The organism is Streptomyces sp. NPDC001843 (assembly GCF_042891955.1).
In the GTDB taxonomy this organism is placed as follows: domain Bacteria; phylum Actinomycetota; class Actinomycetes; order Streptomycetales; family Streptomycetaceae; genus Streptomyces.
In genome coordinates, this window is sequence record NZ_JBIATQ010000025.1 from 1 (window position 1) to 56511 (window position 56511).

The window sequence follows — 56511 nt, forward strand, 5'->3', positions numbered from 1 at the left end:
CGGTAGACCAGCGCGATCCGGGCCGCCTCCAGGGCGGCGTCGAAGCAGTCCGCGGGCGTCCTCGGCGCGACCACCGGGACGGGGGCCTCGCCGTTACGGCCGAACATCGCCTGCAGCAGATCCGCCTGCTCCGTCTTGGTCGGCAACCCCGTCGACGGACCGCCGCGCTGGATGTCCACCACCAGCAACGGCAGCTCCAGCGACACCGCCAGACCGACCGTCTCGCTCTTGAGGGCGATACCGGGACCCGAGGTAGTGGTTACCGCGAGTGAGCCGCCGAAGGCCGCACCGAGTGCCGCGCCGATGCCGGCGATCTCATCCTCCGCCTGGAACGTGCGCACACCGAAGTTCTTGTGCTTGCTGAGTTCGTGAAGGATGTCCGAGGCCGGCGTGATCGGATACGAACCCAGGAACAACGGCAGATCCGCCTGCCGCGACGCCGCCACCAGCCCGTAGGCCAGCGCCAGGTTCCCCGAGATGTTGCGGTAGGTGCCCACCGGGAACGCCTTCGCCGCCGGCGCCACCTCGTAGGAGACCGCGAAATCCTCCGTCGTCTCCCCGAAGTTCCAGCCCGCCCTAAACGCCGCGATGTTCGCCTCGGCGATCTCCGGCTTCCCCGCGAACTTCGACTTCAGGAAGTTTTCCGTACCCTCCGTCGGCCGGTGATACATCCACGACAACAGGCCCAGCGCGAACATGTTCTTGCTGCGCTCGGCCTCCTTACGGGACAGATCGAACTCCTTCAGCGCCTCCACCGTGAGCGTGGTCAGCGGCACCGGATGCAGGCCGTAACCGTCCAGCGAACCGTCCTCCAACGGATCGGACGCATAGCCGACCTTCTGCAAAGCCCGCCTGGTGAACTCGTCCGTATTGACGATGATCTCCGCCCCGCGCGGCAGATCGCCGATGTTGGCCTTCAAGGCGGCCGGGTTCATCGCCACCAGCACGTTCGGCGCGTCCCCGGGGGTGAGGATGTCATGATCGGCGAAATGCAGCTGGAACGACGACACACCCGGCAGAGTCCCGGCAGGAGCACGGATCTCCGCCGGAAAGTTCGGCAACGTCGACAGGTCGTTCCCGAACGACGCCGTCTCCGACGTGAACCGGTCACCCGTGAGCTGCATACCATCACCCGAATCACCCGCGAACCGGATGATCACTCGGTCGAGGCGTCGGACGTCCTTCGCGGGCGACGGCGCGGGCGCTGGCACCCTCTCAGGCGGCGCGGTGGTTTCCACAGACATACGCGTGTCGGCTCCTGTCGGTCCGGGGCGTCTGTACCCGTCCCGAGGCTAACCAGGGCTGTTAGAAGGTCACTAGTGCCGTCGTACGGCTGCGCCTCACTCGGCGATGGCCCGAGTGAGGGAGAGGAAGCGGTCGGTGTGCGGGGCGAGGAGTTCGGCGGTGAGGCAGGTGAACTCGCGGCTGTGCTCCTCGTCGAAGTCGACTGCGGCGGAAGGTGCGGCCAGTTGGGCCTGCCTGTACTGACACGCGCTGCTGGAACGCTCAACTGACCCTGCGAGCAGGGTAATTGCGCCGCGCTCGATGTGCACCGCTGCTTGAATGTGCAGCGTCAGCATGGTCATCGGCCGCCGGGGAGCGAGCACTACGATGCGGAAGTCGTATTACGCAGCGCACGTCTACATGATCGTGGGAGTGGTCTCCGGGCTCTTCTACCGGGAGTTCACCAAGGCCGAGGACTTCACCGGGGACACTCAGCTCTCCCTCATGCACACCCACCTACTGGCGCTGGGCATGCTGGGCTTCCTGATCGTCCTGGCGCTCGACAAACAGTTCCAGTTGTCTGGGACGAAGCTGTTCACCTACTTCTTCTGGTTCTACAACGCGGGCATCGTGGTCACCGTGGCCATGATGGGTGTGCACGGCAGCCTGACCGTGCTCGGCCACGATGTGCCGGAGACCGTGCCGGCGATCGCAGGATGCGGCCACATCCTGCTCACGGTCGGGCTCATCCTGTTGTTCGTGTTGCTCGGCAAGCGCCTGAAGGAGCCAGCCCGGCAGCCGCCGGCCGATGAGCCGGAGCGCGCCAAGACATCTGCCTGAGCCGGCCCTCTTTTCGTCTTCGTCTCCCGGTCAGCATCCAGCACGGCCCCTACGACATCTCGGTCCAGGCCGCTGGGGCAGCAGGGCATCGTCGCCCGCTCCTGGAATCGTCCAGGGTCGCTCCACAGTCCCTTGACCCGGCTTCAGTCGCTTGCTGTCGGCACGGAGGAACAGCCGCAGAAGGGTTGGCGTGCCCGACGGGAGCCTCAGCTACCGAACGGCAGCGACCCTCGGCGGTTCGGTAGCTCTTCGGTCGCTCGATGAAAACCGCAGGTCAACAAGCCTTTCCAGGTACCGTCAGCGACCGAAGCGACTCATGGCCCGGGTATATGAAGACATTCGCGTGTGTGCGCATACGTGTGTGCGCGCGCGTGTGGGCGTTATATATAGACACCTTGAGTCGCTTCAGTCGCTGTTACGTCTATCGCGTGTCTCTGACCTGCAGTTTTGTCCAGCTACTGAAGCAGCGACTGAGAATCCCTCAGTCGCTGTGAGTTCCGGGTCTCGGTCGCTGGCAGAACTCCGGCATGGCGGAACGCGTTCTTTCCACAGGGGCCACCCGTTTCACGGCCGGTTGGCTAGTCTGAGCCTGTCATTGTCAGTTGTTGAGTCGCTTCGGTCGCTGATGGGGGAATGCATGACCGATGAGCTGCGGACTTTGCGCAGCGACTCACGGCGGTCCGATCCCGGGTCGGGCGCTCCGCGCTCAACAGCCATCGCCCGGTGGTGCGCCAGCAGAGGCTGGCCGGTCCACCCGTTGGTGCCGGGCCGCAAGACGCCTGCGGGGAGCTGCGCGGCATGCCGCGAGCCGGGTCACACCCACCTGGGCTGCCCCTGTGTGGCCGTCGGCCGCTGGTGCCACGGGTTCCACGCAGCCACTCTCGACTTCGCCCGCATCGAGCAGTGGTGGGGGCAGAACCCTGGCTTCGGTGTCGGCGTCGCCTGCGGTCCTGCCCGACTCCTGGTCATCGACATCGACGTGCACGGAGGCCAGCTGCCCAGCCGGGACCGGCTGCTGCCGGGCATCGGGATCTCCGACCGGGTGGACATCAGAGGCCTGGCCAACGGGTTCCACACACTTGGAGTGCTGGCCGCCCTGTGCGGCGCTACCAGCCCTGCCGACGACGAGTCGACGCTCCGCGTACGGACGCCATCGGGCGGCCGGCACGTGTGGTACCGGGTGAACGAGGGTCAGCGCTGGCAGTGCTCCAGCGGCTCAGGCAGCGCACGAGCGCTGGCTTGGCAGGTAGACGTCCGCGCGAACGGCGGCTACATCGTCGCACCGGGCACCGTGACCGAGGCCGGTACGTACACTCCCGTCGGTGCCGTCCGTGAGCCTGCACCGCTGCCCGCCTGGCTGGCCCGCGAACTGGAACGCACCGGGCACCTGCCCCCGGCGCATGTTTCGACACCGCGCCCCGTACCCGCACGCGCCCGGCAGGCGGTCCTGGCGGCGGGCGGCGGTCAGGGAGCGGCGGGTCGGGTCCTCATCCCCCTCCTGGCCGAGGTGGCCGCCTGCGCCGCTGTGCCGGAGGGCACGGCGTTCACCGAGAAACTCAACCGCGCCGCCTACACCGCGGGAGGACTGGTCACCGCCGGACATCTGACCCTCGAGGACGCCGAACGGATCCTCAAGGGTGTCGCCGAGCATGCTCGGCCCGGGCAGGAGCGGCGCAGCCGCGCCGTCATCCGCAGCGGGCTGAACGCGGGCAGTATGCGCCCGCTGCCTCTGGAGGGCCGCCGATGATGCCCGACGACAGCGGTGCCCTGTTCGACTTCGACGCCCGGGCGGTCGCCGCGCAGATCCTCGCCCAGGCCGCACAGGTGCCCGCCCAGGGCCACCGTGCCCCTCTCGGGGTGTCCGGTGCCGACGGCGGGGGAGTGGCCACGGTGGAGGGACTGATGCCGGACACCCTGACCGACCGCGGCAACGCCAAACTGTTCGTCAAGCTCTACTCCCGCGACTACCGGCATGTCCCCGGGCTCGGCTGGCACCGCTGGGACAGCACCCGCTGGCAGATCGACGAGGACGACACGGTGCTGTGGGCGGCCGGCGAGATGGCCGAGAGCATCGCCACCACCGATCCGCACGGTGTGCACAGCACGGTCGCGCTGCAGCAGCACCGCCGCCGTGCCCTGAGCACCAGTGGGATGACCGCGATGCTCACCCAGGCCAAGACGGCTCCCGGCATGGTGCTCAACGCGGCCCGTCTGGACGCCGACCCGTACGCACTGTGCACCCCCGCCGGCATCGTCGATCTGCGCACTGGACTGGTCCGTACCCCGAACCCCGACAAGGACTTCCACTCCAGATCGACGAGCGCCGCCCCGCGAAGCATGCCCACCCCGCGCTGGCACCGCTTCCTCACCGACACCTTCGGGGAGGGCCCCGAAGGTGCACAGATGATCGATTTCTTGCATCTGCTGCTGGGCTACTCCATCACCGGTGACGTCGGCGGGCAGGTCATGCCCTTCCTGTTCGGCTCCGGCAAGAACGGCAAGTCGGTGCTACTGGACGTGCTGATGAAGCTACTCGGCGACTACGCCGATGCGGCCCCGCCCGGTTTCCTGATGGCCCGACCCTACGAGGGGCACCCAACCGACCTGGCGGAACTGCACGGCCGACGGGTCATCGTGTGCAGCGAGGTCAAGCCGGGGGATCGGTTCGACGAAGCCCGGGTCAAGCTGCTCACCGGCGGGGACAGGATCAAGGCGCGCCGGATGCGCCAGGACTTCTTCAGCTTCCAGCCCACGCACAAGCTCTGGCTGCTGGGCAACCACCGGCCCGAGGTCGGTACCGGCGGCCTGGCGTTCTGGCGCAGAATGCGGCTGATCCCCTTCGAGCGTGTTGTCCCCGACGACCGCAAGGTCGACAACCTGGCGGACATCCTCGTCACCGAGGAAGGCCCCGGCATCCTCAACTGGCTCATCGGGGGTGCCCGCCGCTATCTGGGTGGTGAGAAGGACCTCACCGGCCCCGAACGCGTCCGTATCGCCACGACCGCGTATGCGGAGACCGAGGACCACATCGGTCGCTTCCTGACCGAGTCGTGCCGTTTGGAGCAGGACCTGAGAGCCGAACAGGCACACCTCTACGCGGCGTACCGCGCGTGGTGCCAGAATGAGGGTGCTCCGCCTGTCTCGTCACGGGCTTTCGCGGCGCGCGTGCGCGAGGCGGTGGGACTGGTATCGCCCAAGGAGATGATCCTGTCCAACCAGCGCAAGTACTACCCGGGCATCGCTCTGGTCGCCGACGGGCAGACAGCATGAGTGCCCTCATAGCAGAGGAAGAGATCGTTCACGAGATCGACTTCGTCTGGCTGGAGGACATTGGCAGGCTCGACTACGTCCGTCAGAGCCTGGACCGGCTGCCGACCCGACGCGGCAAACCGGCCTACCACCGCGACGGTCGTATGGTCGGTTACGCCCTTCTGGGTCCCGGGGCCAAACCGTCCCGCTCTTCGGGCACTTTCCGACGCCGGGTCTTCTGGCTGCTCCCGCATGACCGCGACACCGATCCCGACGGCCTGTACGCCACGGGGGCCCCGGCCGAGGCCGTCGACCCGCGCACGCTCGCGCCCGGCAGCAAGGGGCTCAAGACCGAGCGGTCCGAGGGTGGGCCCCCCTCCTCGGCGGTGCCGCAGTTGCTGCGGTAGGGGAGGACTTCCGGCTGCTGCCAGCGGGCCCGAACAGGGTGCAGCGGAGGCCGGACCAAGCGGAACAACATGTTCAGACGCCGTCTACGAGACGTGCTGCCAGAATGATGAGGCCTGGTCGTTCCGTCTTTCGAGCCCGACCCCGGGCGTGGGTCCGGGACGAGGTCGCCTGTCGACGGCTGCCGAGAGGACGGGGCTCGCCCGGCGGTCTCTGTTTACCGGACAGGGGTGGAACGGACTCCTCGGCAGAGGGTGAACGCGGACGACGTCCTTCCTCTCCTATGGCATGCACGGCGAGGGGGAGGCCTGCGGTATGGACATGGGTGCACGGACGAGCCGGCTGTGGACACCGGCGCCGAGGCGGACGAGGCGGTATGACGAAGCCGCCTGCAGGCTCGGAGGACCGAGCGCCGCAGGCGGCGCGGAACGATGGTGACATCAAACGGGTGTCTGCCGCGGACTGTGCCGTCAGCCGACCGGCCCCGTGATCGTCGAGACGAAGACCGTCTTTCCGTTCTGCTGCCCGGCGACCTGAACCGTCATCATGCCGCTGCCCTCCCGGACGACATCGGTGACATCGATCCAGCAAGGCGAGTCGAGTTCGGCGTAGTTGCAGAACTCGGTGGACGCGCTGGCAGGGGTCAGGCGCTGCGGGGCGACCGCGGCGCAGGCCGCCTGACGGGCTCCTTCCAGCAGCACCATGCCCGGCATGTGGTCGTCGCTGTGGTCGAAGAAGATCGGGTGTTCCAGGTCCGGCGTGAGCATCCACCGGGTGGGATTGCCGGTTGCGGAGAGCACCACGTCGGCCGCGGAGGTGCGGCCCACTGTGTGGGGGACGAGTGGATCGCGTTCCTCACGCAGGTCGAAGACGGGATCCGAGCTGGCTTTCCGGTTCGCTCGCAGCCGTTGGTAAACGGCTGGCGGAGTGGTGGAGAAGGTGCCGGCACCGGACGCCACGAGCTCTCCGTCGCGTCGGATGGCCAGCTCCATGCGCATCGAGCTGGCGATTCCCCGCCGCCAGGTGATCTCCGCACACCGTGCCTCGAGGTCGAAGTCGGTCGGTGCCGAGGCGATGCGCAGTTGCTCCGGGTACGTGGTGTAGCTGAGGTTCCACATCACGAAACGGTGCCCGAGCGGTACGTCGAGTTCCGCGTGGGCAAGGAAGATGCCCGCCTGGCGAAAGGTCTCTGCAACTTGCAGCGGGTCATGGCTGGCTCCGTCGTAGCTACGGAAGAGCGTGTGCGCACGCGGCCACTGCCCGGTGAGCGAGAACCGCTGGTCGTCATGGCTGGTGCATCCGGTCAGGAACACTTCGGCCAGAGACGCCCGGTGGACATACTCCTTCGGAACGGTGGTGGTTAGCCGAGGCAGCGTCGGCAGTGCGAATCGGTGCTGAGCGGTGTGCAGACTCATCGAAGACCCCCCATGCCTTGATGCTCTGTGCGACAACGGCTAATAAGATACGGACCTACCGGTTTTCTTGGCGCGGACGCTAAGTAAAGGATTGGTCAAGCGTGGACCCGGTGAGTGAACGAGAGGTTCCGCTGTGTGTCGTCAACACGCTGATCTTCAGGGGGATTTGGTGAGGGATTGACAAGAAAGGCACCGAAAAGTCCCTGCTGTACTGCTGTCGTGTGATCAACTACGGGTGCTTCAAAAACCCGCAGCGCGGTTTCTTTGACATCGTCATGTGGAGGCGGCAAGTGAGCACATCACCTTTGGTGCTGGATCCCTCAGGCCAGGACCTGTACGAGGAAGCCGCGCGGCTGCGGCAGCTCGGCGCGGTCGTTCCCGTCGTCCTGCCCGGAGGCGTGACTGCCTGGTCCGTCAACCGGCACGACCTGATCAAGCGGGTCCTGACGGACCCGCGGGTGTCCAAGGACGCCTACCGGCACTGGCCCGACTGGATCAACGGCCAGGTGAACGAAACCTGGCCGCTGGCGATGTGGGTGTCGGTCCGCAGCATGCTCACCGCGTACGGGGAGCAGCACACCAGACTGCGCAAACTGATCGCGGGTGCCTTCACCGCTCGGAGGGTGGCCGAGCTGCGGCCGCGGATCACCGAGATCGCCGACGAACTGCTCACCCGGCTGGAAGACGTCCCGGCCGGGCACGTGGTCGACGTACGCAAGGAGTTCGCCTACGAGCTGCCCATCCGCGTGATCTCCGAGCTGCTCGGCCTGGAGGGCCGGGAGAGCCACGACTTCCACCGGGTGGTGAGGGTCCTGTTCACCACCACCACGGACCCGGCCTCGGCGCAGAAGAACCAGGCCGAGCTGTACTCGCTGCTCAGTGCCCTCGTCCGGCGCAAGCGTGCCGAGCCGGCCGTCGACCTCACCAGCGCACTGATCACCATCAGGGACGAGGATGGGGACGGACTGACGGAGAAAGAGCTCGTGGACACCCTCCACCTGATCCTCGGGGCAGGGCACGAGACGACCGTCAACCTCCTCGACCACGCCATCTGCGCCCTGCTCACCCACCCCGGGCAACTGCGTCTGGTCCGTGAAGGCGCCGTCGGCTGGGAGGCCGTGGTGGACGAGACGCTGCGGTGCCAGGCGCCGGTGGCCACCGTCCCGATACGATTCGCCGTGGAGGACATCGATCTCGACGGAACGGTCATCCCCGCCGGCGAGCCCATCGTGCTGTCCCTCGTCGCCGCCGGCCGCGACACCGGCACCCACGGCCCCGACGCGAGCACCTTCGACGCCACACGCCCCACGCGCCGTGACCACCTCGCCTTCGGCCATGGGGTGCACCACTGCCTGGGCCGCCCCCTGGCCATGAGCGAGGCGACGATCGCGCTGGCCGCTCTCTTCGAGCGCTTCCCGCACATGCGGCTGGCCGTGCCGGCCGACGAGCTCATCAGGCTCGAGTCGTTCATCTCCAGCGGACACACACGACTTCCGGTGCTGCTGACGCCCGCGCCCTGACCGCCGCCCGACTTCGCAGTCCTCAGGAGACCTCCATGCCGCACGCACCCCTGCGCACCCTGCGCCTCGCCGCCGTCGACATAGACGGTGTCCTGCTCAACGACACCTTCAGCCCGGTCATCCACCGTCTCGCCGTTCAACAGGGGGTGGAGTACACGCCCGAGCTGGAGCGTGCCGTCTTCTCCCGGCCGCGCCTGGCTGCAGCCCAGGCGTTCGTGCAAGCCACGGGTAGCAGCGTGTCCCCGCAAGACATCATCGACGCCTATTTCGCCGAACGCGACCGGTACCTGCGGACGCATCCGGTGCGCGTGCTCGACGGTGCGCTCGCGCTGTTGCAGCGACTGCGCGCCCTCGGACTGCAGATCGTGTGCTACGGCGGCCTGGACAAGAGTCACTTCGACCGCCACCTGGGCACCTGGGCGTCGTACTTCACCGGCCCTCGTTACATCTGCACCAACGATTTCCGCCCGGGCATTCCGGAGATCACGCGGGACGTCTTCGGACTCCCCTTCGACCAGGTGCTCTTCATCGACGACGTGGCGACCGTCGCCGAGCAGGCGAAGGAACTGGACGTCGCCTTCATCGGCCACCCCGGCTCCTACGCACACGGCTTCCAGAGGGAGCTCATGCAGGCCGTCGGTGTACGGCACCTGGTGGACTCCCTGTCCGCCATCGACGAGGAACTGCTCGCCTGTGTCGACCGCGAGGCAGCCGAGGGCACCAGCTGGCGGCGTGGAAGCGACGGCGACGCTTCGGACACGACCCGGAAGAGCGAGGTGCTGTCGTGACCCAGGTCACCGAGGCCCCGCTTGCCGGGAAGGTCGCGCTCATCACCGGCGCCAGCAGCGGGATCGGAGCGGCGGCGGCACATGTCTTCGCGCGGCAGGGAGCTGTGGTCGTCGTGACGGCGCGCCGGGAGGGCCGGCTGCGCGAGCTCGTTGCGGAACTGCGCGACACCGGCGCGGAGGCCAGCTTCCACGTCGCGGACGTGCGGGACGGCGAGCAGAGCCGGCAGGCGGTGGAGTACGTGGTGCAGCGGTACGGGCGACTGGAACTGGCGTTCAACAACGCCGGCGCCGGGATCGAGAAGGTGCCCATGCACCTCACCGACGACGCGGCCTACGACCACGTCATGGAGACGAACGTGCGGGGCGTGTGGAACTGCCTGCGGCACGAGATCGCCGCGATGTTGCGGACTGGCGGAGGCGCGATCGTCAACACCAGCAGTGTCGGCGGCCTGGTCGCATCCTCCACCGCCGCCCCCTACATCGCTTCCAAGCACGCAGTGATCGGTCTGACCAAGGCGGCGGCGGTGGAGTACGCGCCGCATGGCATACGCGTCAATGCGATAGCCCCGGGCCTGACGCGTTCGGAGATGGTCGAGCAGTGGTTCGCGGTCAACCCGGAAGCGGAGAAGCGGGCCTACGCCTCCGCCCCGCAGGCCCGAGCGGCCGACCCGGAAGAGGTGGCGGAGGCAGCCGCCTGGCTGTGCAGCGACAAGGCGAGCTTCGTCACGGGCGCCACTCTCGCCGTGGACGGAGGCCGGACGGCGTGGTGACGAGCCGTCGGACGCGCCAGGGGAGAAGCATCCGTGCCTTCGAAGCCAGGGTAGGAGGCCCTGGTAACGGGTAAGGTACGTAACGTTCGGTTTTTATTTCTCTTGGTGGAGGTCACTATGGCGCGCCAGGTACGAGCAGTGCGGACCCGTCGTGCTGTTATCGAGGCTGCAGCGTCGGTCTTCGCCGAGCGGGGCTACGCCGCAGCGACCATCGCCGAGATCCTCGAGCGGGCCGAGGTGACCAAGGGAGCGCTGTACTTCCACTTCGATTCCAAGGAAGCGTTGGCCCGGGGGGTGATAGAGGCCCAGATCACCAGCGACTACTGGGTTCCCCGTGAGCTGAAGCTCCAGGAGTGGGTGGACGTCGGCATGACGCTCGCCTACCAGATCCCGAAGGACGTCGTGCTCCTCGCCGGCATCCGTCTGTCGGCGGACCTGCACAGCAGGCTCCTGTTGGGCAGCGCCTGGCCCGCCTGGACGGAACTCTCCACCAGCTATCTCAGCCAGGCCAAGGAACAGGGCGAAGTGCTGCCCCACGTGGTGCCCGCGGAAACCGCGGAGTGTTTCCTCGCGTCCTGGATCGGCACGCAGATGTTCTCCGAGGCGAGCTCGGGCTGGGCCGATCTGAGTGAGCGCGTCTCGGTGCTCTTCAACCACATGCTGCCGGCCATTGCCACGCCCGCGGCGCTGATCAGGCTGGACACGGCGGCCGACCGGGGCGCCCGCGTCATCGCGGAACGGGAGCACCTGAGCTGGCCCGAGCCGGCGCAGGCGGAGTCCTGACCCCCTCGTGCCCGCCACCGCCGTGCCTGCCGTCGGGTCCCCGGGTGAGAGCCTGGGGACCCTTCCGCCGACCGGAAGCGGCCGCTTACAAACGGCACGGATGGTTCGTTCACGGGTGGTCCGGTCCGGTAGCTGTTCGCGCTGTTCCGGGTGGCTCTGGCAGGTCATGACACCCGGAACTGGGCCATCATGCCCATGGCGGAGTGATCGATCAGATGGCAGTGGTAGAGGTAGGTGCCGCGGTAGGTGTCGAACGTCGCCTGCAGCTTCACCGTCTCGCCCGGCATGACCATCACAGTGTCCTTCAGGCCCGACTCGGCGGGGCCCGGCGCCTTCCCGTCGCGCTCCAGGACCCGGAACTGCACCAGGTGGATGTGCAGGTTGTGCGGGACGAACTGGTTCCCGTTGGTCACGGTCCACACTTCACTGGCACCGTAGCGGATGAAGTCGTCCACGCGGTCGGGGTCGTACACCTTGCCGTTCACGAATCCCTTCGGGTCCGGGCCGCCGGACTCGTCCATGCTCAGCACCACCGTCCGCTCGGCCGTGGGCGTCGGCAGTGGCGGCAGGGTGCGCAGCTCGGAGGGAACCTCGCTGCGGTCGGTGGCTGTGCGCACCACGTCGAAGCGCAGCACCTCGCCGAGCTGGTCGGCCGGTCCGCCTTCCAGATTGGTGTTCTGCAGCACCAGCCGAGTGCCCACCGGGTAGCGGGAGAAGTCGATGACCACGTCGGCGCGTTCGCCGGGGGAGAGGGCGACTGCGTCGGTGGCGTAGGGCTTGGGCAGCAGGCCGCCGTCGGAGCCGATCTGCACGATCTCCCCGCCGTCGGCCAGGCGCAGCCGTACGGAGCGCAGGTTGGCGGAGTTCAGTAGGCGCAGCCGGTACTTGCGGGCGGCCACCTCGAAGTAGGGGTAGGCCCGGCCGTTGGCCAGCAGTGTGGTGCGGTTCGGGTGGTCGCCCATCACGTACACCAGCTGGCCGTTCTCGTCGAAGCGGGCGTCACGGATGGCGATCGGGACGTCGTACGCGCCCTTGGGCAGCGGCAGCGCCTGCTCGACGGCGTCGGTGAGCAGGTAGGTGCCGGCCAGGCCGCGGTAGACGTGCTCGGACTCCATGTGGTGCGCATGGTCGTGGAACCACAGCGAGGCGTGCGGCTGCTGGTTCGGGTACGTGTATGTGCGCCGGTCACCCGGCGCGATGGTGAGCATCGGCTTGCCGTCGTCCTGCTCGGGTACCGAGGCGCCATGCAGATGGACCGAGGTGGGCATGTCGAGGGTGTTGTACTGCTCGACGGAGACCGCGCGCCCGGAGCGGGCCTGGATGACGGGGCCGGGAAAGTGGCCTCCGTAGGTCAGGACGTCGGTCTGGATGCCGGGCAGGATCTGTGCGCGGGCCGACTGCATCGTGACGCGGTAGCGGTCGACACCGCCAGCAGTGGAGTACGGCGCGAGCACCCGCGGGATGGACAGGGGGAGACGGTATTTCTCCACCACGGGCGAGGCCGCCGAGGTGAGCTGAGTGCCGAGCGGTTCCTCGCTGCGCAGCAGTGGCGTGAGGGCTGCTCCCGTCAAAGTGGCGGAGCCTGCCGCAGCGAGGCCTGCGGTGAGTACGGAACGTCGAGTGGGCATGGTCCTCCTTGTCGACCGGCCGCGTCAGGGAGGCGGGGCGCGCGGCGATTGCCGACTCCAGCACATGCCCCTCGTGCGGTGCTGGGTGGAGGGGAGAGGTCCGCTGCCGTGACGCGGGCCGACCCGCCTCCTTCCCCGGGCACGACCGTGTCCCTGATGGGTCCGGAGCACCGAATCGCCGGGTCGGAAGGGCCGGTGTCGCGACGGCCGGGCGGATTCCCGGCCCGACCGGATGTGCAGCGGTCGGCCGACGGGTCTCGACCGAGCCGAGAGCGGCCCTTGAGCGGCGTGGCCGACGGTTGCAGAGAGTTTCGACGAAGGGGGAGTCGGCCGATGAGCAGCACGGGTGCCGTACTTCGGGTGGAGCGGGGCCAGGCCACGGACGAGGAACTGGCGGCGGTCACCGTCGTGTTGTATTCGCTGCTGGCCCAAGGCGTGGACGCCGACGCCGAGCAGGCATCCGATGTCCCGCTGTGGCGCCCTGAGCGGGCTGCCGCGGCGTACCGCTCTCCCTACAGCTGGCAGTGAGACCAGGCGTTTGACCTGGCATATCGTGTGCGTGCCACTACAAACCGTCTTAGCGGTTTGTTACCCTGTCGTCGGCCGCACCGCGAGGGAGGGAGTTGTCCAGTGACGGTCATCAATGACATTCCTCGGGTCTCCGCCGAGGCGGCCAACACGCGTGAGCGGGTGGCCGAACTGCAGATGGTCCGGGACGAGGCGGTGGCGGGCCCGAGTGAGAAGGCGACCCAGGCGCAGCACGCGAAGGGCAAGCTGACGGCCCGGGAGCGGATCGAGCTGCTGCTGGACCCGGGGTCCTTCCAGGAGGTCGAGCAGTTGCGCCGGCACCGGGCGAGCGGGTTCGGGCTGGAGGCGAAGAAGCCGTACACGGACGGTGTGATCACCGGCTGGGGCACGGTCGAGGGGCGGACCGTGTTCGTGTACGCCCACGACTTCCGGATCTTCGGTGGTGCGCTGGGTGAGGCCCACGCGACGAAGATCCACAAGATCATGGACATGGCCATCGCGGCCGGGGCGCCGCTGGTGTCGCTCAACGACGGTGCCGGTGCCCGTATCCAGGAGGGCGTCTCGGCGCTGGCCGGGTACGGCGGGATCTTCCAGCGCAACACCAAGGCCTCCGGGGTCATCCCGCAGATCTCCGTGATGCTCGGCCCGTGCGCCGGCGGTGCGGCCTACAGCCCGGCGCTGACGGACTTCGTGTTCATGGTCCGGGACACCTCGCAGATGTTCATCACCGGCCCGGACGTCGTCAAGGCCGTCACGGGCGAGGAGATCACCCAGAACGGGCTCGGCGGCGCGGACGTGCACGCCGAGACCTCCGGCGTGTGCCACTTCGCCTACGACGACGAGGAGACCTGCATCGCCGAGGTGCGCTACCTGCTGTCGATGCTTCCGCAGAACAACCGCGAGTATCCGCCCTGCGTGCCGTGCACCGACCCGCAGACCCGGCGGTCGGAGGTGCTGCTGGACCTCGTCCCGGCGGACGGCAACCGGCCGTACGACATGGTCAAGGTCATCGAGGAGATCGTCGACGACGGCGAGTACCTCGAGGTCCACGAGCGCTGGGCCCGCAACATCATCTGCGCGCTGGCCCGGCTCAACGGCCAGGTGGTCGGCATCATCGCCAACCAGCCGCAGGTCCTCGCGGGCGTCCTGGACATCGAGGCCAGCGAAAAGGCTGCGCGCTTCGTCCAGATGTGTGACGCCTTCAACATCCCGATCGTGACCTTGCTGGACGTTCCCGGGTTCTTGCCCGGCGTGGACCAGGAGCACGGCGGCATCATCCGGCACGGCGCGAAGCTGCTGTACGCCTACTGCAACGCGACCGTGCCGAGGATCTCCCTGATCCTGCGCAAGGCGTACGGAGGTGCGTACATCGTCATGGACAGCCAGTCCATCGGCGCCGACCTCACCTATGCCTGGCCGACGAACGAGATCGCCGTGATGGGCGCCGAAGGTGCCGCGAACGTCATCTTCCGCCGGCAGATCGCCGAGTCCGACGACCCCGAGGCCATGCGTGAGCGCATGGTCAAGGAGTACAAGGCCGAGCTGATGCACCCGTACTACGCGGCCGAACGCGGCCTGGTCGACGACGTCATCGACCCCGCCGACACCCGCGAGGTGCTCATCCGTTCGCTGACGATGCTCCGCACCAAGCACGCCGACGTGCCTTCGCGTAAGCACGGCAATCCACCCCAATAACGGAGCAGTTGATGGTCAAGCAGGAGCGTGCGCTGCGCACGCGAGAAGCACTGATCCGGGCGGCGGCCGAGGCCTTCGACCAGGAGGGCTTTCCGGTCGCGTCCCTCACCAAGATCAGTTCGCGCGCCGGGGTGAGCAGCGGGGCACTGCATTTCCACTTCGCCAACAAGGGCGCCCTGGCGGACGCGGTGGAAGAGGCGGCGGCCGCGGTCCTGCAGACCATCACTTACGAGCCCGTCCGCTCCGGGGCGAGTCATCTGCAGCACCTCATCGACGTCACGCACTGGCTGGCACAGGCGCTGCGCGACGACGTGGTGCTGCGCGCGGGGTTCGCGCTGAGCGGTGAGGCCACCCGCGAGCCTCACACCAACCTGCGCGAGTACTGGCGGAACTGGGTCGAGGAGCACGTGCGCAGGAGCCGGACGCGCGGCGAGTTGTGCGAGGGTGCGGCGCCGGGGCGGGTCAGCTCCGCCGTGGTGGCGGCGACCGTGGGGTTCGAGGTGCTCGGTTCCCGGGACGCGGCGTGGCTGTCCGCAGACACGATCACCGAGTTCTGGCGGCTGTTGCTGCCTTCCGTCGCTGCCCAGGCCGTCTTCGCCGAGCTGACCACCGGAGAGCCCCGGCGCAGCGGTTTTTGACGAACCGTTTGGGCCGCTACCGCACCCCCGCCCTGAAGGAGCCGTCTTCGGGTCGGGGGCAAGGCGTGTTTCCGGCCGGATCGGTGCCCTACGGCCCTTGGCGCTCTTGTTTCGGTGTTCTGAGCCGTGCAGAACCGGAGCCTTGGCATCAACCTGCGGTTTCCCTGCCTGGATCAGCTGGATGGCGGACAGCGTTCGACATCTCGGATGGCCAAATATCGTCGCTCAAGCCGGATTCTGGCTGTGCCATATTGACAAACCGACTGTGCTGTTTTTTTATCGATGGGTCCAGTGACAAAGCAGAGCACCGGACCCCGGCGGCGAAGCGTGTAGGCCGAGCACCGGTCTCCAGCGTGAACACATGGGGGAGAAAGTGGACATCGAAGTGCTCGGTGCGCTGTCAGTGCGCGAGAACGGAGTGTCGGTCGTGCCGACGGCTCCCAAGCCAAGGCAGGTCCTGGCCCTGCTCGCCCTGCACGCCGACCAGGTGGTCCCCGTGGCCGCCCTGGTCGAGGAACTGTGGGGGGCCAAGCCACCGCGCAGCGCGCGCACCACCCTGCAGACCTATGTTCTGCAACTGCGGGAACTGATCGCGGAGGCGCTAGCGCACCGCGAGGATGAACGGTGCACCCCCAAGGACATCCTCGCCACCGTCCCCGGCGGCTACCGCCTGGAGACCCGAGCCGGAACCGTCGACTACCGGGAGTTCGAGCGCCGCGCGGGCGCCGGCTACCGGGCCATGGACGCCGAGGACTACACCGGCGCCGCCCGGCGCCTGGCCGATGCGCTCTCCCTGTGGAGCGGACCCGCGCTCACCGACATACAGGTCGGCAGCCTGATCGACATGGAGGCCAAGCGGCTGGAGGAGACCCGGCTGTGCGCGCTCGACCAGCGCATAGAGGCCGATCTGCGGCTGGGCCGCCACCGTGAGCTGCTGCCGGAGCTGACGGTGCTGGTCAACCAGTACCGGATGCACGAGAGCCTGCACGGGCAGTTCATGCTCGCCCTGCACCGCTCGGGCCGCCGCGGTGAGGCTCTCGACGTCTACCAGCGGCTGCGCTCCACGCTCGTGTCGGAGCTGGGCCTGGAACCGTCCGTCGCTTTGAGCCGGCTCCAGCGGTCGATACTCATGGCCCGCCCCGACGCCCCAGCGGCAACGGCCCCGAACGGCAACGGACGCCGCCCCGACGCCCCAGCGGCAACGGCCCCGAACGGCAAGGGCCGCCGCCCCGTCGCCCGGACGAGCTGACCGCCGGGCGCCCGGCCCGGCACCCGGGCGGCCCCGGCAGCCGGGCGGCCAGGTGCACCGGTGGAGCCCACCCGCGGGCGCCGTGTCACGGTACGGGCGGTGCCGTACCGCGTAGGACCGCCGCCGAGTTGAAACCGCCCCGGCCGCGGGCGAGCACCAGCGCGGTGCGCAGCCGGGGTAGCGTGCGGGGCCGTCCGACGACCAGGTCCACGGCGCAGTCGTCCGCGACCCGCACGGTGCCCGTGGTCGGCGGCACCACCCCGTGCCGAAGGGCCAGCAGAGCGGCTGCCAGGTCCAGCGACGCACCTCCCGCCCCCAGTCGGCCGGTCATCGACTTCGGCGCCGTCACGGGAACTCCGAATGGCCCGAACAGGGCGCACAGCGCCGCGCTCTCCTCCCGGTCCGCCGCCCGTTCTCCCGCCGCATCCGCGAAGACCACGTCGACGTCACCCGGGGCCATCCCCGCATCCGCCAGAGCCAGTTCGCAGGCCTCGCGCAGACGCGGCCGGTCCGGACCGTCGAAGGTGGCCGCACAGCCGACAACGAATCCGTAGCCGACCGCACCACGCCGGGCGGCCGCCGCGGCGTCCTCCACGACCAGCAACGCGCCCCCCTCGCCCACGACATGGCCGTCGGCGGAGGCGTCGAACGGCCGGAAGGCACAGGCCGGATCAGCAGTCCGGCTCAGCCGTCCGTCCGCGAGGTGCGCGGCCCAGCCCCAAGGGCACAGCGTGGAGTCGACCCCGCCGGTGACCATCAGGCTCGCGCCGTCCCGGACCCGCCGCCGGGCGCGGGAGAGGGCGTCGATGCCACCCGCCTGCTCACTGATGATCGTGGAGCCCGCTCCGCGCAGCCGGTGCCGGATCGAGATCTGCGCGGGGCTCGCCGCGTGGAACCAGGCGGCGGACTGGTACACGCTGACGTACCGCGCACCCTTGCACCACAGCGCGGCCAGCCCCCGCTGGCCGAACTCAGCCCCGCCCGCCGAACTCGCGGTGATCACACCGGCGCCGTACTCCGGCAGAGCGCCCACGTCCACGGCCGCGTCCGCCAAGGCCTCTTCAGCGACCATGAGCGCGATACGCGTCACCCGGTCGGTCTCCGGCATCAGCCTGCTCGGGATGTGCTGCTCGTCGATGAAGTCGGGCAGCTCGCCCGCGATCCGCACCGGGTAGTTCGAGGCGTCGAAACGGGTGAGGGGACCGATGCCACTGCGTCCCCGCAGCACCGCTTCCCACCAGTCCCGTACACCCAGACCGTTCGGCGCGGCCACACCGATGCCGGTGACCAGAGCCTGACGGCGCCCCGCCCCGTCCCGGACGCCGTCCGTAGCGGACGCCGTCGCCCCTGTCCCTGCCGCGCGGGCCGTCATGCCGCCACCCGCAGGCGGGGCCGGGTGAGCACCGCGGCACTGTGGAAGCCGCCGAATCCGCTGGCGACGCTCAGCACCGTGCTGGTGCGCTGCTCCCGGGCGAACAACGGCGTGTAGTCCAGGTCGCAGGTCGGATCCGGCTCGTGCAGATTGGCGGTCGGCGGCACCGTGTCGTGCTGGACGGCCAGCGCACTGGCCACGACGTCGAGGGCGCCGGCCGCGCCCAAGGCGTGCCCGATCATCGATTTGATGGAGCTGACCGGGATCCGGCGGGCGTGATCGCCCAGGCTCGCCTTGAAGGCGTGCGTCTCGTGCCGGTCGTTGAGCTTGGTGCCTGCGCCGTGTGCGTTGATGTAGTCGACGTCGACCGGATTCAGCCGGGCCTGGTTCAGCGCCGCCCGGATGGTGGCGGCCATCTCCGCTCCGCCCGGGCGCAGCCCCGTCATGTGGTGCGCGCTGCTGAAGGCCGCGAAGCCGGACAACTCGGCGTAGACGTGCGCGCCCCGGCGGCGCGCGTGTTCCAGTTCCTCCAGGACCACCACGGCCGCGCCCTCGCCGAGGACGAAGCCGTCACGGGTGCGGTCGTAGGGCCTGCTGGCCGTTTCCGGCTCGTCGTTGCGTGAACTGGTGATCCGCATGCGGTCGAAGCACGCCATGGAGATCGGCGAGATCGGAGCCTCCGCACCGCCGGCGATGACCACGTCGGCACTACCGTCACGGACCAGGTCCATGCCGTGCCCGATCGCGTCCAGGCCCGAGGTGCAGCCGCTGGAGACCAGACCCACCGGTCCCTGCGCGCCGCAGTCGCGCGCCACCTCGGCCGCCAGGGAACTGGGCACGAAGTAGTCGTAGAGGTAGTCGGCGGCCTGCGTGTAGTTCACGTCCCAGGCCGTGCCGCAGTCGCTGAGCAGGGCGTACTGAGTGGCCAGGCCCGTGGTGCAGCCGATGGCACTGCCCATGCTCACCCCGATGCGCAAGGGGTCGCCCGCGTCGTCCAGCCCGCTGTCGGCGACCGCCTCACGCGCGCTGACCAACGCGAACTGTGTGACGCGGTCCAGGCGTTCGGTGTCGGACAGGGAGAACCCGTACGCCTGCGCCTGGAAGTCGACCTCGGCGGCGACGCGCGAGCGGTGCGGGAGGGCGTCGAAGAGGGTGATGCCGCGGGTGGCGGTGCTGCCGGAGGTCAGCAGCGACCAGAACGGGCCCGTGCCCACGGCCCCGGGTGCGACAACCCCCAACCCGGTGATCACGACGCGATTCATCGGGCTCCTCCCGGCGCCCCCGCGGCCACCACCCGGTCCCGGCACGCCCGCCCGACCAGCCGCGGCAGTTCCACGGAGCCCGCGAAGAAGTGGTCCCCCGCGACGGTGTGCCGGACGATCGGCCCGCTGGCCCACTGCTGCCAGTTGCCCAGTGAGTCGGGCGCCGCCAACGGGTCGTCGGTGCCCCCGAAGACGAGTACCGGGCACCGGACGGGGCCGCCGGTGACGGGGTCCAGCGCGGCCTCGCGCAGGGACCGGGCCAGCCGCAGGTCGTCGCGGAGCACGGGCAGCACGGTGCGGCGCCACAGCCCGCCCGGGGATGCGGCAGTGCCCTGCGGCAGCGACCCAAGGTCCCCCAGCAGTGGCAGCAGTTGCTCGTCGGGCAGGTCGGCGGCGCTCACCAAGGCGGTCGCGGTGTGCGGCGGCAGACAGGCGCCCACCGCGAGGAACAGCGGCGGTGGCACGCCGGCGTCGTCGAGCGCCCGTGTGAGCGTGTATGCCACGAGGGCGCCCAGACTGTGCCCGTACAGCGCGTACGGACCCTCCTCGGCGGCCTTGAGCAGCGTCGGCAGCAGGTCGGCCAGCAGACCGGCCCGGTCGGTCACCCGGGGTTCGCGCCGGCGGCTGTCCCGTCCCGGAAGCGGCAGAGCGACCACGTCGACCACCGGGCCGACCGCCGCGGGCCAGTTGCGATAACTCGTCACGCCCGCCCCCGCGTGGGCGAGACAGTGCAGCCTGACCCGTTGTCCGCCGGTCTCCTCGGCCTCCGTCCGCGAAGCCATCAGTCGCCCTCCTCCTGAACCTCGTCGAGCCCAGTCCTCCCGCCGGGCCGCCGGCACGATCGCCGCACCCGGATCAACCGAGCTTCGCAACCACGGCTTGGGCGGCGCTCGACTCCGTGCCGCTACGGGGGGCGGCCACTATGCGGCGTACAGGTCGAACGTCGACGTCCGCCGCGGTCCGGCGATGATGTCCAGGCGCGGGTCGACGGCGAGCATCGCCTGGTGCATCCGCTGCAGCTGCGGCGATGGCTCCACTCCCAGCTCGTCGATCAGCCGCTGCCGCAGCCGGCGGTAGACGTCGAGCGCGGCGGCCTGCCGGCCCGAGCGGTACAGCGCCACCATCGCCTGCGAGTGCAGGCCCTCATGCTGGGGGTGGCGGGCGATCAGATCGGTCAGCTCGGCGATCAGCTCGACGTGCCGGCCCAGCCGCAGATCGGCGTCGATACGGCGTTCCTGGGCGACCAGGCGGCTCTGCTCCAGCCGCATCACCTCGATCTCCAGGACCGGACCGACCCGGACGTCGACCAGCGCCGGCCCCTCCCACAGGTCGAGCGCCTCGCGCAGCAAGGAGGACGCCCGGGCGTCGTCGCCGTCCTCGAAGGCCTGTCGGCCCTCGGTGACCAGACGCTCGTACCGGTAGGCGTCGACCGCCTCCGAGGGGATCTGCAACAGGTAGCCGCCGTAGCGGGTGGCGAGCACGTCCTTGGCCGAGTCCGGCACGTCCGGTCCCATGGCGGTGCCCAGCCTGCGGCGCAGCTGGAGGATGTACGTCTGGAGCGTGGTCAGCGAACTCTGCGGCAGTTCGGTGCCCCAGATCTCCTCCATGATGGTCGGCACCGGCACGACCCGGCCGGGGTAGAGGGCGAGGAGCGCCAGGACCTGGCGGGGCTTCCCCGCGGTCGGCACGATCGATATTCCGTTGACTTCGGCGTTCAACGCACCCAGGACTTTTATGTTCATGATTCCCTCCGTGCCGTTACGGCGGCCGTCGGATCAGAGCGTTGATCGAGCCTCAAAATACTGTCTCCTCTCGCTTTCCTGTGTAATTAATGCTGGCGAACCGCGAGGAGGGTCATATTTTTTGCAGAGTGGCACACCAGGGATATTCGAGTCGGCCTCTAGTTGGATTCGTGGCCGAGCTGCAGACGCTGCTGTTACTTTTTCGGCCATGGAGACAGAACCGGTGCGTCCGGTCCCCGCGCCCGGCGTGGACCCGCTCATCCAGGGGTTGCTGTGCCGTCTGGCCGGGGTGGGCGGGGGCGACTTCCTGCCGGATGTGCCCGACGCGGAGCTGCTGTCCGTGTTCAGCGCCTATCACCGACGCTCCTGCCGGGCCGGACTTATCCAGGCGACCGCGGTGGCGGCATGAAAGACCCTCGAGGAATCATCCACCCAAGCCCGCGGGCCGCTGGCGGAACGCACATTCCATAACGCCGGCCGCTATCTTGCACCCGGGAGCAGGCTCGTCGAAATTCCGGGTGAGGGCGAGATGGAGTTCAGGATTCTGGGCCACGTCCAGATCTACGACGACCGCGCGGACGTGTCCGTCGTGCCCACGGGCGCCAAACAGCGGGCCCTGCTGGGCGCTCTGGTGGTCCAGGCCGGCCAGGTCGTGCCTGTGGACCGGTTGGTCGACGAGCTGTGGGCCGAACGTCCGCCTGCCAACGCCGCCAACGCCCTCCAGGCCCATGTGGCCCGGCTTCGCCGCCTGCTGCCCCCGCCCGCGCCCGGCTCGGCCGACCCCCGGCACGAGTGGCTGGTGACCCGCCCGCTGGGCTATCTCCTGAACCCGGGCGGCACCCTCACCGACGCCCAGCGCTTCCACCGCCTGGTCGCCGAAGGCCACGCCTTGGCCGCCGACGACCCGGCCGGAGCGGTGGACATCCTGCGTCAGGGCCTCGCCCTGTGGCGCGGCCCGGCCCTGGAGGGCTGCGGGCGTGGCGCCATCTGCGCGTCCGAGGCCGCACAACTGGAGGAGAGCCGTCTCGTCGCCCTGGAGACGCTGTACGACACCTGCCTGCGCAGCGGCCTGGCCGGCGAGATCACCGGCGAGCTGGAGGAGCTGACGACCGCTCACCCCTTGCGGGAACGCTTGTACGAACTGCTGATGACCGCGCTGCACCGGGCCGGCCGGCAGGCGGAGGCGCTCGCCACCTACGAACGGGCGCGCCGCAGGCTGATGCACGAGTTGGGCATCGAACCGGGTCCTGTGCTGCGCGGCACGATGGAGGCGATCCTGCACCACCGGCATCCCGGCCCCGCGCCACGGCTCCCGAGGCCGTCGCCCGTCCGGCTCCTGCCCGTGGCCGCCGGGTGCCGGCCGGGCGGGCCTGGTGGCCGCGGCAGCCTGGGGGGCCACGACGGTCCGGCGGGCGGCGACGGCCGGGGCGCACCCGGGCTCCGACGGAGAGGTCCGTCAGCGGTGCCGTACCCGGACGTACCGGACGGCGGCGATGCGGAAGCGGGTCTGTTGCGCGACGAGATCGCCCAACTGCGCCACCGCCTGGAGCGGCTCGCATGGGAGCAGCGGGAACTGGCCGAGCGCCTCGACCGGCTCACCTTCCGGTGGGCCGCACAGTGACGGTGCCTCAGGCGGCCCGGCCCCGGCGTTCCGGCGCGGGCCGGTTCATCTCGCGCGCCAACCGCTGCTCCAGCGGTGTCAGGCGAACCTGCGGCAGCAGCTGCTCCGGGTGCCCCGGGGGCGGATCGTGGTACAGCGCGCTGTGCCGGACATACCCCTCCGGGTCCACGTCGCCGAGGGTGTGCAGCATCCCGACGGCGACCAGACCGTCCCAGACGCCACGCAGGTACCGGTACGGACAGAAACCGTCCTGCCATCCCATGGTCTCTCCCCTCTCCCGCCGCCAGGCCCGGCGGCAGGGACGGCCACCGTGCGACGCCGGGGTCGAGGAGGCGTCGAGCGGTGCCGGAGCGCGGCTCGGGCGCGTACCGAGAGCACGACGGGGGCCGAGCCGGTCCACGGTCCGGCCGGGACCGGCTCACCTGCACCGACGGCGAGCGGGGGAACCGCCCGCGGCTGTGCCGTTCGAGCAGGACACGAGTCACGCCCCGTCCCGTCCCGAGCGGTTCCGGACAGCATCGGGGCGCGGCCGTAGGGCGGGACACCACCGGCAAAGACCGCCCTGACCGCGGGGCGGCGGGCGCGACGGTGCCGCCCCGGTCACGGCCGGCAGGAGCCGCTTCGAATGACAAGGGGTGTGAGGATGACGGATGCGCGAGTGCACCGGGCGGTGCGTGAAGTGACCGCATCGGCCCCGGCCGGCGTGCTGTACGGGCTGATCGCCGATGCCACCCAGTGGCCCTTGTTCTTCCAACCCTGCCTGCACGTGGAACAACTGGACTTCGACGGCACCCACGAGCGGCTGCGCATGTGGGCCACCGCGGGCGACGAGATCGCCTCCTGGGTGTCCAGCCGCCGTCTCGAGGTCGGGCGCCGCCGTGTGGAGTTCCGCCAGGACGTCACCGCCGCCCCGGTGGAGTCGATGAGCGGAGTGTGGACGGTCCAGCCGCTCGGCGACCGCTGCCGGGTCACCCTGGAGCACACGTTCACCGTCGTCGGCGACGATCCCGCCGACGTCGCCCGGCTGGAGAGGATCACCCACGCCAACAGCCGGGCTCAGCTGGACCGCCTGGCCTGGCTCGCGGAGCGCTGGACCCGGCTGGACGACCTTGTGCTGTCCTTCGAGGACACCATCCGTCTCAAAGGTCCCGCGGAACTGGTCTTCGACTTCCTGTACCGGGCATCGGACTGGCCCGGCCGGCTGCCGCACGTGCACACGATGCGGCTGGTGGAGGAGACGCCCGGCGTTCAGGTGATGGCCATGGACAGTGCCACCAGCGACGGCACCGCCCACCGCACCGAGTCGGTGCGCATGAGCTTCCCCGGCGCCGGACGGCTCGTCTACAAGCAGACCCGGACCGCACCGTTGCTGGCCGCCCACACGGGGGAATGGTCCGTCGACCCCGACGAGTCGGGCGTACAGGTGACGGCCCGGCACACCGTGCTGCTGCGCGAGGAGGCCGTCGAGCAGGTCCTCGGCCCCGGAGCGACCCTTGCGGACGCCCGCCGCCACCTGCGCGAAGAACTCGGCGAAGCCTCCCTGGTCGTCCTCCACCACGCCGCGCGGCACGCCACCGGCGCGGTGAGGGTCCTGTGACCGCCGCCCCCTACCCGGTCGCCGAGACCGCACGGCAGCACCGTCCGCCTGCCGAGGGCCGTGAGCCGGAAGAGGCCGCCCGGCTGGAGGCGGCGCTCGGCGACCCGTTCGACCCGGCCAACCCGCACGGGCAACGGGAGCTGCTGCGCGCCGACGAGGCCCGAGAGCCTCCCGAGGCCACCGAGGCGCTGCTCGCCGAGGCCGGGCTGAGCGCCGAGTTCGTCCCGCGCTACCTGGCCGGCCGCCTGACCGACCTCGAGCGGCTCACCCGCGTGCTGCGGCCGGTCTTCCGCCGTGACCTCGCCCTCGGCTACGGCTTCGGCGTCACCTCGCTGTTCGCGGCCTCCTCGGTGTGGACCGCCGGTGACGCCACCCAGCAGCGCACGGTCGCCCGTGTCCTGCTGGACGGCGGGCGGGTCTCGATCGTGCACCGGCAGGTGGCGCACGCCAACGCCATCCTGCGCAACGAGCTGACGGCCGCTCCGACCGCGCGGGGCCGCTTCGTCCTCAACGGCCGCAAGGACGCCGTCATCAACGCCGACCGCACCGACGTGTTCGTCGCCTATTGCCGCACCGGCGTCGACGACGGTCCCGGCAGCCACTCGGTGCTGCTGCTGGGACCGGAGCCGCCCGCATCCGGGCAGGTCCGCCGGACCGGGCGGGTGGAGACGCCCGGGATGCGCGGGGCCCACTTCGGCGGGATCGAACTCACCGACGTGGTCCTGCCGGGCTCGGCCGTCGTCGGCTCGGTCGGTGACGGTATCTCACTGGCGCTGCGCAGCTTCCAGATCAGCCACTGCCTTGTCCCCGGTACCGTGGTCGCCGGCGTGGACAGTGTCCTGCGGCAGGCCGTGCGCGCGGCCACCGAGAAGCGCGCCGACGGGCAGCCCGCGCGGCGCTGGCACAAGGCGCTCGCCGGGGTCTTCGCCGACCTGCTCGCCTGCGACGCCATGGCCGTCACCGGTCTGCGCGCGCTGAGCCTCGTACCACAGGACGCGTATGTGCTGGCCGCGGCCGTCAAGTACACGATGCCGGACATGCTGCGGGAGAATCTGGAGGAGCTCGCCACCGTGCTGGGTGCCCGCGGATACGACCGCGGTCCGCTGTACGGCGGCTTCCAGAAACTCGCCCGGGACCTGCCCGTGGCGGGCCTCGGGCATTCGGGCACGGCGGTGTGCCAGGCGGTGATCGTGCCCCAGCTGTCGAGGCTGGCGCGCACCACCTGGTTCACCGCCGCCGAGCCGCCCGCGGACCTGTTCCGCCCCGGCGCGCCGCTGCCCGGGTTCGACCACCGCGCGCTCGCGCACTCCGGAACCGGTGATCTGCTCTCGGCCACGCTCGTCGCCGTCGCCGAACGGCTCGGCGCGCATGCCTCGGCCGACCCCCTGCACACCGCGCTGACCCGGCTCGCGCAGATCTTCGTCGAGGAGCTGAAGGTCCTGCGGGCCCGGTGCGTGGCGCTGCCCGGCTCGGCCGGTACGGCCTTCGACCCCCAGGCCTGTGTCCTGGCCGACCGGTACGCCCTGGTGCTGGCCGCCGCGGCCTGCCTGGGTGTGTGGGAGGCGCAGGCAGGCGGCGGCCACTTCCTCGCGTACCCCGCCTGGGCGGTGGTGGCCCTCAGCCGCCTGGGTCGCAGACTCGGCGCCCAGGTACCGGACCTTCCCGCGCAGGCGGAGGCGGCGGTACTTGCGGAAGTGCTGGAGCGGTGCCGTACCGGACACAGCCTCGACCTGTACGCGACACGACTGGCCGGCTGATGTCCCGCTGCGGCCCGGGGACCGGGTGGCGGACACGTGCCCGGAGGCCGGGTGACGGACATGGACCGTGTGACGGAGCGGGCAGGACGGCCGTCCGTGCGGCGGGTCGGTTCGCGCCGGTGCGGGAGCGACGGCGACGACACGAAGGGAGAGGACGATGAGCCGGGTCAGATGTGCCCTGCCCCTTCATGTGCCGCGGCCGGCAGGCCCCTGGCACGGAGTGCGGGAGAACCTTTCGGAGCTCGGCAACGCTCTGGTGTACACGACGTGGACCGAGTGGCTGCCCAGCGTGCTGACCAACCCGCGGTTGCGGGCGCTGATCGGCTCGGACTGGAACCGCTACCGGCGCACGCCCGACGCCGCCGTCCGCCACCGGTTCGCAGCCGCGCGGCTGCTGATCAAGTACACGGCCGCCGCGGCTCTCGACTCTCCGCCCGAGTACCTGGACCTGGCCTACCGCCTGGGCGGACGGCCCTATCTGCGCGGTTTCGACCAGATCGAGGTGAGCCTGACCCATACCGGGGACGTGATGGCGGTGGGGCTCAGCCGTACCGGACGGATCGGGGTGGACGTGGAGTTCGCGGACCGGTTCGTTCGGCTGGACCTGCTGGAGGCCCGTCTGTTCACACCCGCCGAGTCGGAGGAGATCGCCGGTCTGCCCGAGAGCGAGCGGACCGCGCACGTGCTGCGGCTGTGGACGCTGAAGGAGGCCTACAGCAAGGCGCTCGGCCAGGGGATGCGGCTCGGCTTCAAGGAGTTCGGCTTCAGTCTCGGCGGCCGGCTGCGCGCCCCCGACGGCAGCGCGGCCACCCGTGGCGAGTGGGGTTTTGCCACGCATTCGGTGCTGGACCGCTACCTGCTCAGCACCGCCTGCCACGACGCCGGACTGAGCCCGGCGGGCGACACGTCCGTGCAGACCATGCTCGACCCGGCGTTCCTGTCCGCGATGAACCCGCCGACACCCGACCGGACCGGCTGAACCAGGTCCGGCGGAGGCGCGCATTGACGGAGCCGACGGAGCCGGTCGGGCACGACCGGGCCGACGTAGCCGACGTGCCGACGTAGCCGACGTAGCCGGCGGGCCGTCCGAGCCGGGGCCGGGCACAGCCGGGTCGAGTCCTCCTATGGTGTTTCTGCAGCAGCGTCAGGGCCGTGTCAGCCTTTTGACGGTTGCTTCCTTCACGATGGGCCCGGGAGCAGCGCGTCTCAGGGCGCGCCGGTCCACGGGACCGCGGTGACCTGCGGCCTCGTAAGGCAGCAGGCAAGCGGAATCTTGAGGAGGGCGCCGATGGCGAGACCGAGCCGCCCCCGTCACCGGCTGGGGCCTGTCCGCCGCACTGCCCGCGATGCGTTGTCCGTACGGGAGTGGCGGCCGGCCGTGCCGGTGACCCGGGAGCAGTACGACGCGTTGCTCGACTCCTTCGCACACCGGCACACCGGGCGGTACATCGAGCAGGTGTCCTGGTTCTGGCGCGGGCCGCTGGACACCGACCGGTTTGCCTCGGCCTGGCAGTCCGTCGTGGACAGAGAAACGGTTCTGCGCGCCGGGATCGACTGGTGGCCCGGCCCCCGCGTCGTCCTGTACGACCACGCGCGCGCCGACGTCGTACGCCACCGTGCGGGCACCGTCGACTGGGAGGAACTGCTGGAACGCGACCGGCTGCGGGGTTTCGACCTGCGGCGCCCCGCACCGCTGCGCCTTACGCTCCTCGACCTGCCCGAGGAATCCGCCGTGCGCCCGCGGCGCGCATCCGCCGGCCGGCCCCCCGTCACACGTGTGCTGCTCACCTTCCACCACGCGCTGCTGGACCCCTGGAGCGCGTACGTCCTCATGGACGAGTTCGGCCGTGCCTACCTCGCCGGAGGCGCCCTGCCCGGCGGTGAGCGCCGCCCCGACATCCGGGACTGGAACCGCTGGCTGGAGAAGCAGGACCCGGTCGCCGCGCGTGACTTCTGGAGCCAGGCCGTGCCGGCCGGAAGGCCGGTGGTGCTGCCCGCGCTGCCCGGCCCCGAGACCGGGCAGCGCGGAAGCGGCCGGGCCGAGGCCCGCCTGAGCAGCGCCGAAGCCGGCCGGCTGAACCGCTGGGCCGCTACCCGGGCCGTGTCCGATTCCAGCGTGCTGCAGGCCGTGTGGTCGCTGCTCCTCTACCGCGCGGCCGGCACGGACGGGCCGGTGACGGTCGGCTTCGGAGTCACCGCCTCCGGCCGCGGCATCACACTCGACGCCGCCGAACGGCTGGTGGGGCCGATGCGCACCCTGCTGCCCATGGCGGTCCGGGTCGATCCCGCGCAACGGCTGGAGCACTTGCTGGCCACGCTGCGCGACCAGGCGCTGGACATGGCCGCCTACGAATGGGTCACCGCCGGTCAGGTCCACGAGTGGACCGGGCGCGGACGCGGCTCGAGGCTGCTGGACAGCCTGGTGTCCGTCGAGGCCGTGCCGCGCCCGCCGACGGATCTGCGGGCCGAACTGTCGGCCGCGGGCATTCGTTTCGAGCAGCAGCGGGCCAGCGGTGCGCACACCGTCCTCCCGGTCGCCCTGCTCGCCCACCCCGGGGCCGACGGCTCGCTGGCACTGGCCGCCCTGCACGACCGGGCCCGTATCTCGGACACCGACGCGGACCTGCTCCTCGCCCACTGTGTCCGGCTGCTGCGCCACCTGCCCTACACCTGCGAGAGCACCACCGTCGCGGACGTCCTTGCCGTTCTCGGTACGCAGGACGCGCCGCGCGCAGCGCCCGGGCGGCGGGCCGGCAAGCGGTTCGCCGAATGGCTCGGCCGAGGTTCCACGGGCGGGCCACCGTCCGTCTAGGGCGCCACGAGCGAACGTTGACACCCTGAGGTGATCGACTTCAGGAGGTGCCCATGTACGACGGCGGAAACCTGGTCCGGGATCCCGACACGGTCTCGTCCGGGCCGGCTCCGGTCATCTCTGCCCCACCGCTGCGGCTGGCCGGGGCAGACGATGACGAGGAGGAGACCATCGTCCGCGGCATCGACTGATCCACTCGGCACCCGATGCCCGCAGCCACCGTGCGGGACTCATGCCCCGGACGGCCGTTCCCAGGAAGTAAGGACACCAGACGATGTCTCTGCCGAAGCAGCGCCCCGCGGCGGACCACTCCGCCGCCGTGGCGGTGCCCGCCTCCGTGGAGGCGTTCCTCAACGACGCCCAGCACGTCGCCGCGTTCACCACGCTCAGGCCGGACGGAACACCGCACGTGGCGCCGGTACGGTTCACCTGGGAGGCGCGCTCGGGCCTGGCCCGGGTCATGACCGTCGCCGCCTCCCGCAAGGCCCGCAACCTGCTGGCGGCACCCGGCAGCCGGGTCGCGCTGTGCCAGGTGGACGGGTTCTCATGGGTCACGCTGGAAGGCAGCGGCACCGTCGTGCGCGACCCCGAGCGGGTGGAGCTGGGCGCGAGGCTCTACGCCCGGCGGTACTGGTCCGCGCCGCCCAACCCGCCGGACCGCGTGGTCATCGAGATCGCCGTCGACCGGGTGCTCACCCTCAACACATGAGTGCCGGCGGCCCCTTGCCGGGCCGCCGGTCACCAGGGTCGGCATGCCTTCGCCCACCCGCTGGGCAGCGGTGCAGCCGTGACGTCAGGCCGCCGGCGCCGGGGAGCCTTCCGCCCACAGCAGCCGGAAGGACAGCCGGGAAAGCCGCCAGCCCAGCGGCGTGCGACGGGCCGTGCCCTCGACGAAGGTGCCGGTGGCGAACAGCGGGGGCAGCTCGCCCAGCGGAGGCACGTGGCGCGCGTGGTGCACATGCGTCGAGATCAGGTTGGCGCGCAGCGTGGCCCGGTCACCGTCGAGCACCACCACCGGGGCGGATCCCAGGTGCTGCGTGGCCGCGAACGCGCCCAGTGCCGTGCTGTGGTACTCGGCCATGCCGGCGAGGCCCTGGTGCCGGCTCATGGGGAAGGCGACAACCGCTTCCTCGGTGAACAGGCCGGACGCCCATGTGTCGTCGAGTTCGTCGTCGGTGTCGTCGAGCGACACGAGATAGCGGTTCAGCAGAGCGGCTACCTCGGCCCGGGCCTCCGCCGGCGACTCCAAGTTGGTTGCACGTTCATCAATGCTGCGGGTGTAGGTCATACCTGAGAATGCCGTCCTCCGCCCCCCGCCCGGCAACCCTTCTGACAAAGCTCTGACATAGCCGTCGTTTTTCTGGAATTAATTGTCGAAAACCTGTAGCAGCGGCTATTTACGCCAGTCCGCAGCCCTCGCAATACTGGCCGAACACCAGTGGGAAGAGGGCCATATGAACGACTTCGACGCGGACGTCATAGTGGTGGGAGCCGGTCCCACCGGACTCATGCTCGCGGGCGAATTGAGACTCAATGGAGTCTCGGTCACCGTGCTCGACAAACTGGCCGAACCCATTCGTCAGTCACGGGCTCTCGGTTTTTCGGCGCGGACCATCGAGGAATTCGCGCAGCGTGGTCTCATGGCCCGCTTCGGCGAGGTCGGTGTCATCCCCGTCGGCCACTTCGGCGGCGTCGGCCTGGACTACCAGGTGATCGAGGGCGGCTCCTTCGGGGCGCGCGGTATCCCGCAGGCCCGCACCGAGGGCGTCCTCGGCGGCTGGGCCCAGGAACTCGGTGCGCGGGTGCGTCGCGGCGTCGAGGTCACCGGGCTCGAGACGGACGACGACGCGGTGAGCGTGCGGGCCCGGACCGCGGACGGCGACATCCGGCTGCGGGCCCGCTACGTGGTGGGGTGCGACGGCGCCCGCAGCACCGTGCGGACCCTCGCCGGGATCGACTTCCCCGGCACCGAACCCACCATCGAACTGCGCTTCGCCGATGTGACCGGCGTCCAGCTGCGCCCGCGCTTCAGCGGTGAACGCGTCCCCGGCGGCATGGTCATGGTGATGCCGCTCGGCCCGGACCGCAGCCGTGTCATCTACTTCGACCGCGCCGAGCCGCTGCGCACCAGCCCGGATCCGATCACCTTCGAGGAGGTCGCCGAGGCCTTCCAGCGGTTGTCGGGCGAGGACATCAGCGGCGCGACCCCGCTGTGGGTCAGCTCCACCACCGATGTCAGCCGTCAGGCCGTCACCTACCGCAAGGGACGCGTTTTCCTGGCCGGCGACGCCGCGCACATCCACCTGCCGATCGGAGCGCAGGGCATGAGCGCGGGCGTGCAGGACGCGGTGAACCTCGGCTGGAAGCTGGCGCTGGCCGTGCACGGCCGGGCCCCGGAGGGACTGCTCGACACCTACCACAGCGAGCGGCACCCGGTGGGCGCCCGCATCCTGACCAACACCCTGGCCCAGCGGACCCTCTACCTCGGCGGCGACGAGATCGCCCCGCTCCGCGAAGTGTTCGCCGAACTCGTCGACGGCTACGAGTCAGTGCGCCGCCTGCTGGCCGGCATGGTCACCGGCCTGGACATCCGCCACGACGTCGGTGACGGCGACCATCCGCTGCTCGGCCGGCGTCTGCCGGAGCGCGAGCTGGTCGTCGACGGCGAGAAGGTCTCCAGCTTCAGCCTTCAGCACACCGGCCGCCCCGTCCTGCTCGAACTCGGCGGCGACCACGGGCTGCGTACGGCGGCCGCCGGCTGGGTCGACCGCGTCGACCTGGTGGCCGCCGACTTCGACTGCGAGGTGCCCGTGGACGGCATCCTCGTCCGCCCCGACGGCTACGTCGCCTGGGTCGCGCCCACCGGGGCCGGCGCCGGCGGCCTGGCCACCGCCCTCACTCGCTGGTTCGGTCCCGCCGTCTGAGGCGCTCCCATCCCCGTTTTCCACCCGTACTGCCACAGGAAGCGAAGGAAACCATGCCCACCGTCTCCGTACAGGACAAGCACCTCACCGTCCTCAACCTGTTCACCACCGACGCGCCCGAGAAGCAGGACTCGCTCATCCAGGAGATGACGAAGATCGTCAACGCGGCGGCGTACGAGGGCTGGATGTCCAGCACCGTGCACGCGGGTGTCGAGAGCCCTGGCACCGCCAACTTCATCCAGTGGCGCAGCGGCGAGGACCTGGAGAAGCGTTACGCCGGCGAGGAGTTCAAGCACCGCACCCTGCCCGTCTTCGGTGAGATCACCACCTCGATCCGGCTGCTGCAGAACGAGATCGCCTACACCCTCACCTCCGAGGGCCCGGGCGCCGAGGTCACGATCTGCCCGAAGCGCGGCAACTACACCGTCATCGCCATCTACAAGGTCGACGCGGGCGACCAGGACGAACTGATCGACGCCCTCGGCCCCGGCCAGGCCGGCATCGTCGACGCCCCCGGCTTCCGCGGGCACATCGTCCTCAAGGGCCTGCGCGCCCGCGGTCTGGAGGGCTCCTTCGTCGTCTCCTACTCCCAGTGGGAGAGCAGGGAGGCCTACGACGCCCACCGCGACCTGCCGGAGGAGAAGTGGCCGGAGGGCCGCCGCAAGGCCCAGGCCCGCATCGACGCCGTCGCCACCGACGTCGACCTCAACACCTACCAGGTCGTGCTCACCCGCTCCGCCGGCGACGAGTGAACCGGCGCGCCGCCCGCCGGCGCGCCCCTGCCGTTCCCTGACGCCCGGCCCTTCGCAGGGCTGGGCGTCACACATACCCGGCCGCGGCCGGCACAGCACGGCTCAGGCGGGACTCAGGCGCTCCGCGTGTCCGGCGCTATCGCGGGGCCGCACCGTCGAGGCGACGGGTTTTCCCGGCTCACCGCGCCGCCCGTCCGCTTCCGCGAAACCTCCCATGCAACCGCCGAGGAGCTGAACCCCTATGCACAGCACGCTGATTGTCGCCCGGATGGCTGCCACCTCCAGCAACGACGTGGCGCGGCTGTTCGCCGACTTCGACGCGACGGACATGCCCCACCGCATGGGAACGCGGCGCCGCCAGCTGTTCTCCTACCGGGGCCTGTACTTCCACCTCCAGGACTTCGACGAGGACAACGGCGGCGAGCTGATCGAGGCCGCCAAGAGCGACCCGCGCTTCGTCCGGATCAGCGACGACCTCAAGCCGTTCATCGAGGCCTACGATCCGAAGACCTGGCGTTCGCCGGCCGACGCCATGGCCACCCGGTTCTACAACTGGGAGGCCTCCGCGTGAACCGGCGACGCGTCGTGATCACCGGCATCGAGGTGATCGCTCCCGGCGGGGTCGGCCGGGAGAACTTCTGGGACCTGCTGAGCAACGGCCGTACGGCCACGCGCGGCATCACCTTCTTCGACCCCACCCCGTTCCGTTCGCGGGTGGCCGCCGAAGCCGACTTCGACCCCTACGAGCACGGCCTGACCCCGCAGGAGGTGCGCCGCCTGGACCGGGCCGCACAGTTCGCCGTCGTCGCCTCGCGCGGCGCCGTGGCCGACAGCGGTATCGAGCTCGAGGCCCTGGACCCGCACCGCATCGGTGTCACCGTCGGCAGCGCGGTCGGCGCCACCATGGGCCTCGACGAGGAGTACCGGGTCGTCAGCGACGGCGGCCGGCTGGACGTCGTCGACCACACCTACGCCGTCCCGCACCTGTACTCCTACATGGTGCCCAGCTCGTTCGCCGCAGAGGTCGCCTGGGCCGTCGGCGCCGAGGGGCCGAGCACCGTGGTGTCCACCGGCTGCACATCCGGCATCGACTCCGTCGGCTATGCCGTGGAACTCGTCCGCGAGGGATCGGCGGACGTGGTGATCGCCGGCTCCTCCGATGCGCCGATCTCCCCGATCACCATGGCCTGCTTCGACGCGATCAAGGCGACCACACCGCGGCACGACGAGCCGGAGTGCGCATCCCGCCCGTTCGACGCCACCCGCAACGGGTTCGTCCTCGGCGAGGGCACGGCCTTCTTCGTCCTGGAGGAGCTGGAGAGCGCCCAGAAGCGCGGCGCGCACATCTACGCCGAGATCGCCGGATATGCCACCCGCTCCAACGCCTACCACATGACCGGTCTGCGTCCCGACGGCCTGGAGATGGCCGAGGCGATCAACCTGGCGCTGGAGGAGGCCCGGTTGAACCCGGAGGCGATCGACTACATCAACGCCCACGGGTCGGGCACCAAGCAGAACGACCGGCACGAGACCGCCGCGTTCAAACGCAGCCTCGGCGAGCACGCCTACCGCACGCCCGTCAGCTCCATCAAGTCGATGGTCGGGCACTCCCTGGGCGCGATCGGTTCCATCGAGATCGCCGCCTCGGCCCTGGCCATGGAGTACGACGTCGTTCCGCCCACAGCCAACCTGCACACCCCGGACCCCGAGTGCGATCTCGACTACGTGCCCGTGATCGCCCGCGACCAGCTGATCGACGCGGTGCTCACCGTCGGCAGCGGGTTCGGCGGCTTCCAGAGCGCCATGGTGCTGGCCAGCCCGGAGAGGAGCCTCGTATGACCCCCTCGGTGGTCGTGACAGGCCTGGGTGTCACGGCACCCAACGGCCTGGGCACGCAGGACTACTGGTCGGCGACGCTGAGCGGGAAGCACGGCATCGGCCGCATCACCCGCTTCGACCCGTCCGCCTATCCGGCCCGGCTGGCCGGCGAGGTGCCCGGGTTCGTACCGGAGGAGCACCTGACCAGCCGGCTGCTGCCGCAGACCGACCGGGTGACACGGCTGGCGCTGGTCGCGACCGACTGGGCCCTGAAGGACGCCGGCGCGGATCCGAAGAGCATCCCGGAGTTCGACATGGGCGTCATCACGGCGTCCGCGGCGGGCGGTTTCGAGTTCGGCCAGGGCGAGCTGCAGAACCTGTGGAGCCGGGGCAGCCAGTACGTGTCCGCCTACCAGTCCTTCGCCTGGTTCTACGCCGTCAACAGCGGCCAGATCTCCATCCGCAACGGCATGAAGGGCCCCTCCGGAGTCGTCGTCAGCGACGGTGCGGGCGGCCTGGACGCCGTCGCGCAGGCCCGTCGGCAGATCCGCAAGGGCACTCCGCTGATCGTCACCGGGGCCGTCGACGCCTCGATCTGCCCGTGGGGCTGGGTCGCCCAGCTGACCACCGGGAAGCTGTCCACCAGCGACGAACCGACCCGCGCCTACCTGCCCTTCGACCGGGACGCGCGCGGCTACGTGCCCGGTGAGGGCGGCGCCATCCTCATCGCCGAGGACGCCGAGGCCGCCCGCGCCCGCGGCGCCCGCGTGTACGGCGAGATCGCCGGCTACGGCGCGACGATCGACCCGCGCCCGGGCAGTGGCCGCGAGCCGGGCCTGCGCAAGGCCATCGAGATCGCCCTCGGCGACGCCGGGGCGGCCGCCGCGGACATCGACGTGGTCTTCGCCGACGGCGCCGGCGACCCCGCCGGGGACCTCTCCGAGGCACAGGCGATCAGCGGCGTCTTCGGCGACCGCGGTGTACCGGTGACCGTGCCGAAGACCATGACCGGACGCCTGTACTCGGGGGCGGCGCCGCTGGACCTGGCCGCCGCCTTCCTCTCCATCCGGGACGGCGTCATCCCTCCGACCGTGCACATCGAACCGTGCACCGACTACCCGCTCGACCTGGTCCTCGCCGAGCCCCGCGAAGCCCGAGTGCGCACCGCGCTCGTCCTGGCCCGCGGCAACGGCGGCTTCAACTCCGCCATGGTCGTGCGCGCCGCCTGACGCACCCGCCCACGCACAGCCCGAACCACATACGAAAGGACCCACCATGGCCAGCAAGCTGTTCACCCTTGAGGACCTCAAGCGCACCCTGCGGGAGGCCGCGGGCGTGGCCGAGGGCGTCGACCTGGACGGCGACATCCTGGACACCGAGTTCGATGTGATCGGCTACGAGTCCCTCGCGCTGCTGGAGGCCGGCAGCCTCATCGAGCGCGAGTACGGCATCTCCCTGGACGAGGAGGCCGTCGGCGAGGCCAACACGCCGCGCGCCTTCATCGAGGTCGTCAACGCACAGCTCGCCCCCGCCCAGGCTGCCTGAAAGGGACCGGACATGACGCAGGACACCACCCCCAGGGTCGCCGTCGTCACCGGTGCCACCAGCGGCATCGGACTGGCCGCGGCCCGTCTGCTGGCCACACAGGGCCACCAGGTCTTCATCGGCGCGCGTAACGCCGAGAACATCGCCGCCACCGTCAAGGACCTCCAGGCCGAGGGACTGGAGGTCGACGGTGCCGTCGTCGACGTCCGCGACAGCGCCTCGGTGGAGTCGTTCGTGCAGGCCGCCGTCGACCGCTTCGGCACCGTCGACGTCCTGGTGAACAACGCCGGCCGCTCCGGCGGCGGCGTGACCGCCGACATCCAGGACGAGCTGTGGCAGGACGTCATCGAGACGAACCTCAACAGCGTCTTCCGGATGACCCGCGCGGTCCTCAACACCGGTGGCATGCGCTCCAAGGACCGCGGCCGGATCATCAACGTCGCCTCGACCGCGGGCAAGCAGGGCGTCGTCCTCGGCGCCCCCTACTCGGCGTCCAAGCACGGCGTCGTCGGCTTCACCAAGGCCCTCGGCAACGAGCTCGCGCCGACCGGCATCACCGTCAACGCGGTCTGCCCCGGCTATGTGGAGACCCCGATGGCCCAGCGCGTGCGCCAGGGTTACGCGGCCGCCTACGACACCACCGAGGACGCCATCCTCGAGAAGTTCCAGGCGAAGATCCCGCTCGGCCGCTACTCCACGCCCGAGGAGGTCGCCGGCCTCATCGGCTACCTGGCCTCCGACACGGCCGCCTCCATCACCTCGCAGGCCCTCAACGTCTGCGGTGGCCTGGGCAACTTCTGACGTTCGCCGCCCCTCCTACACCACCGAGGAGAACCTCATGACCACGCGTGAGGTCGAGCACGAGATCACCATCGACGCCCCGGCCGCCGCGGTCTACCAGTTGCTCGCGGACGTGACCAACTGGCCGCGGATCTTCCCGCCCACCATTCACGTCGACCGGATCGAGGCGCAGGGCGACGAGGAACGGATCCGTATCTGGGCCACCGCCAACGGCCAGCCCAAGGACTGGACCTCGCGCCGCACCCTGGACGCCGACGCCCTCACCATCACCTTCCGCCAGGAGATCCCGGCGCCGCCCGTCAAGCACATGGGCGGCACCTGGATCATCGAGCCGCTCGGCGACAGCAGCTCCCGGGTCAGGCTGCTGCACGACTACAGCGCCATCGGCGACGACCCGCACGACCTGCTGTGGATCGAGCGGGCCGTCGACAAGAACAGCACCTCCGAGCTGGCCGCGCTGAAGGAGAACGTCGAGCGCGTGCACGCCGCCGACACCGAGGAGCTGACCTTCTCCTTCACCGACACCGTGCGGATCGCCGGCAGCGCCAAGGACGTCTTCGACTTCATCAACGAGGCCGACCAGTGGGCCGAGCGGCTCCCGCACGTCGCCGTCGTACGCCTCACCGAGGACACGCCGGGCCTGCAGGAACTGGAGATGGACACCCGCGCCAAGGACGGCTCGGTGCACACCACCAAGTCGTACCGGGTCGTCTTCCCGCACCACAAGATCGCCTACAAGCAGGTCACCCTCCCCGCCCTGATGACCCTGCACACCGGCGAGTGGACCTTCGTGGAGGACGAGGAGGGCACCGCGGCCTCCTCCCAGCACACCGTCACCATCAACACCGAGAACATCGCCCGCATCCTCGGCGCCGACGCCACCGTCGCCGACGCCCGCGAGTACGTGCACTCCGCGCTGTCCACCAACAGCCGCGCCACTCTCTCCCACGCCAAGGCCTACGCCGAGCAGAAGAAGGCCTGACGTGCCCGCGGACACCATCGAGGCCGACGTCGTCGTCGTCGGGGCCGGACCCGTCGGGCTCATGCTCGCCGGGGAACTGGCCCACGGCGGCGTCGACGTGGTCCTCGTCGAGAAACGGCGCGGCCCCAACACCGAGTCGCGGGCCTCCACCCTGCACGCCCGCACCATGGAGATCCTCAACAGTCGCAGGCTGCTGCCCGACTTCGGCGACCCGCCCAACGAACCGCGCGGCCACTTCGGCGGCATCCCCATGGACCTGACCCTGCCCACCTCGCACCCGGGGCAGTGGAAGGTGCCCCAGACCAAGACCGAGGCGGTCCTGGAGGAGTGGGTGCTGTCGCTGGGCGCCGAACTGCGGTGCAAACACGAGCTGCTCGCCGTGCAGGACAAGGGGGACCGGGTCGAAGGCGAGGCGCTCGGCCACGACGGGGTACGGCGCCGGGTGCGCGCCCGCTACCTGGTGGCCTGCGACGGCGAGGACAGCACCGTACGGCGGCTGATCGGTGCCGACTTCCCCGGCCAGGACGCCGGCCGTGAACTGCTGCGCGCCGACGTCGAGGGCATCGACATCCCCAACCGGCGCTTCGAACGGCTGGAGAACGGGCTGGCCATCGCCGCGCGCCGCCCCGACGGCGTCACCCGCGTGATGGTCCACGAGTTCGGCTCGACCGCCCATGGCCGCGACGGCGAGGTCCGCTTCGAGGACGTCGTCACCGTCTGGAAGCGGGTGACCGGCGAGGACATCAGCGGCGGCACACCGCTGTGGGTCAACTCCTTCGGTGACGCCTCCCGCCAGCTCACCCAGTACCGGCACGGCCGGATCCTGTTCGCGGGCGACGCCGCCCACCAGCAGATGCCCATCGGCGGGCAGGCCCTCAACCTCGGCCTGCAGGACGCGTTCAACCTCGGCTGGAAACTGGCCCTGCACGTGCGCGGCAAGGCCCCGGCCGAGCTGCTCGACACCTACCACGACGAACGCCACGCGGTGGGCCGCAGAGTCCTGGCCAACATCCGGGCCCAGGCGCTGCTGCTGCTCGGCCCGCCCGGCGTGGAACCCCTGCGGACACTGCTCACCGAGCTGATCGCCCAGGAGGACGTACGCACCCACCTCGCGGGCATGATCAGCGGCCTGGACCTGCGCTACGACCTCGACGGTCCGGCGCACCCACTGCTCGGTGCCCGGCTGCCGTACACCACGCTGCGCATCGGCCCGCGGCGCGTGGACTCCGGCCACCTGCTGCGCACCGGCGGAGGCGTGCTGGTGGACCTGCACGGCCAGCTGGCCGACCTGCCCCTGGCCGACGGCTGGTCGGACCGCGTGAGCCGAGTGGCGGCCCTGCCGGAGTCGGCCGGGGCGTGGGAGGGCGCCGGCCGGGTCCTGCTGCGGCCGGACGGCCATGTCGCCTGGGCGGGCACCGGCGAGGAAGGACTGGCCGAGGCACTTCGGCGCTGGTTCGGCCCCCCGCAGTGAACCGGCCGTCCGACGGCTCTTTCTCCCGGGCACCACCGCAACTCGTCAGCGATGCATCTGCAGAAAGGGAAAACCATGGAAGGGACAGCGGTGGACACCGATGTCGTCATCGTGGGTGCAGGCCCCACCGGCCTGATGCTCGCGGGGGAACTGGCCCTCGGCGGCGCCCGCGTCGTCGTCGTGGAGAAGCTGGTCGAGCCCACCATGCAGTCGCGTGGCCTCGGCTTCACCGCCCGCACGATGGAGACGTTCGACCAACGCGGACTGCTGCCCCGCTGGGGTGGCCTGGAGACCATGCCGGTCGGGCACTTCGGCGGAGTGCAGTTCGACTACACCGCGCTGCCGGACGCTCACTTCGGTGCGCGCGGCGTGTTGCAGTGGAGGACCGAGGAAGTCCTCGAGAAGTGGGCCACGGAGCTCGGCGCGGACATCCGGCGGGGCTGGGAGTTCAGTGAGCTGGCCGACGGCTTCCTCGATGGCGACAGCGTGGAGATCGCCCTGGACACTCCCGACGGGCCGCAGCGGTTGCGCGCCTCCTACCTGGTGGGCTGCGACGGCTCGCGCAGCCGCATCCGCAAGGCGGCCGGTTTCGGCTTCCCCGGCACCCCGGCCACCCGGAAGATGTACGTTGCCGACGTCGTCGGCTGCGACCTGCGCCCGCGCTACCTCGGTGAGCGGCTGCCCAAGGGCATGGTCATGGTCGGCCCGTTGGGCGACGGCGTGGACCGGGTCATCGCCTGCCCCCACGGCACACCGGCCAGCGACCGCGACGCGATCGTCCCGTTCGAGGAGGTCGCCGACGCCTGGCAGCACATCACCGGGGAGGACATCCACCACGGCGGTGCGAAGTGGGTCAGCTCCTTCACCGACGCCACCCGCCAGGCCTCCGAGTACCGGCGCGGGCGGGTCTTCCTCGCCGGCGACGCCGCCCACATCCACCTGCCGGCCGGCGGGCAGGGACTGAGCACCGGTGTGCAGGACGCGGCCAACCTCGGCTGGAAGCTGGCCCTGGCCGTCCGGGGCCAGGCCCCGGAGGGACTGCTCGACACCTACCACCGTGAGCGTCACCCGGCGGGCGAGCGGCTCCTGATGAACACCCGCGCGCAGGGCATGATCTTCCTCGGCGGTGAACAGGCGGACCCGCTGCGGGAGCTGTTCACCGAACTCGTCCAGTACGACGACGTCAAGAAGCACCTCGCGGGCATCGTCAGCCACCTCGACATCCGCTACGACCTCGGTGAGGAGGCGGGCGGCCATCCGCTCGTGGGCCGCAGGATGCCGCCGCGGCCCCTGGCCGACGCGGGGGGCGAGACCACCCGGATCACCGAACTGCTCCACCCCGGCCACGGCGTGCTGCTGGACCTCGCCGACGACCTGGGCGTACGGCAGACGGCGGCCGCCTGGCAGGGCCGTGTCGAGGTGGCGACCGTGACTCCGGCGGACACCGTCGGCACCGAGCAGCTGGCCGGGGCCACGGCGCTCCTGGTCCGCCCCGACGGCTACGTCGCCTGGGCCGGCACCTCATCGGCGCAGGGCCTGGAGACCGCCCTGGAGCGCTGGTTCGGCCCGGCCGACTGAGACCGGCCTGTGCAGCCGGGGCCTTCGCCGATCCCCCGTCACATGGCGAAGGCCCCGGCTGTTTCGTGCGCTCCGTGATCGAGGGCACGGCGATTCCAGGCACGCCCGGACGCGCCCGTACAAGTCACTGCCGGTACGAGCAAGGCCCCGGCCGCGTGCCCTTTCGGGGCGGCGGCCGGGGCCCGTGCAAGCGGGGGCGGGGCGGTCAGGCGGGCACGGCTTCGACGATGGACACTGCGGCGGCCGTCTCGACGACGCGCTCCAGCCGGAAGCCGGCGCGGGACAGCAGGTCGGCGTACTGCGTGGCGGTCCGCTCCCGGCCGCCGACGAGCAGCATCAGCCACAGGTCGACCAGCTTGCCCGAATGCGGCTGGTCGCCCTGCTCCGGCACGACCATCTCGACCAGCAGCAGCCTGCCGTCAGGCTTGATGGCCGCCCGCACGTTCCGCAGGATGCGCAGCGCCTCCGCCTCGGGCCAGTCGTGCACGATGTGCTTGAGGACGTAGGCGTCGGCGCCGGCGGGCACCGGGCCGAACAGGTCGCCGGCCACGGTCGTACAGCGGTCCGCGACGCCCTGCTCCCGCAGGAATCCTGCGGCCCCGTTGCCCTCGACCCGCGGGTCGTACAGGACGCCGCGCGTGCCGGGGGCCTGCTGCAGGATGCCCGCCAGCAGTCCGCCCTGCCCACCGCAGAAGTCCAGCACGGTGCCGAACCGGGAGAAGTCGTAGGCGGCGACGACGGGGACGGTCTCGGTGGCGGACATGTTGCCCATGCCGTTGATGAACACCGCGCCGTACTCGGGGTTGCTCTCCAGGTATTCGAAGGCACTCATGCCGCGGAGCTTGGGCAGGCTCGGCTCGCCGGTGACCACGGTCTCCAGGAAGGACCCCCAGTCCTCCCAGTGGATCGGATGCCCCATCAGCAGCGCGATGTCCCGCATCGTCATCGGGTGATCGGCACGCAGCGCGTCCCCGAGCGGGGTCAGCGCGTACGTGCCGTCCTCGCCGGTGCTGAATACGCCCTGGCTGGCGAGCAGCCGCAGCACCCGGCCGAGTGCGTCGGCGTTGGCGCCGACGCGCCCGGCGATCTCCTCGGCGCCGAGCGGGCCGTCGGCCAGTGCCTCGGCCACCCGCAGTTCGGCGGTGACCCGCAGGGCCTGCGTCACCATCGAACCCATGATCAACTCAAGCAGTGAGAACGGCGGCGGAGCCATGTCGCGGACCTGCTTCTGCAGTTCCGCCCGCTGTTTCTCCAGGCCGCGGACGACGGACGGGGGCGGCAGTTCGGGCATGCGATTCCTCCCGGGTGCGATTCACCGGCATTTATGTCCCAGCCGCCGAACGGGCAAGGGACCCGTAGGCCCACGATAGGAATCGATTTCGCGGCCCGGTCGAGGCGTGCTCGAATTTTCATCGTGTCCGGATTCAGTCTGTTTAACTGCGGAAAATCCGCGGTCAGTCACCCCCTTCGACTCTCTATGGTGGCGCAGGTTTCGCATCCGCTCTCCGAATTCTCGGGGGAGACATGCAGCGAAGGAGAGACATGTCGAATTCACGCAGCTCCTGGAAGAAGATCCTGCCGACCGCGGCGGCCGCGGCCATGGTGGCCGCCCCCCTGGCCGTCGCACCCGCCCACGCGGACACCACGACCCTCGAGGCCAAACTGACGGTCGTCGCCGACGGCCTGAAGAACCCGCGCGGCATCACCGCCCAGTCCGACGGCTCCGTGCTGGTCGCCGAGGCCGGCGAGGGCCTGGCCGGCTGCGCCGCGGGCACCCGCTGCGTCGGCAGCACCGGCGCCATCTACAAGCTGTCGGCCTCCGGATCCGGCAAGCGCGTGGTCACCGGCCTCGCCTCCACCGCGGTCGGCGCCGCCGACCCGACCACCGTCAACGCCTCCGGCCCCGCCGACGTCGAACGCGACACCGCGAACGGCGGCTACGACATCCTGTCCTGCTTCGGCGGCCCCGGCACCACCGCCCTGCGCGACTCGCTCGGCGCCACCGCCAAGACCCTCGGCACCCTCTTCCGTACCAGCGACAACAAGATCCTCGGTGACCTGGTCGCCCACGAGACCAACCTGAACCCCGACGGCGCCGACGTCAACGGCAACCCGTGGCGGTTCGTGCGCAGCGGCTCCGGCTTCCTCGCCACCGACGCCGGCTCCAACGACGTGATCTCCGTGCCGGGCAACGGCACCACCTCCACGCAGTACGTGATGCCGACCAACGGCACCGCCCAGGCGGTGCCCACCGGCATCCTCAAGGCCTCGGACGGCACCCTGTACATCTCCGACATGGGCGGCGGCCAGGTCGGCGGCTCGCGCATCTGGAAGGTGGCGCCCGGCCAGCAGCCGCAGGTCTTCGTCTCCGGCCTGACCAACATCACCGACATCGCCTTCGACGGGAAGGGCGGCCTGCTCGCCCTGTCGTACAGCTCCTCGTCGCTGTCCCAGGCACCGACGGCGGGCTCGCTGTCGAAGATCGACCTCAGCACCAAGACGGTCACCACCATCCCGACCGGCACCCAGCTCCAGCAGCCGAACGGCGTCGGCGTCGACGCCTACGGCGAGGTGTACGTCACCAACCACAGCGTCGGTACCAACGGCCAGCTGGTGCGCATCGACTACTGACAGCAGAGGCGTGCCACGCACCGCCTCCTCCTCGCGGCCCCGCCGGGATCCCCCACCGGCGGGGCCGTCGTCGTGTACGCGCCCGTGCCGGGTCAGGGCGGCGAAACCGTGCCGACGCGTAGCGCACGTGGTGGTGGAGCGGTGGCCGGGACTCCATTGGGGAACAACTCGGCGGCCGCTCGAGTGCGGCCGGAGAGGAGCGGCTGTCGGCCGCGCGGGTCGGCATTCTGGCCGGGCATCCGCTTGCGCGGACCGATATCCGACGTACCAGGAGGCCGTTCGTGTCCGTACCCTCCCAGACACCCGCCGCAGCAGGACCCACAGGGGTGTGGCTGGTCGGCGCCCGCGGCTCGGTCGCCACCACGACCATCGCCGGCTGCGCCGCGCTGGCGGCAGGGCTGCTGCCGCCCACCGGCCTGGTCACCGAGACACCTCCGTTCGCCCGTAGCGGCCTGCCGGCCCTCTCCTCCCTGGTCTTCGGCGGCCACGACACGGCCGACGGCCCGCTGACCAAGCGCGCCGAACAACTCGCCGCCCAGGGCGTGCTGCCGCACTGGCTGCCCGCCGCCGTGCACGGCGAGCTGACCGCCGCCGACAGCCGCGTCCGCCCCGGCGGGCCGCAGCCCGGCGACGACCGCGGCCCCGAGGAACTGATCACCGCGTTCGCCACGGACATACGGGAATTCGTCCACAGCACCGGCGTCGCCCGCACCGTCGTGGTGAACGTCGCCTCCACCGAGCCCGCCCCCGGCTCGGGCGAATGGCCCGCCAGCTCCCTGTACGCGGCGGCCGCCCTGCGCGTCGGCTGCGCCTACGTCAACTTCACCCCCTCCACCGGTCTGCGCCACCCGCAACTGGCTGCCGCGGCAAGGGACTCGGGACTTCCGTACACCGGCCGTGACGGCAAGACCGGGCAGACGCTGCTGCGGTCGGTGCTGGCGCCGATGTTCGGCCAGCGGGCGCTGACGGTACGGGCCTGGTCGGGCACGAACCTGCTCGGTGGGGGCGACGGCGCCTCGCTCGCCGACCCGGCGGCCGCCGCGGCGAAGAACGCCGGCAAGGAACGGGTGCTCGTCGACAACCTCGGCGCACTGCCCGCGGGCGAGGTCCACATCGACGACGTACCGGCTCTCGGGGACTGGAAGACGGCATGGGACCACGTCGCCTTCGACGGCTTCCTCGGCACCCGCATGGTGCTGCAGACCATCTGGCAGGGCTGCGACTCCGCCCTCGCCGCGCCGCTCGTGCTGGACCTCGCGCGGCTGCTGGCCCGCGCCCACGAGGTGGGCCTGACCGGGCCGCGCCCCGAACTCGGTTTCTACTTCAAGGACCCCGACGGTGACAGCGCCTCACTGTCCGAGCAGTACGCCGCTCTGCTGGCGTTCGCCGAGCGGCTGGGGGAGTCCCGGTGAGCCTCGCACCGGCCAGAGCGGCCTGGCGACCGCGCCACCCAGGGGCCCCGTTCCCCGCCCTCGCGCACGCGGCCTCCACGGCCGCCCGCGGTGACCGCCGTACCGCACGGCCGGCGCTGCCGGCCAGGGCCACCGCCCATGCCTGGGCCGAACTGCTGCGGCTGCCCGCGGTGTTCACCGTACCTGGTGACGTGCTGGCCGGCACGGCGGCCGTGGGCGCCCGGACCGGCCGGGCGACGCTGTTCGCGGTGGGCGCCTCCGTGTGCCTGTACGAGGCCGGCATGGCCCTCAACGACTGGGCGGACCGGGACGAGGATGCCGTGGCGCGTCCGCACCGGCCGCTGCCCTCGGGCCGGATCCACCCGCAGACCGCCTTCGTGGCGGCGGCCACGCTGACCGCGGCGGGCGTGGCCCTGGCGGCCTGCGCGGGACGGCGGGCCCTCACCGTCGCCGCGCCGCTGGCGGCCACGGTGTGGGCGTACGACCTGAAGCTGAAGCACACCCCGGCGGGCCCCGTGGCGATGGCCGCCGCCCGCGGCCTGGACCTGCTGTTGGGCGCGGCAGCCGCGGACCGGCCGCTGCGCCCGGCCCTCGCCCCGGCGACCGCCCTGGCCTGCCACACCAGTGCGGTGACCCTGGTGTCCCGCCGAGAGGCCGAGGGCGGCTCGGTGACGGCCCCCCTGGCGGCCCTGGCCGCGACCGCGGCAGTGACCGGGACCCTCCTTCGCACGGGCGGACACCGGGCGCGCGGCGTGCGGGCGGCGGACACCGGACACGCGATGCGCGGGACGGTGCCCCCAGCCCCGCGAGGGCGTGGTGCGGTCCGCGGCGGGCACCTCGCGGGACCGGTCGGTACGGGCGAGGTCGTACGGGCGGCGCTGGCGGCCGGCTATACGGCCACCGTCGCCCGGCCGCTGCTGCACGCCGCACTGAACCCGTCCCCCGCGCTGACCCAGCGGGCGGTCGGCGCCGGCATCCGGGCCACGGTCTGTCTCCAGGCGGCCCTGGCCGCGCGGGCCGGCGCGCCCGGTACCGGGCTGCTGACCGCGGCTCTCGCCCCGCTCGCGGCCCGCCTGGCGCGGAAGGTGAGCCCCACATGAGCCGGCTGCGCCTGGGATACGGCACGAACGGGCTGACCGACCTGCGGCTGGAGGACGCCCTGGCGTTGCTGGCCGACCTCGGCTACGACGGCGTCGGCCTGACCCTCGACCACATGCATCTCGACCCCCTCGCCCCCGACCTGGCCGCCCGCACCGGCCGCACCGCACGGCGCCTGGCCCGGCTCGGCCTCGAGGTCACCGTGGAGACCGGCGCCCGCTACGTCCTCGACCCGCGCCGCAAACACGGCCCCACCCTGCTGGACGAAGACGAGGACGCCCGGTGGATGCGGATACGGCTGCTGATCCGCGCCGTACGCGTCGCCGCCGACCTCGGCGCGCACGCCCTGCACTGCTTCAGCGGCGTACGGCCCGACGGCGTCGACACCGACACCGCCTGGAAACGCCTGGCGGACTCGCTGGAACCGGTCCTCGACGTGGCGGACGAAACCGGCGTCCCACTTGCGGTCGAACCGGAACCCGGTCATCTGCTGGCCACCCTCGCCGACTTCCACCGGCTGCGCGCCGCCCTCGGTGACCCGCAACCGCTCGGCCTGACCCTCGACATCGGCCACTGCCAGTGCCTGGAACCCTCCGCGCCCGCCGACTGTGTCCGCGAGGCGGCGCCCTGGCTCCGGCACGTGCAGGTCGAGGACATGCGCCGCGGTGTCCACGAGCACCTGCCGTTCGGCGAGGGCGAGATCGACTTCCCGCCCGTGCTGGCCGCTCTCGCCGCGGCCGACTACCAGGGGCTGACCGTCGTCGAACTGCCCCGGCACTCCCACGCCGGGCCCGAACTCGCCGCGCGCTCCCTGGACTTCCTGCGAAACGGAGGCACGAAATGACCGCCGTCCAGCCCGAGACGGACGCCGGTGCCCACACCGGCCGACCCGATCCCGCCCTCTCCGGTCTCCACGCGGACGCCCGGCACTGGCTGGCCCGCGCCCGTGCCCAGGCCGCCGCCCGCGAGCCCGGATGGGAACTGCGCTTCGCGGAGGCCGGCCGCCGCTGCGGCGCCCTCGCCGACTCCGCACGGGTGGAGCTGCTGACCGCCGCCCGGCCCGACGCGGCCACCGTGACCCTGCTGTACCGGCAGGGCACGGCCGCAGAGCGCCGAGCGGTCCTGCTGGCCCTGCCAGAGCTGGACCTCCCGGCCGGCCACGGCGTGCCGCTCGTCGAGGACGCCCTGCGCTCCAACGACACCAGCCTGCTGGCGGCGGCCGTCGGCCCCTACGCCGCCCGGCACTTCGACGCGCACACCTGGCGGCACGCCGTGCTCAAGTGCCTGTTCACCGGCGTGCCGGTGGCCCACGTCGCCGCCCTCGCCGACCGGGCCCAGGGAGACCCGGAACTCGCCCGGATGCTGCGCGCGTACGCCGCCGAGCGCACCGCCGCCGGCCGCGCGGTCCCCGACGACCTGCACCATGTGCTCGCCCTCACCGACAAGGAACGTTGATGCGCATCTTCGACCCGCACATCCACATGACGTCCCGCACCACCGACGACTACGAGGCGATGTACGCGGCAGGCGTCCGCGCGGTGGTCGAGCCCGCGTTCTGGCTGGGCCAGCCCCGCACCTCGGTCGCCTCCTTCCTGGACTACTTCGACGCGCTGCTCGGCTGGGAGCCGTTCCGCGCCGCCCAGCACGGCATCGCCCACCACTGCACGATCGCCCTCAACCCCAAGGAGGCCAACGACCCGCGCTGTCTGCCCGTCCTCGGCGAACTGCCGCGCTACCTCGTCAAGGACCAGGTCGTAGCGGTCGGTGAGATCGGCTACGACTCGATGACCCCGGCCGAGGACACCGCCCTGGAACACCAGCTGCAACTGGCCGCCGACCACGGGCTGCCGGCCCTGGTGCACACCCCGCACCGCGACAAGCTCGCCGGCCTGCGCCGCACCCTGGACGTCGTCTCGTCCTCCGCCCTGCCCATCGGGCACGTCCTGCTGGACCACCTCAACGAGACCACCGTGCGGGCCGCCAAGGACAGCGGCTGCTGGCTGGGCTTCTCCGTCTACCCCCACACCAAGATGGACGAGCGCCGCATGGTCGCCGTGCTCGAGGAGTTCGGCCCGGAGCGGGTGCTCGTCAACTCCGCCGCCGACTGGGGCAAGAGCGACCCGCTGAAGACCCGCAAGGTCGGTGAGGCCATGCTCGCCGCAGGCTTCACCGAGGACGACGTGGACCTGGTGCTGTGGCGCAACCCGGTCGCCTTCTACTCCCTCAGCGGCCGCCTCACCCTCGACGTCGCCACCACCGGCCCCACCCACGAGGGCAACTCCATCCTGCGCGGCGCCCCCGCGCAGGCCGTGCCCGCCGGGCGGTGAACCGTGCGGTTCCGCCACCCGGACGGCAGCGTCGTCCATCTCGCCTACTGCACCAACGTGCACCCCGCCGAGGACCTCGACGGCGTCCTCGCGCAACTGAGCACCTACTGCGCGCCCGTACGCCGCAGCCTGGGCGTGGACCGGCTCGGCATCGGTCTGTGGCTGGCCGCCGACGCGGCCCGCGCCCTCGACACCGATCCGCGCGCCCTGCACACCCTGCGCGGTGCTCTGGACCGCCACGGCCTGGAAGTCGTCACCCTCAACGGCTTCCCCTACCGGGGATTCGGCTCTGGTGAGGTGAAGTACCGGGTCTACCAGCCGGACTGGGCGCACCCCGAACGGCTCACCTACACGCTCGCGCTCGCCCGGGTGCTGGCCGCACTGCTGCCCGACGACGCCGTCGAGGGCACCATCTCCACCCTGCCGCTTGCCTGGCGCACCGCTGACGACCCCGCCCGCGCCGCACGCGCCCACGCGGCCCTCACCGAACTCACCGGCCGGCTCGACGACCTGGCCGCCGCCACCGGCCGCTCGGTCCGCGTCGCCCTGGAACCCGAACCGGGGTGCGTGGTGGAGACCTGCGCCGACGCCATCGGCCCGCTGACCGCCGTCGGCCATCAGCGCCTCGGCGTGTGCGTCGACACCTGCCACCTGGCCACCTCCTTCGAAGAGCCGGAGCCGGCCCTGACCGCCCTCACCTCCGCCGGAGTGCCGGTGGTCAAGGCCCAGCTGTCCGCGGCCCTGCACGCCGAACACCCCGACCGGCCCGAAGTACGCGCCGCGCTGGCCGCGTTCGACGAGCCGCGCTTCCTGCACCAGACCCGCGCCGCCACCCCCTCCGGCCTGCTGGGCACCGACGACCTCGGCACCGCCCTGGCCGGCGCCGCCCTGCCCTCCGACGCCCCTTGGCGAGCCCACTTCCACGTCCCGCTGCACGCCCGGCCGGCCGCACCGCTGACCTCCACGCTGCCCGTGCTGCGCCGCGCACTGGCCGTCCTGATCGGCGGCGCACAGCCGCTGACCAGGCACCTGGAGGTGGAGACGTACACCTGGCAGGTGCTGCCGCCCGAGCTGCGTCCGCGCGACGCCGCCGAGCTCGCCGACGGCATCGCCGCCGAACTGTCCCTGGCCCGCGACCTGCTGACCGACCACGGCCTCAAGGAACTGCCATGACCGAGCCCCAAGGGCCCGCACCCCTGCTCCTCCTCGACGTCGTCGGCCTCACCCCGAGGCTGCTCGCCCACATGCCCCGGCTCGCCGCCCTCGGCGAACAGGGCTCACGGGCCGCGCTGGACACGGTGCTGCCCGCGGTCACCTGCTCGGTACAGGCAACCTTCCTCACCGGCCGCACCCCCGCCGAACACGGCATCGTCGGCAACGGCTGGTACTTCCGCGACCTGGGCGAGATCCTTCTGTGGCGGCAGAGCCACCAGCTCATCGACGGCGAACGCGTCTGGGACGCCGCCCGCCGTACCGACCCCGGCTACACGGTCGCCAACATCTGCTGGTGGTACGCCATGGGAGCCGACACCGACTACACCGTCACCCCCCGGCCCGTCTACTACTCCGACGGCCGCAAGGAACCCGACTGCTACACCCGGCCCGCCGCACTCCACGACGAACTCACCGAACGCCTGGGCACCTTCCCGTTGTTCAGCTACTGGGGACCCGGCGCGGGCCTGGCCTCCTCGCGGTGGATCACCGAGGCCACCCGGTACGTGATGAGGTCCCGGAACCCCGACCTGACCCTGGCCTACCTGCCCCACCTCGACTACGACCTCCAGCGCTTCGGCCCCGACGACCCCCGCTCCCACCGGGCCGCCGCCGACCTCGACGCGGTCCTGGCACCCCTGCTGGACGACGCCCGCGCCCAGGGCCGTACGGTCGTCGCACTGTCGGAGTACGGCATCACGCCCGCCCGCCGCCCCGTCGACATCAACCGCGCCCTGCGCCGGGCGGGCCTGCTCCAGGTGCACACCCAGGACGGCATGGAGTACCTGGACCCGCACGCCTCCCGCGTGTTCGCCGTCGCCGACCATCAGATCGCCCACGTGTACGTGCGCCGGCCCGAGGACCAGGAAGTCGCCCGCGCGGTGCTGAAGGACCTGCCCGGCGTCGGCCTGCTCCTCGACGAGGACGGCAAGAAGGCGCACCACCTCGACCATCCGCGCTCCGGCGAACTCGTCGCCGTCGCCGAACCGGACGCCTGGTTCACCTACTACTACTGGCTCGACGACGCCCGTGCCCCCGACTTCGCGCCGCTCGTCGAGATCCACCGCAAGCCCGGCTACGACCCGGCCGAACTGTTCCTCGACCCGCTCGACCCGTACGTGCGCCTGCGCGCGGCCTCCGCGCTGGCCCGCAAGAAACTCGGCCTGCGCTACCGCATGTCCGTCGTCCCCCTGGACCCGTCCCCCGTACGTGGCACCCACGGCCGGCTGCCCACGAGCGACGACGACGCTCCGCTGCTGCTGTGCTCCGCGCCCGGAGCGACGCCCCCGCGACTCGCGGCCACCCAGGTCAAGCAACTCCTGCTCGACCTCGCCGGCCTGTCCGGCGACACCACGCGGACGGCTCCGGATCGGCAGGCCGTCGCCCGCCGCTGACCGGCACACCCGCCGTCTCGACCGGCCCCCCACCGGCGCTCCGGGCCCGGTCGAGACGGGGCCCCGACCATCGAAGGCGTCCGGTTTCCGGCTGTGGCCGAGAAGACTCGTATAAGGGGTCCCTGCCCGTGAAAAAGATTGCCTCGTCGGCCGCGCTGTCCGGGCGGGCCGAGCGGATAGCCACACGCACCCGCCCCGACAACTGGAAGAAGGCGCCGCGCCGCATCGAGAAGTCGGAGTGCATCACCTGCGACACCTGCCTGCGCAGCTGCCCCGAGGAGTTCGGGGCCATCTTCGACCGCGGCCTCGATGTCGTGATCATCCCGGAGCTGTGCTCGGGCTGCCCCGCGTGCGTCCTGGAGTGCCCCGTCGACTGCATCTACGTGGACGAGGACTGGACGCCGACCGACGAGACGATGTGGAACCACATCGAACTGACCGCCAAGGACACGTGATGAGCGGGGTGACCGGACGCGGCGAGTCCCGCCGCGAGATCAACGCACGCAAGCGGATCAGCCGGCGGCCCAGCCGCCTCGGCATACCCGCGGGCACGGTCAAACCGGACCGCGAGTTCGACCCCGAGGCAGGCTTCCCGGGCCTGCTGAAGCGGACCTGGCAGCGCGCCGAACAAGCCGACGACCTGAGCTCCTTCGTGGAAGTGCTGCTCACCCTCGACGGCCACGTGCCCGCCGACATCCAGCTGCGCGCGCTCAGTGCCCCCGAAGAGGCCGCACTGAAGGTGCTGTGCGGGCTGACCTGGCGCACCGGTACGGACAGCCGGAAGCTCGCCGGCGCCGGCGAGCCGGACGGCGAGGCGGCGTTCCTCGGCGAGATCGGCCTGTCCACTTCCGGCCGTGTCGTCCTGCGCGTGCCCTCCCAGAGGCCGCTGGACCGCGAAAACCTGGTCGGCGGCGTCCGCCGGGTGGCGTGGACCGCCGACCTCCTGCAGGCCTACGGGCAGGAGACGAAGGCCGCCGAGGAGCGGCTCGCCGAGACCGTGGCCGACTGCCGCAACTGGCTCGAGGAGCAGGGGCCCGACGGCCGCGACGACCTGCTGGAACAGGCTCGGGAGGCGGCGCTGCGCACCGCACCTTTCGTGCTCTACCAGCAGCAGCACCAGTACACGAACTTCCGTCAGGCGAACAACCTCACGGGCAAGACGCTGTGGCCCGGCCACCCGGACTGCGCGCTCAGCAGCCTGCGGGGCCTGCCGCTCGACCTGTGGTCGGACCAGGACGTCCAGCTGGTCGTGTGCCTGACCCTGCTCATCCGCTCGGCCGGCTTCGGCCGCGTCGAAGAGGCCAACGGCACGCAGCTGACGGTTGATCACGTAGCCCACATGCTGGAGCGGATCCGGCTCGGCTACAACACGATCCCGGGCGGCGTCCCGGTGCCGGCCGCCGCGTCCCCCACCGTCGCGGCCCTCGACGACCTCGCCCAGGCCCTGCGCGCCCGCCGTCAGGAAGCGGGCCGCAGCGCCCAGCTGTACCGCGAGATCCACGGCGCGCTGATGCACAAGATCGAGCGGGTGGCCAAGTCTCCCGGCGCCCGGGCCCGGGACCGCGAGGACGCGATGGTCGCGCGGCTCACCGACCGGCTGCCGCTGACCGGCACCACCCTCGCCGGGCTCGGCGACAGCCTCGCCGCCGCACCGGACTGGCTCGCCGAACCGCACGGTGACTTCGGCACCGGTCTGGAGCACCTGGTGTACGAGGCGGTCGCCGGGGCCACCGAGGTCTTCGAAGCCGACTTCACGATGAGCCGTGGCATGCGCTCCCTGCCCGCGCTCGTGGCGGCGCTGCGCGCGCAACGCTGGGCGGAGATCTGCGACTGGGACATCACCCGCTTCTTCTGCTGTGTGGTCCCGCACCCCAAGGCCGCACGGCACTTCGGCGACTCGACGGCGAACGTCGCCGACGCCGCCTGGGCGATGTCGTCGCGCATGCAGTACAACTCATGGCACTTCATCGCGGGCAACCTGCCCCGCACCGAAGAGGTCACCGCCCGCGATCACTTCGTCCCGCCGACCATCCCGGACGTCGCCTTCTACTCAGACCAGCACCACCACGGCCACGTCAACAACAAGGTGCGGTTCTCCATCCGCACCCCACAGGCCGTCGAGGTGGGCGGACGGGTCTTCAACGGCTTCATCGACCTCAGGCTGCTGCGCTGCGACGGCGTCCCCTTCGACGAGCAGGACCTGCTCGCCGCGCACCGGCTCTCCGCGTTCGTGGCCCGGGCCACCGGACTCGTCGCCGCCATGGCCGAGGCCGGCCGGCCCGTCGAGGTCACCGCCTTCGACTCCTCCTGGCACTTGTCGGCCATCGCGGGTGAAAAGCCCACGGCGGCTTCCGACGCGCCCGGGCAGGCCCTCCGTGCGTCCTGACGCGCACGGAGGACCTGGCCCCGTTCCGCACCCAGAGCGCTCTTGAAGGAGAGCCAGATGACCGCCCGCGGCATCAGCCACACCAAGGACCTCCTGTCCCGAGGAGACCTCACCGTCGTCGAACACGTCCGGTCCGTCCTGACCGCCATCCGCGAGCAGGACGCCCTGGACGCGTACGTCGCGGTCGCGGGCGAGGAGGCTCTGCAGGCCGCCGAGCAGGCCGATGCCCGCATCCGGGAGAAGGGCCGCGAGGCCTGGTGGGATCAGCCGCTGCTGGGCGTCACCGTCTCCGTCAAGGACCTGCTCCAGACCCGCGACCTGCCCACCACCCGAGGGTCGCTGCTGCCCAACGACCGCCCCCGCGAGGACGCGCCCGCGGTGGCACGGCTGCGTGCGGCCGGCGCCGTCGTCGTCGGCAAGACCACCACCTCGGAGTTCGGCTGGAGCGCCGCCACCGTCGGCCGCGTTGCCCCGCCCACCCGCAACCCCTACGACCCTCGGCTGACCGCCGGCGGCTCCAGCGGCGGGGCCGCCGCCGCGGTCGCCGCCGGACTGTGTGAGGGCTCGCTGGGCACCGACGGATCCGGTTCCATTCGTATCCCGGCCGCGTTCTGCGGTGTCGTCGGCTACAAGCCGTCGTACGGGAAGGTGCCGTACTTCCCCAACGGCGCCGACCGCCTCGCCCACCAGGGCCCACTCGCCCACAGCGTCGCCGACGCCGCCCTGCTCGGCCAGGTCATCGCCGGCCCGCACCCCGCCGACCCCGACTCCGGGCTCGGCTCCCTGGACTCCCCGCGCGATCTGCGGGCCCTGCGCATCGGCTGGATCGAGTACGAGGGCACCGATCCTGAGATCCGCCGGGTCACCGAACAGGGCAGGGACATCCTGGTGGCCGAGGGCCACCGCGTCGAGGACGTGGAGGTGCGCTGCCAGAACCTCTACCCGGCCGTCGTCGACATCCTCGCCGCGACCGAGGCGGCCGGCACCCCGCCCGAGCACGAGGCCTGGTGCGACCCGGGCCGGCTCGAGATCGTCCGCCACGGCCGCACCCTCAGCGGGGTGCGGGTCATCCAGGCCGAGGAGGTGCGGCAGAACCTGCGCGCCACCCTGCGCTCCGTCATGGACCGCTACGACCTGCTGGCCATGGCCACCGTGCCGATCGAGCCGTTCGCCGCCGACGCCATCGGCCCCTCCTGGGCGGCCGACCCCCGCGATCTGATGTGGCTGTCCTGGGCGCCGGCCTCGTACCCCTTCAACATGACCGGCCAGCCCGCCGTGTCCCTGCCCGCGGGCCTGACCCGCTCAGGGCTGCCGGCCGGCCTGCAACTCGTCGGCCCGGTCGGCGCCGACGACCTCGTCCTGACCGTGGCCCGCCGCCTGGAGGCCATGCTGGCACCGCTCCCACTCCCGCACCCGCCCGCGGCCGACCTCACCCCCGTCACCACCGGCGAAAGGACGCCCTGAACCATGTATGCCAGGTCATGGTCCACACCGGCCGCGGAGGGCAGCGTCGGGCGCCCCTCGTTCGTCACCGACCACGGGCTGTGGAACGCCGAACAGCTCGCCGCGGCCGAGCGCGTCGAAGCCGCCCTCGGCGACGTCGACTTCGTGCGGGTCGCCTTCGCCGACCCGCACGGGCTGGCCCGTTCCAAGACGCTGACCGCGCAGGCCTTCCGCACCGTGCTGCGCAACGGCATGAACTTCAGCCCCGGGCCGTTCCTGTTCGACACCGGGCACGCCGTCGCCGTCGACTTCCTCGGCGAGCACGGCATCGGTGTCGACGAGATCGCCGGGGCCGGAAACTTCATCCTGGTGCCCGACCCGGTGACCTTCCAGGTGCTGCCCGGCCACGGCCCGCGCACCGCCTGGGTGATCGGCGACGAGTACCTGCGCGACGGCACCCCGCACCCGCTGTCCGCGCGCACCGTCCTGCGTCGCGTCCTCGGCCGGTACGCCGAGCAGGGGCTCGCCCCCGTGCTCGGCCTGGAGGTCGAGTGGTACCTCACACGCCGCCTCGACGACGAACCCGGCAACCAGGGCAACGGCTTCGGCCTTCAGGGCCTCGCCCCGCGCGTGAGCGCCGTCAACGCCGGTTACCAGTTCAACCTCGACGCCGCCTACGACACCGTCGCCCCCGTCACCGATCCGCTCGCCCTGCACCTGCTCAAGCTGGGCCTGCCGCTGAGGTCGATGGAGCACGAGTCCGGACCCGGCCAGGTGGAGACCACCTTCAGCCCCATGTCGGCCCTGGACACGGCCGACGCGATGCTGCTGTTCCGTACCGTCACCAAGCGGTTCTGCGCCCGCCGCGGGTACCACGCCTCCTTCATGTCCCAGCCGCTGCTGGACGCCGCCGACCCCAGCGGCTGGCACCTGAACCAGTCCGTCGTCGAGGCCGCCACCGGCCGCAACGTCTTCAGCGCCGAAGGCCTGTCCGGCGGGCTGTCCCCGCAGGGGAAGGCCTACGCCGAGGGCCTGCTGCACTGGGCGCGCGAGCTGTTCGTGCTGTCGGTTCCCACCGTCAACGGCTACCGTCGCCTGGCCGCCGAGCACGCCCTCGCCCCCACCCGTGTCGGCTGGAGCGTCGAGGACCGCACGGCGATGCTGCGGGTCGTCGGCAGCGGCGCCGGCGCCCACATCGAGAACCGCATGGGCGAGCCGTGCGCCAACCCCTACCTGAACATCGCCGCCCAGCTGTTCGCCGGCCTCGAGGGCATGACCGCCGCCCCCGCAGCGCCGGAAACACGCGGCGACGGCCCCGGCCAGGTGGTGCCGCAGTCACTGCGTGAGGCCCTCGACGCCTTCCGCGCCGGCCGCGCAGCACAGCTGCTCGGCACGCCGCTCGCCGCCTGCCTGGCCAAGCTCAAGGAGAGCGAGCTGAGCCGCTTCGAGGCGTGGTGCGTGCAGGCCGCCCCGGCGCCGGGACGCGTCACCGAGTGGGAGCAGCGCGAGTACTTCGGGGCGTTTTGAGGGAGCGCCCCGAACGGCCCGGTGCGACGGGGACGGCGCACCGGGCCACACCCTCAGCCGCCCGCCGAACCACCCGCCCACGGACGAAGGCCGATCGATGATCTCTCGTTACACGCTGCCCGAGATGGCGGACCTCTTCAGCGACCAGTCCCGCTACGCGACCTGGGTCAGGGTCGAGATCCTCGCCACCGAGGCCCAGGTCCGCCTCGGCCGCGTACCGGAGGAAGCCCTCGCGGACATGCGCCGGGCCCCTGTCCCGCTCGCCACCCGGGTCGCCGAGATCGAGAAGGAACGCGACCACGAGGTGCTGTCGTT

Annotated in this window: 54 protein-coding genes (1 of these 54 only partly in view); 43 read left to right on the forward strand and 11 right to left on the reverse strand. The window is 71.2% G+C overall.

Annotation, left to right across the window (positions count from 1 at the left end; translation table 11 throughout):
- Positions 1 to 1244 (reverse strand): 2-oxoacid:acceptor oxidoreductase family protein (locus ACFYZQ_RS37955; protein ID WP_389158324.1); only part of this gene is annotated, 1244 nt, incomplete at its 3' end.
- A 96-nt stretch (positions 1245 to 1340) separates the two neighbouring features.
- Positions 1341 to 1586, reverse strand: a complete 246-nt coding sequence (locus ACFYZQ_RS37960; protein WP_389158327.1) for a hypothetical protein — start codon at positions 1584 to 1586, stop codon at positions 1341 to 1343.
- A 25-nt stretch (positions 1587 to 1611) separates the two neighbouring features.
- On the opposite strand from ACFYZQ_RS37960, the gene ACFYZQ_RS37965 reads away from it, so the two are divergent.
- The 4 genes from ACFYZQ_RS37965 (at position 1612) to ACFYZQ_RS37980 (ending at position 5720) form a co-directional block, all read left to right on the forward strand.
- Complete coding sequence (locus ACFYZQ_RS37965; RefSeq protein WP_389158330.1) at positions 1612 to 2064, forward strand: DUF2871 domain-containing protein; 453 nt, start codon at positions 1612 to 1614, stop codon at positions 2062 to 2064.
- A 637-nt stretch (positions 2065 to 2701) separates the two neighbouring features.
- On the forward strand, positions 2702 to 3811 hold the full coding sequence (locus tag ACFYZQ_RS37970; protein ID WP_389158332.1) for a bifunctional DNA primase/polymerase: 1110 nt from the start codon (positions 2702 to 2704) through the stop codon (positions 3809 to 3811).
- The gene (locus ACFYZQ_RS37975; protein ID WP_389158335.1) at positions 3808 to 5334 is read left to right on the forward strand and encodes a phage/plasmid primase, P4 family; all 1527 of its coding nucleotides are present in this window, start codon (positions 3808 to 3810) and stop codon (positions 5332 to 5334) included. Before ACFYZQ_RS37970 ends, ACFYZQ_RS37975 begins: the two co-directional genes overlap by 4 nt.
- The gene (locus tag ACFYZQ_RS37980; protein ID WP_389158338.1) at positions 5331 to 5720 is read left to right on the forward strand and encodes a DUF6009 family protein; all 390 of its coding nucleotides are present in this window, start codon (positions 5331 to 5333) and stop codon (positions 5718 to 5720) included. The genes ACFYZQ_RS37975 and ACFYZQ_RS37980 overlap by 4 nt, the downstream gene beginning before the upstream one ends.
- A 468-nt stretch (positions 5721 to 6188) precedes the next feature.
- Here the strand turns inward: ACFYZQ_RS37980 and ACFYZQ_RS37985 are convergent, their stop codons facing one another.
- Entirely contained in the window at positions 6189 to 7133 is a 945-nt protein-coding gene (locus ACFYZQ_RS37985) for a ScbA/BarX family gamma-butyrolactone biosynthesis protein (RefSeq protein ID WP_389158341.1), read from the reverse strand.
- Positions 7134 to 7423: 290 nt separating this feature from the next.
- Here ACFYZQ_RS37985 and ACFYZQ_RS37990 point away from each other — a divergent pair, with 290 nt between their 5' ends.
- From ACFYZQ_RS37990 to ACFYZQ_RS38005, 4 genes are all read left to right on the forward strand, one after another.
- The gene (locus ACFYZQ_RS37990; protein WP_389158344.1) at positions 7424 to 8653 is read left to right on the forward strand and encodes a cytochrome P450; all 1230 of its coding nucleotides are present in this window, start codon (positions 7424 to 7426) and stop codon (positions 8651 to 8653) included.
- 35 nt (positions 8654 to 8688) lie between these two features.
- Positions 8689 to 9441: an HAD family phosphatase gene (locus ACFYZQ_RS37995; RefSeq protein WP_389158347.1), complete on the forward strand. Its 753-nt coding sequence runs from the start codon at positions 8689 to 8691 to the stop codon at positions 9439 to 9441.
- Positions 9438 to 10211, forward strand: a complete 774-nt coding sequence (locus ACFYZQ_RS38000; RefSeq protein ID WP_389158350.1) for an SDR family NAD(P)-dependent oxidoreductase — start codon at positions 9438 to 9440, stop codon at positions 10209 to 10211. The genes ACFYZQ_RS37995 and ACFYZQ_RS38000 overlap by 4 nt, the downstream gene beginning before the upstream one ends.
- A 138-nt stretch (positions 10212 to 10349) precedes the next feature.
- Complete coding sequence (locus ACFYZQ_RS38005; protein ID WP_389158353.1) at positions 10350 to 10994, forward strand: ScbR family autoregulator-binding transcription factor; 645 nt, start codon at positions 10350 to 10352, stop codon at positions 10992 to 10994.
- Between the two features lie 164 nt (positions 10995 to 11158).
- On the opposite strand, the gene ACFYZQ_RS38010 is transcribed toward ACFYZQ_RS38005, so the two are convergent.
- Positions 11159 to 12622, reverse strand: a complete 1464-nt coding sequence (locus tag ACFYZQ_RS38010; protein WP_389158355.1) for a multicopper oxidase family protein — start codon at positions 12620 to 12622, stop codon at positions 11159 to 11161.
- Positions 12623 to 12955: 333 nt separating this feature from the next.
- Between ACFYZQ_RS38010 and ACFYZQ_RS38015 the strand changes: the two genes are divergently transcribed.
- The 4 genes from ACFYZQ_RS38015 to ACFYZQ_RS38030 all read left to right on the forward strand — a co-directional run bounded on the left by ACFYZQ_RS38015 (position 12956) and on the right by ACFYZQ_RS38030 (position 16732).
- Entirely contained in the window at positions 12956 to 13150 is a 195-nt protein-coding gene (locus ACFYZQ_RS38015; protein WP_389158358.1) for an acyl-CoA carboxylase subunit epsilon, read from the forward strand.
- Between the two features lie 177 nt (positions 13151 to 13327).
- Positions 13328 to 14845 carry an acyl-CoA carboxylase subunit beta gene (locus ACFYZQ_RS38020; protein ID WP_389158534.1) on the forward strand — a complete coding sequence of 506 codons (1518 nt, stop codon included), beginning with the start codon at positions 13328 to 13330 and terminating at the stop codon, positions 14843 to 14845.
- An 11-nt stretch (positions 14846 to 14856) separates the two neighbouring features.
- Positions 14857 to 15483 (forward strand): ScbR family autoregulator-binding transcription factor, encoded by a 627-nt coding sequence (locus tag ACFYZQ_RS38025; RefSeq protein WP_389158361.1) that lies wholly within the window; start codon positions 14857 to 14859, stop codon positions 15481 to 15483.
- Positions 15484 to 15856: 373 nt separating this feature from the next.
- On the forward strand, positions 15857 to 16732 hold the full coding sequence (locus tag ACFYZQ_RS38030) for a BTAD domain-containing putative transcriptional regulator (RefSeq protein WP_389158537.1): 876 nt from the start codon (positions 15857 to 15859) through the stop codon (positions 16730 to 16732).
- Between the two features lie 85 nt (positions 16733 to 16817).
- Here the strand turns inward: ACFYZQ_RS38030 and ACFYZQ_RS38035 are convergent, their stop codons facing one another.
- From ACFYZQ_RS38035 to ACFYZQ_RS38050, 4 genes are all read right to left on the reverse strand, one after another.
- On the reverse strand, positions 16818 to 18104 hold the full coding sequence (locus tag ACFYZQ_RS38035) for a ketosynthase chain-length factor (RefSeq protein WP_389158364.1): 1287 nt from the start codon (positions 18102 to 18104) through the stop codon (positions 16818 to 16820).
- Positions 18101 to 19366 (reverse strand): beta-ketoacyl-[acyl-carrier-protein] synthase family protein, encoded by a 1266-nt coding sequence (locus ACFYZQ_RS38040; RefSeq protein ID WP_389158367.1) that lies wholly within the window; start codon positions 19364 to 19366, stop codon positions 18101 to 18103. Before ACFYZQ_RS38040 ends, ACFYZQ_RS38035 begins: the two co-directional genes overlap by 4 nt.
- Positions 19363 to 20148: a thioesterase II family protein gene (locus ACFYZQ_RS38045; protein WP_389158370.1), complete on the reverse strand. Its 786-nt coding sequence runs from the start codon at positions 20146 to 20148 to the stop codon at positions 19363 to 19365. The genes ACFYZQ_RS38040 and ACFYZQ_RS38045 overlap by 4 nt, the downstream gene beginning before the upstream one ends.
- A 138-nt stretch (positions 20149 to 20286) precedes the next feature.
- The gene (locus tag ACFYZQ_RS38050; RefSeq protein WP_389158372.1) at positions 20287 to 21108 is read right to left on the reverse strand and encodes a BTAD domain-containing putative transcriptional regulator; all 822 of its coding nucleotides are present in this window, start codon (positions 21106 to 21108) and stop codon (positions 20287 to 20289) included.
- A gap of 208 nt (positions 21109 to 21316) precedes the next feature.
- Here ACFYZQ_RS38050 and ACFYZQ_RS38055 point away from each other — a divergent pair, with 208 nt between their 5' ends.
- Together ACFYZQ_RS38055 and ACFYZQ_RS38060 are read left to right on the forward strand one after the other, a co-directional pair.
- The gene (locus ACFYZQ_RS38055; RefSeq protein WP_389158375.1) at positions 21317 to 21517 is read left to right on the forward strand and encodes a hypothetical protein; all 201 of its coding nucleotides are present in this window, start codon (positions 21317 to 21319) and stop codon (positions 21515 to 21517) included.
- Between the two features lie 120 nt (positions 21518 to 21637).
- On the forward strand, positions 21638 to 22729 hold the full coding sequence (locus ACFYZQ_RS38060) for a BTAD domain-containing putative transcriptional regulator (protein ID WP_389158378.1): 1092 nt from the start codon (positions 21638 to 21640) through the stop codon (positions 22727 to 22729).
- Between the two features lie 7 nt (positions 22730 to 22736).
- Here the strand turns inward: ACFYZQ_RS38060 and ACFYZQ_RS38065 are convergent, their stop codons facing one another.
- Complete coding sequence (locus ACFYZQ_RS38065; RefSeq protein WP_389158381.1) at positions 22737 to 22991, reverse strand: DUF6059 family protein; 255 nt, start codon at positions 22989 to 22991, stop codon at positions 22737 to 22739.
- A 381-nt stretch (positions 22992 to 23372) separates the two neighbouring features.
- Here ACFYZQ_RS38065 and ACFYZQ_RS38070 point away from each other — a divergent pair, with 381 nt between their 5' ends.
- The 6 genes from ACFYZQ_RS38070 (at position 23373) to ACFYZQ_RS38095 (ending at position 29604) form a co-directional block, all read left to right on the forward strand.
- A complete protein-coding gene (locus tag ACFYZQ_RS38070; protein ID WP_389158383.1) occupies positions 23373 to 24326 on the forward strand; it encodes an aromatase/cyclase in 954 nt (317 codons plus the stop codon).
- A complete protein-coding gene (locus tag ACFYZQ_RS38075; protein ID WP_389158386.1) occupies positions 24323 to 26083 on the forward strand; it encodes an acyl-CoA dehydrogenase in 1761 nt (586 codons plus the stop codon). Before ACFYZQ_RS38070 ends, ACFYZQ_RS38075 begins: the two co-directional genes overlap by 4 nt.
- 157 nt (positions 26084 to 26240) lie before the next feature.
- Positions 26241 to 27062 carry a 4'-phosphopantetheinyl transferase family protein gene (locus ACFYZQ_RS38080; RefSeq protein ID WP_389158390.1) on the forward strand — a complete coding sequence of 274 codons (822 nt, stop codon included), beginning with the start codon at positions 26241 to 26243 and terminating at the stop codon, positions 27060 to 27062.
- Between the two features lie 309 nt (positions 27063 to 27371).
- Complete coding sequence (locus tag ACFYZQ_RS38085; RefSeq protein ID WP_389158393.1) at positions 27372 to 28895, forward strand: condensation domain-containing protein; 1524 nt, start codon at positions 27372 to 27374, stop codon at positions 28893 to 28895.
- A 53-nt stretch (positions 28896 to 28948) separates the two neighbouring features.
- Positions 28949 to 29086, forward strand: coding sequence for a hypothetical protein (locus ACFYZQ_RS38090; RefSeq protein WP_389158396.1), 138 nt, complete (start codon positions 28949 to 28951; stop codon positions 29084 to 29086).
- Between the two features lie 83 nt (positions 29087 to 29169).
- Positions 29170 to 29604, forward strand: coding sequence for a pyridoxamine 5'-phosphate oxidase family protein (locus ACFYZQ_RS38095; RefSeq protein WP_389158399.1), 435 nt, complete (start codon positions 29170 to 29172; stop codon positions 29602 to 29604).
- A gap of 84 nt (positions 29605 to 29688) precedes the next feature.
- Here ACFYZQ_RS38095 and ACFYZQ_RS38100 read toward each other — a convergent pair whose 3' ends face one another.
- A complete protein-coding gene (locus ACFYZQ_RS38100; RefSeq protein ID WP_389158401.1) occupies positions 29689 to 30144 on the reverse strand; it encodes a nuclear transport factor 2 family protein in 456 nt (151 codons plus the stop codon).
- Positions 30145 to 30349: 205 nt separating this feature from the next.
- On the opposite strand from ACFYZQ_RS38100, the gene ACFYZQ_RS38105 reads away from it, so the two are divergent.
- The 10 genes from ACFYZQ_RS38105 to ACFYZQ_RS38150 all read left to right on the forward strand — a co-directional run bounded on the left by ACFYZQ_RS38105 (position 30350) and on the right by ACFYZQ_RS38150 (position 40766).
- Complete coding sequence (locus ACFYZQ_RS38105; protein ID WP_389158404.1) at positions 30350 to 31819, forward strand: FAD-dependent monooxygenase; 1470 nt, start codon at positions 30350 to 30352, stop codon at positions 31817 to 31819.
- Between the two features lie 53 nt (positions 31820 to 31872).
- Positions 31873 to 32571 carry an antibiotic biosynthesis monooxygenase family protein gene (locus ACFYZQ_RS38110; RefSeq protein ID WP_389158406.1) on the forward strand — a complete coding sequence of 233 codons (699 nt, stop codon included), beginning with the start codon at positions 31873 to 31875 and terminating at the stop codon, positions 32569 to 32571.
- 241 nt (positions 32572 to 32812) lie between these two features.
- Entirely contained in the window at positions 32813 to 33142 is a 330-nt protein-coding gene (locus tag ACFYZQ_RS38115; protein ID WP_389158409.1) for a TcmI family type II polyketide cyclase, read from the forward strand.
- A complete protein-coding gene (locus ACFYZQ_RS38120) occupies positions 33139 to 34410 on the forward strand; it encodes a beta-ketoacyl-[acyl-carrier-protein] synthase family protein (RefSeq protein WP_389158412.1) in 1272 nt (423 codons plus the stop codon). The genes ACFYZQ_RS38115 and ACFYZQ_RS38120 overlap by 4 nt, the downstream gene beginning before the upstream one ends.
- Positions 34407 to 35618, forward strand: a complete 1212-nt coding sequence (locus ACFYZQ_RS38125; protein WP_389158414.1) for a ketosynthase chain-length factor — start codon at positions 34407 to 34409, stop codon at positions 35616 to 35618. The genes ACFYZQ_RS38120 and ACFYZQ_RS38125 overlap by 4 nt, the downstream gene beginning before the upstream one ends.
- Before the next feature lie 46 nt (positions 35619 to 35664).
- Positions 35665 to 35934 carry an acyl carrier protein gene (locus tag ACFYZQ_RS38130; RefSeq protein ID WP_389158416.1) on the forward strand — a complete coding sequence of 90 codons (270 nt, stop codon included), beginning with the start codon at positions 35665 to 35667 and terminating at the stop codon, positions 35932 to 35934.
- A gap of 12 nt (positions 35935 to 35946) precedes the next feature.
- Complete coding sequence (gene fabG / locus ACFYZQ_RS38135) at positions 35947 to 36735, forward strand: 3-oxoacyl-ACP reductase FabG (protein ID WP_389158419.1); 789 nt, start codon at positions 35947 to 35949, stop codon at positions 36733 to 36735.
- A gap of 37 nt (positions 36736 to 36772) precedes the next feature.
- Positions 36773 to 37717, forward strand: coding sequence for an aromatase/cyclase (locus tag ACFYZQ_RS38140; protein ID WP_389158421.1), 945 nt, complete (start codon positions 36773 to 36775; stop codon positions 37715 to 37717).
- Between the two features lies 1 nt (position 37718).
- Complete coding sequence (locus ACFYZQ_RS38145; protein ID WP_389158423.1) at positions 37719 to 39188, forward strand: FAD-dependent oxidoreductase; 1470 nt, start codon at positions 37719 to 37721, stop codon at positions 39186 to 39188.
- 75 nt (positions 39189 to 39263) lie between these two features.
- Complete coding sequence (locus ACFYZQ_RS38150; protein ID WP_389158426.1) at positions 39264 to 40766, forward strand: FAD-dependent monooxygenase; 1503 nt, start codon at positions 39264 to 39266, stop codon at positions 40764 to 40766.
- Positions 40767 to 40971: 205 nt separating this feature from the next.
- Here the strand turns inward: ACFYZQ_RS38150 and ACFYZQ_RS38155 are convergent, their stop codons facing one another.
- On the reverse strand, positions 40972 to 42057 hold the full coding sequence (locus tag ACFYZQ_RS38155; protein WP_389158430.1) for a methyltransferase: 1086 nt from the start codon (positions 42055 to 42057) through the stop codon (positions 40972 to 40974).
- 251 nt (positions 42058 to 42308) lie between these two features.
- Between ACFYZQ_RS38155 and ACFYZQ_RS38160 the strand changes: the two genes are divergently transcribed.
- The 13 genes from ACFYZQ_RS38160 to purB all read left to right on the forward strand — a co-directional run.
- Entirely contained in the window at positions 42309 to 43397 is a 1089-nt protein-coding gene (locus tag ACFYZQ_RS38160) for a ScyD/ScyE family protein (RefSeq protein WP_389158433.1), read from the forward strand.
- A 281-nt stretch (positions 43398 to 43678) separates the two neighbouring features.
- Positions 43679 to 44809, forward strand: a complete 1131-nt coding sequence (locus ACFYZQ_RS38165) for an inositol-3-phosphate synthase (RefSeq protein ID WP_389158436.1) — start codon at positions 43679 to 43681, stop codon at positions 44807 to 44809.
- Entirely contained in the window at positions 44806 to 45909 is a 1104-nt protein-coding gene (locus tag ACFYZQ_RS38170) for an SCO3242 family prenyltransferase (RefSeq protein WP_389158439.1), read from the forward strand. Before ACFYZQ_RS38165 ends, ACFYZQ_RS38170 begins: the two co-directional genes overlap by 4 nt.
- Positions 45906 to 46751: a sugar phosphate isomerase/epimerase family protein gene (locus ACFYZQ_RS38175; protein ID WP_389158442.1), complete on the forward strand. Its 846-nt coding sequence runs from the start codon at positions 45906 to 45908 to the stop codon at positions 46749 to 46751. Before ACFYZQ_RS38170 ends, ACFYZQ_RS38175 begins: the two co-directional genes overlap by 4 nt.
- Complete coding sequence (locus tag ACFYZQ_RS38180) at positions 46748 to 47362, forward strand: EboA domain-containing protein (RefSeq protein ID WP_389158445.1); 615 nt, start codon at positions 46748 to 46750, stop codon at positions 47360 to 47362. The genes ACFYZQ_RS38175 and ACFYZQ_RS38180 overlap by 4 nt, the downstream gene beginning before the upstream one ends.
- Positions 47362 to 48234 carry a TatD family hydrolase gene (locus ACFYZQ_RS38185; RefSeq protein WP_389158448.1) on the forward strand — a complete coding sequence of 291 codons (873 nt, stop codon included), beginning with the start codon at positions 47362 to 47364 and terminating at the stop codon, positions 48232 to 48234. The genes ACFYZQ_RS38180 and ACFYZQ_RS38185 overlap by 1 nt, the downstream gene beginning before the upstream one ends.
- Before the next feature lie 3 nt (positions 48235 to 48237).
- A complete protein-coding gene (eboE, locus tag ACFYZQ_RS38190; RefSeq protein ID WP_389158451.1) occupies positions 48238 to 49407 on the forward strand; it encodes a metabolite traffic protein EboE in 1170 nt (389 codons plus the stop codon).
- Positions 49404 to 50840, forward strand: a complete 1437-nt coding sequence (locus ACFYZQ_RS38195) for an alkaline phosphatase family protein (RefSeq protein ID WP_389158454.1) — start codon at positions 49404 to 49406, stop codon at positions 50838 to 50840. The genes eboE and ACFYZQ_RS38195 overlap by 4 nt, the downstream gene beginning before the upstream one ends.
- A gap of 128 nt (positions 50841 to 50968) precedes the next feature.
- Entirely contained in the window at positions 50969 to 51295 is a 327-nt protein-coding gene (locus tag ACFYZQ_RS38200) for a 4Fe-4S dicluster-binding protein (protein ID WP_389158457.1), read from the forward strand.
- Positions 51295 to 53226 (forward strand): hypothetical protein, encoded by a 1932-nt coding sequence (locus ACFYZQ_RS38205; RefSeq protein ID WP_389158459.1) that lies wholly within the window; start codon positions 51295 to 51297, stop codon positions 53224 to 53226. The genes ACFYZQ_RS38200 and ACFYZQ_RS38205 overlap by 1 nt, the downstream gene beginning before the upstream one ends.
- A gap of 57 nt (positions 53227 to 53283) precedes the next feature.
- Complete coding sequence (locus ACFYZQ_RS38210) at positions 53284 to 54690, forward strand: amidase (protein WP_389158462.1); 1407 nt, start codon at positions 53284 to 53286, stop codon at positions 54688 to 54690.
- Positions 54691 to 54693: 3 nt separating this feature from the next.
- Positions 54694 to 56196, forward strand: a complete 1503-nt coding sequence (locus tag ACFYZQ_RS38215) for a glutamine synthetase (RefSeq protein ID WP_389158465.1) — start codon at positions 54694 to 54696, stop codon at positions 56194 to 56196.
- Between the two features lie 97 nt (positions 56197 to 56293).
- On the forward strand, positions 56294 to 56511 hold the start of the coding sequence (gene purB / locus ACFYZQ_RS38220; protein ID WP_389158468.1) for an adenylosuccinate lyase. 1069 nt of this gene lie beyond the right edge of the window; the window shows 218 of its 1287 coding nt (coding positions 1-218); it begins with the start codon at positions 56294 to 56296; its stop codon lies off the right edge, out of view.

Coding starts and splice junctions, on each gene's coding strand:
- ACFYZQ_RS37960 (WP_389158327.1), bottom strand. CDS start 1,586: ATGACCATGCTGACGCTGCACATTCAAGCAGCGGTGCACATCGAGCGC.
- ACFYZQ_RS37965 (WP_389158330.1), top strand. CDS start 1,612: ATGCGGAAGTCGTATTACGCAGCGCACGTCTACATGATCGTGGGAGTG.
- ACFYZQ_RS37970 (WP_389158332.1), top strand. CDS start 2,702: ATGACCGATGAGCTGCGGACTTTGCGCAGCGACTCACGGCGGTCCGAT.
- ACFYZQ_RS37975 (WP_389158335.1), top strand. CDS start 3,808: ATGATGCCCGACGACAGCGGTGCCCTGTTCGACTTCGACGCCCGGGCG.
- ACFYZQ_RS37980 (WP_389158338.1), top strand. CDS start 5,331: ATGAGTGCCCTCATAGCAGAGGAAGAGATCGTTCACGAGATCGACTTC.
- ACFYZQ_RS37985 (WP_389158341.1), bottom strand. CDS start 7,133: ATGAGTCTGCACACCGCTCAGCACCGATTCGCACTGCCGACGCTGCCT.
- ACFYZQ_RS37995 (WP_389158347.1), top strand. CDS start 8,689: ATGCCGCACGCACCCCTGCGCACCCTGCGCCTCGCCGCCGTCGACATA.
- ACFYZQ_RS38010 (WP_389158355.1), bottom strand. CDS start 12,622: ATGCCCACTCGACGTTCCGTACTCACCGCAGGCCTCGCTGCGGCAGGC.
- ACFYZQ_RS38015 (WP_389158358.1), top strand. CDS start 12,956: ATGAGCAGCACGGGTGCCGTACTTCGGGTGGAGCGGGGCCAGGCCACG.
- ACFYZQ_RS38020 (WP_389158534.1), top strand. CDS start 13,328: ATGGTCCGGGACGAGGCGGTGGCGGGCCCGAGTGAGAAGGCGACCCAG.
- ACFYZQ_RS38025 (WP_389158361.1), top strand. CDS start 14,857: ATGGTCAAGCAGGAGCGTGCGCTGCGCACGCGAGAAGCACTGATCCGG.
- ACFYZQ_RS38035 (WP_389158364.1), bottom strand. CDS start 18,104: ATGACGGCCCGCGCGGCAGGGACAGGGGCGACGGCGTCCGCTACGGAC.
- ACFYZQ_RS38040 (WP_389158367.1), bottom strand. CDS start 19,366: ATGAATCGCGTCGTGATCACCGGGTTGGGGGTTGTCGCACCCGGGGCC.
- ACFYZQ_RS38045 (WP_389158370.1), bottom strand. CDS start 20,148: ATGGCTTCGCGGACGGAGGCCGAGGAGACCGGCGGACAACGGGTCAGG.
- ACFYZQ_RS38050 (WP_389158372.1), bottom strand. CDS start 21,108: ATGAACATAAAAGTCCTGGGTGCGTTGAACGCCGAAGTCAACGGAATA.
- ACFYZQ_RS38055 (WP_389158375.1), top strand. CDS start 21,317: ATGGAGACAGAACCGGTGCGTCCGGTCCCCGCGCCCGGCGTGGACCCG.
- ACFYZQ_RS38060 (WP_389158378.1), top strand. CDS start 21,638: ATGGAGTTCAGGATTCTGGGCCACGTCCAGATCTACGACGACCGCGCG.
- ACFYZQ_RS38065 (WP_389158381.1), bottom strand. CDS start 22,991: ATGGGATGGCAGGACGGTTTCTGTCCGTACCGGTACCTGCGTGGCGTC.
- ACFYZQ_RS38070 (WP_389158383.1), top strand. CDS start 23,373: ATGACGGATGCGCGAGTGCACCGGGCGGTGCGTGAAGTGACCGCATCG.
- ACFYZQ_RS38080 (WP_389158390.1), top strand. CDS start 26,241: ATGAGCCGGGTCAGATGTGCCCTGCCCCTTCATGTGCCGCGGCCGGCA.
- ACFYZQ_RS38085 (WP_389158393.1), top strand. CDS start 27,372: ATGGCGAGACCGAGCCGCCCCCGTCACCGGCTGGGGCCTGTCCGCCGC.
- ACFYZQ_RS38090 (WP_389158396.1), top strand. CDS start 28,949: ATGTACGACGGCGGAAACCTGGTCCGGGATCCCGACACGGTCTCGTCC.
- ACFYZQ_RS38095 (WP_389158399.1), top strand. CDS start 29,170: ATGTCTCTGCCGAAGCAGCGCCCCGCGGCGGACCACTCCGCCGCCGTG.
- ACFYZQ_RS38105 (WP_389158404.1), top strand. CDS start 30,350: ATGAACGACTTCGACGCGGACGTCATAGTGGTGGGAGCCGGTCCCACC.
- ACFYZQ_RS38110 (WP_389158406.1), top strand. CDS start 31,873: ATGCCCACCGTCTCCGTACAGGACAAGCACCTCACCGTCCTCAACCTG.
- ACFYZQ_RS38115 (WP_389158409.1), top strand. CDS start 32,813: ATGCACAGCACGCTGATTGTCGCCCGGATGGCTGCCACCTCCAGCAAC.
- ACFYZQ_RS38125 (WP_389158414.1), top strand. CDS start 34,407: ATGACCCCCTCGGTGGTCGTGACAGGCCTGGGTGTCACGGCACCCAAC.
- ACFYZQ_RS38130 (WP_389158416.1), top strand. CDS start 35,665: ATGGCCAGCAAGCTGTTCACCCTTGAGGACCTCAAGCGCACCCTGCGG.
- fabG (WP_389158419.1), top strand. CDS start 35,947: ATGACGCAGGACACCACCCCCAGGGTCGCCGTCGTCACCGGTGCCACC.
- ACFYZQ_RS38140 (WP_389158421.1), top strand. CDS start 36,773: ATGACCACGCGTGAGGTCGAGCACGAGATCACCATCGACGCCCCGGCC.
- ACFYZQ_RS38150 (WP_389158426.1), top strand. CDS start 39,264: ATGGAAGGGACAGCGGTGGACACCGATGTCGTCATCGTGGGTGCAGGC.
- ACFYZQ_RS38155 (WP_389158430.1), bottom strand. CDS start 42,057: ATGCCCGAACTGCCGCCCCCGTCCGTCGTCCGCGGCCTGGAGAAACAG.
- ACFYZQ_RS38160 (WP_389158433.1), top strand. CDS start 42,309: ATGTCGAATTCACGCAGCTCCTGGAAGAAGATCCTGCCGACCGCGGCG.
- ACFYZQ_RS38175 (WP_389158442.1), top strand. CDS start 45,906: ATGAGCCGGCTGCGCCTGGGATACGGCACGAACGGGCTGACCGACCTG.
- ACFYZQ_RS38180 (WP_389158445.1), top strand. CDS start 46,748: ATGACCGCCGTCCAGCCCGAGACGGACGCCGGTGCCCACACCGGCCGA.
- ACFYZQ_RS38185 (WP_389158448.1), top strand. CDS start 47,362: ATGCGCATCTTCGACCCGCACATCCACATGACGTCCCGCACCACCGAC.
- ACFYZQ_RS38195 (WP_389158454.1), top strand. CDS start 49,404: ATGACCGAGCCCCAAGGGCCCGCACCCCTGCTCCTCCTCGACGTCGTC.
- ACFYZQ_RS38205 (WP_389158459.1), top strand. CDS start 51,295: ATGAGCGGGGTGACCGGACGCGGCGAGTCCCGCCGCGAGATCAACGCA.
- ACFYZQ_RS38210 (WP_389158462.1), top strand. CDS start 53,284: ATGACCGCCCGCGGCATCAGCCACACCAAGGACCTCCTGTCCCGAGGA.
- ACFYZQ_RS38215 (WP_389158465.1), top strand. CDS start 54,694: ATGTATGCCAGGTCATGGTCCACACCGGCCGCGGAGGGCAGCGTCGGG.